General features: G+C 37.4%; 57 protein-coding genes (2 of these 57 cut by a window edge). 37 read left to right on the plus strand and 20 right to left on the minus strand.

Features of this window, described 5'->3' with window-relative positions; all coding sequences use genetic code 11:
- The 3 genes from ACN6MT_RS15665 to ACN6MT_RS15675 form a co-directional block, all read left to right on the plus strand.
- Positions 1–140: the end of an ABC transporter substrate-binding protein gene (locus ACN6MT_RS15665; protein WP_419886977.1), read on the plus strand. It extends 1,186 nt beyond the left edge of the window; 140 of the gene's 1,326 nt are visible here — the last part of the coding sequence; the start codon falls outside the window, past its left edge; the stop codon is at positions 138–140.
- Between the two features lie 85 nt (positions 141–225).
- A complete protein-coding gene (locus tag ACN6MT_RS15670) occupies positions 226–2,028 on the plus strand; it encodes a cache domain-containing sensor histidine kinase (protein ID WP_419886978.1) in 1,803 nt (600 codons plus the stop codon).
- Positions 2,025–2,804: a response regulator transcription factor gene (locus ACN6MT_RS15675; protein WP_419886979.1), complete on the plus strand. Its 780-nt coding sequence runs from the start codon at positions 2,025–2,027 to the stop codon at positions 2,802–2,804. Before ACN6MT_RS15670 ends, ACN6MT_RS15675 begins: the two co-directional genes overlap by 4 nt.
- A 144-nt stretch (positions 2,805–2,948) precedes the next feature.
- Here ACN6MT_RS15675 and ACN6MT_RS15680 read toward each other — a convergent pair whose 3' ends face one another.
- Positions 2,949–3,776 (minus strand): MerR family transcriptional regulator, encoded by an 828-nt coding sequence (locus ACN6MT_RS15680; RefSeq protein ID WP_419886980.1) that lies wholly within the window; start codon positions 3,774–3,776, stop codon positions 2,949–2,951.
- Between the two features lie 106 nt (positions 3,777–3,882).
- Here ACN6MT_RS15680 and norA point away from each other — a divergent pair, with 106 nt between their 5' ends.
- From norA to ACN6MT_RS15705, 5 genes are all read left to right on the plus strand, one after another.
- A complete protein-coding gene (norA, locus tag ACN6MT_RS15685; protein ID WP_419886981.1) occupies positions 3,883–5,073 on the plus strand; it encodes a multidrug efflux MFS transporter NorA in 1,191 nt (396 codons plus the stop codon).
- Positions 5,074–5,641: 568 nt separating this feature from the next.
- The gene (locus ACN6MT_RS15690; RefSeq protein WP_419886982.1) at positions 5,642–7,780 is read left to right on the plus strand and encodes a heavy metal translocating P-type ATPase; all 2,139 of its coding nucleotides are present in this window, start codon (positions 5,642–5,644) and stop codon (positions 7,778–7,780) included.
- A 60-nt stretch (positions 7,781–7,840) separates the two neighbouring features.
- Positions 7,841–8,875: a flavin-containing monooxygenase gene (locus tag ACN6MT_RS15695; protein WP_419886983.1), complete on the plus strand. Its 1,035-nt coding sequence runs from the start codon at positions 7,841–7,843 to the stop codon at positions 8,873–8,875.
- Between the two features lie 138 nt (positions 8,876–9,013).
- The gene (prsW, locus tag ACN6MT_RS15700) at positions 9,014–9,733 is read left to right on the plus strand and encodes a glutamic-type intramembrane protease PrsW (RefSeq protein WP_419886984.1); all 720 of its coding nucleotides are present in this window, start codon (positions 9,014–9,016) and stop codon (positions 9,731–9,733) included.
- A 143-nt stretch (positions 9,734–9,876) separates the two neighbouring features.
- On the plus strand, positions 9,877–10,062 hold the full coding sequence (locus tag ACN6MT_RS15705) for a histidine kinase (protein ID WP_419886985.1): 186 nt from the start codon (positions 9,877–9,879) through the stop codon (positions 10,060–10,062).
- 610 nt (positions 10,063–10,672) lie between these two features.
- Here the strand turns inward: ACN6MT_RS15705 and gnd are convergent.
- The 6 genes from gnd to ACN6MT_RS15735 all read right to left on the minus strand — a co-directional run bounded on the left by gnd (position 10,673) and on the right by ACN6MT_RS15735 (position 17,839).
- On the minus strand, positions 10,673–12,073 hold the full coding sequence (gene gnd / locus ACN6MT_RS15710) for a decarboxylating NADP(+)-dependent phosphogluconate dehydrogenase (protein WP_419886986.1): 1,401 nt from the start codon (positions 12,071–12,073) through the stop codon (positions 10,673–10,675).
- Positions 12,074–12,151: 78 nt separating this feature from the next.
- A complete protein-coding gene (locus ACN6MT_RS15715) occupies positions 12,152–13,498 on the minus strand; it encodes a GntP family permease (protein WP_419886987.1) in 1,347 nt (448 codons plus the stop codon).
- Between the two features lie 22 nt (positions 13,499–13,520).
- On the minus strand, positions 13,521–15,062 hold the full coding sequence (gene gntK / locus ACN6MT_RS15720) for a gluconokinase (protein WP_419886988.1): 1,542 nt from the start codon (positions 15,060–15,062) through the stop codon (positions 13,521–13,523).
- The gene (locus ACN6MT_RS15725; protein WP_419886989.1) at positions 15,055–15,786 is read right to left on the minus strand and encodes a GntR family transcriptional regulator; all 732 of its coding nucleotides are present in this window, start codon (positions 15,784–15,786) and stop codon (positions 15,055–15,057) included. Before ACN6MT_RS15725 ends, gntK begins: the two co-directional genes overlap by 8 nt.
- Positions 15,787–15,999: 213 nt before the next feature.
- Positions 16,000–17,103, minus strand: a complete 1,104-nt coding sequence (locus ACN6MT_RS15730) for a hypothetical protein (RefSeq protein ID WP_419886990.1) — start codon at positions 17,101–17,103, stop codon at positions 16,000–16,002.
- A 178-nt stretch (positions 17,104–17,281) separates the two neighbouring features.
- Positions 17,282–17,839, minus strand: coding sequence for a CBO0543 family protein (locus tag ACN6MT_RS15735; RefSeq protein ID WP_419886991.1), 558 nt, complete (start codon positions 17,837–17,839; stop codon positions 17,282–17,284).
- 220 nt (positions 17,840–18,059) lie between these two features.
- On the opposite strand from ACN6MT_RS15735, the gene ACN6MT_RS15740 reads away from it, so the two are divergent.
- From ACN6MT_RS15740 to ACN6MT_RS15795, 12 genes are all read left to right on the plus strand, one after another.
- Entirely contained in the window at positions 18,060–18,815 is a 756-nt protein-coding gene (locus ACN6MT_RS15740; RefSeq protein ID WP_419886992.1) for a helix-turn-helix transcriptional regulator, read from the plus strand.
- A gap of 214 nt (positions 18,816–19,029) precedes the next feature.
- Positions 19,030–20,340, plus strand: a complete 1,311-nt coding sequence (locus ACN6MT_RS15745) for an MFS transporter (protein ID WP_419886993.1) — start codon at positions 19,030–19,032, stop codon at positions 20,338–20,340.
- A 44-nt stretch (positions 20,341–20,384) separates the two neighbouring features.
- On the plus strand, positions 20,385–21,233 hold the full coding sequence (locus ACN6MT_RS15750) for a creatininase family protein (protein WP_419886994.1): 849 nt from the start codon (positions 20,385–20,387) through the stop codon (positions 21,231–21,233).
- A gap of 175 nt (positions 21,234–21,408) precedes the next feature.
- Positions 21,409–21,711 (plus strand): urease subunit gamma, encoded by a 303-nt coding sequence (locus tag ACN6MT_RS15755; RefSeq protein WP_419886995.1) that lies wholly within the window; start codon positions 21,409–21,411, stop codon positions 21,709–21,711.
- A gap of 22 nt (positions 21,712–21,733) precedes the next feature.
- Positions 21,734–22,057 (plus strand): urease subunit beta, encoded by a 324-nt coding sequence (locus tag ACN6MT_RS15760; protein ID WP_419886996.1) that lies wholly within the window; start codon positions 21,734–21,736, stop codon positions 22,055–22,057.
- A gap of 2 nt (positions 22,058–22,059) precedes the next feature.
- Positions 22,060–23,772, plus strand: coding sequence for an urease subunit alpha (ureC, locus tag ACN6MT_RS15765; RefSeq protein WP_419886997.1), 1,713 nt, complete (start codon positions 22,060–22,062; stop codon positions 23,770–23,772).
- Between the two features lie 11 nt (positions 23,773–23,783).
- Positions 23,784–24,239 carry an urease accessory protein UreE gene (ureE, locus tag ACN6MT_RS15770; RefSeq protein ID WP_419886998.1) on the plus strand — a complete coding sequence of 152 codons (456 nt, stop codon included), beginning with the start codon at positions 23,784–23,786 and terminating at the stop codon, positions 24,237–24,239.
- Positions 24,232–24,918, plus strand: a complete 687-nt coding sequence (locus ACN6MT_RS15775; protein WP_419886999.1) for an urease accessory protein UreF — start codon at positions 24,232–24,234, stop codon at positions 24,916–24,918. Before ureE ends, ACN6MT_RS15775 begins: the two co-directional genes overlap by 8 nt.
- Positions 24,919–24,933: 15 nt before the next feature.
- Positions 24,934–25,545, plus strand: a complete 612-nt coding sequence (ureG, locus tag ACN6MT_RS15780; RefSeq protein ID WP_034675468.1) for an urease accessory protein UreG — start codon at positions 24,934–24,936, stop codon at positions 25,543–25,545.
- Between the two features lies 1 nt (position 25,546).
- On the plus strand, positions 25,547–26,371 hold the full coding sequence (locus tag ACN6MT_RS15785) for an urease accessory protein UreD (protein WP_419887000.1): 825 nt from the start codon (positions 25,547–25,549) through the stop codon (positions 26,369–26,371).
- A 70-nt stretch (positions 26,372–26,441) separates the two neighbouring features.
- On the plus strand, positions 26,442–27,119 hold the full coding sequence (locus ACN6MT_RS15790; RefSeq protein WP_419887001.1) for a sulfite exporter TauE/SafE family protein: 678 nt from the start codon (positions 26,442–26,444) through the stop codon (positions 27,117–27,119).
- A gap of 62 nt (positions 27,120–27,181) precedes the next feature.
- Positions 27,182–27,400, plus strand: coding sequence for a hypothetical protein (locus ACN6MT_RS15795; protein ID WP_419887002.1), 219 nt, complete (start codon positions 27,182–27,184; stop codon positions 27,398–27,400).
- Between the two features lie 39 nt (positions 27,401–27,439).
- Here the strand turns inward: ACN6MT_RS15795 and ACN6MT_RS15800 are convergent, their stop codons facing one another.
- The 5 genes from ACN6MT_RS15800 to ACN6MT_RS15820 form a co-directional block, all read right to left on the minus strand.
- Positions 27,440–28,366 carry an urea transporter gene (locus ACN6MT_RS15800; protein WP_419887003.1) on the minus strand — a complete coding sequence of 309 codons (927 nt, stop codon included), beginning with the start codon at positions 28,364–28,366 and terminating at the stop codon, positions 27,440–27,442.
- Positions 28,367–28,506: 140 nt separating this feature from the next.
- Positions 28,507–29,811 carry an alpha/beta hydrolase family protein gene (locus ACN6MT_RS15805; RefSeq protein ID WP_419887004.1) on the minus strand — a complete coding sequence of 435 codons (1,305 nt, stop codon included), beginning with the start codon at positions 29,809–29,811 and terminating at the stop codon, positions 28,507–28,509.
- A gap of 182 nt (positions 29,812–29,993) precedes the next feature.
- The gene (locus ACN6MT_RS15810; protein WP_419887005.1) at positions 29,994–30,422 is read right to left on the minus strand and encodes a DUF3021 family protein; all 429 of its coding nucleotides are present in this window, start codon (positions 30,420–30,422) and stop codon (positions 29,994–29,996) included.
- Positions 30,423–30,436: 14 nt separating this feature from the next.
- Positions 30,437–30,874 carry a LytTR family DNA-binding domain-containing protein gene (locus tag ACN6MT_RS15815; RefSeq protein ID WP_419887006.1) on the minus strand — a complete coding sequence of 146 codons (438 nt, stop codon included), beginning with the start codon at positions 30,872–30,874 and terminating at the stop codon, positions 30,437–30,439.
- Between the two features lie 268 nt (positions 30,875–31,142).
- The gene (locus ACN6MT_RS15820; RefSeq protein WP_419887007.1) at positions 31,143–31,631 is read right to left on the minus strand and encodes a hypothetical protein; all 489 of its coding nucleotides are present in this window, start codon (positions 31,629–31,631) and stop codon (positions 31,143–31,145) included.
- Positions 31,632–31,825: 194 nt separating this feature from the next.
- On the opposite strand from ACN6MT_RS15820, the gene ACN6MT_RS15825 reads away from it, so the two are divergent.
- Positions 31,826–32,464, plus strand: a complete 639-nt coding sequence (locus ACN6MT_RS15825; protein ID WP_419887008.1) for a VCBS repeat-containing protein — start codon at positions 31,826–31,828, stop codon at positions 32,462–32,464.
- 170 nt (positions 32,465–32,634) lie between these two features.
- Here the strand turns inward: ACN6MT_RS15825 and ACN6MT_RS15830 are convergent, their stop codons facing one another.
- Positions 32,635–33,420: an SDR family NAD(P)-dependent oxidoreductase gene (locus tag ACN6MT_RS15830; protein WP_419887009.1), complete on the minus strand. Its 786-nt coding sequence runs from the start codon at positions 33,418–33,420 to the stop codon at positions 32,635–32,637.
- Positions 33,421–34,189: 769 nt separating this feature from the next.
- Between ACN6MT_RS15830 and ACN6MT_RS15835 the strand changes: the two genes are divergently transcribed.
- From ACN6MT_RS15835 to ACN6MT_RS15855, 5 genes are all read left to right on the plus strand, one after another.
- On the plus strand, positions 34,190–34,996 hold the full coding sequence (locus ACN6MT_RS15835) for a YitT family protein (RefSeq protein ID WP_034676476.1): 807 nt from the start codon (positions 34,190–34,192) through the stop codon (positions 34,994–34,996).
- 229 nt (positions 34,997–35,225) lie between these two features.
- A complete protein-coding gene (locus tag ACN6MT_RS15840; protein WP_419887010.1) occupies positions 35,226–35,807 on the plus strand; it encodes a GNAT family N-acetyltransferase in 582 nt (193 codons plus the stop codon).
- A gap of 337 nt (positions 35,808–36,144) precedes the next feature.
- Positions 36,145–36,417 (plus strand): hypothetical protein, encoded by a 273-nt coding sequence (locus ACN6MT_RS15845; protein WP_419887011.1) that lies wholly within the window; start codon positions 36,145–36,147, stop codon positions 36,415–36,417.
- A 202-nt stretch (positions 36,418–36,619) separates the two neighbouring features.
- A complete protein-coding gene (locus tag ACN6MT_RS15850; protein ID WP_063253895.1) occupies positions 36,620–37,081 on the plus strand; it encodes a hypothetical protein in 462 nt (153 codons plus the stop codon).
- 71 nt (positions 37,082–37,152) lie between these two features.
- The gene (locus tag ACN6MT_RS15855; RefSeq protein ID WP_419887012.1) at positions 37,153–38,187 is read left to right on the plus strand and encodes a M28 family metallopeptidase; all 1,035 of its coding nucleotides are present in this window, start codon (positions 37,153–37,155) and stop codon (positions 38,185–38,187) included.
- Positions 38,188–38,357: 170 nt separating this feature from the next.
- On the opposite strand, the gene ACN6MT_RS15860 is transcribed toward ACN6MT_RS15855, so the two are convergent.
- Positions 38,358–38,513, minus strand: a complete 156-nt coding sequence (locus tag ACN6MT_RS15860) for a hypothetical protein (RefSeq protein ID WP_419887013.1) — start codon at positions 38,511–38,513, stop codon at positions 38,358–38,360.
- 222 nt (positions 38,514–38,735) lie between these two features.
- On the opposite strand from ACN6MT_RS15860, the gene ACN6MT_RS15865 reads away from it, so the two are divergent.
- Entirely contained in the window at positions 38,736–39,629 is an 894-nt protein-coding gene (locus ACN6MT_RS15865) for a LysR family transcriptional regulator (protein WP_419887014.1), read from the plus strand.
- 267 nt (positions 39,630–39,896) lie between these two features.
- Here the strand turns inward: ACN6MT_RS15865 and ACN6MT_RS15870 are convergent, their stop codons facing one another.
- The 3 genes from ACN6MT_RS15870 to ACN6MT_RS15880 are packed head-to-tail and all read right to left on the minus strand — an operon-like array spanning position 39,897 to position 42,975.
- Positions 39,897–40,991 (minus strand): Gfo/Idh/MocA family protein, encoded by a 1,095-nt coding sequence (locus ACN6MT_RS15870; RefSeq protein ID WP_419887015.1) that lies wholly within the window; start codon positions 40,989–40,991, stop codon positions 39,897–39,899.
- A gap of 55 nt (positions 40,992–41,046) precedes the next feature.
- Positions 41,047–41,784, minus strand: coding sequence for a ThuA domain-containing protein (locus ACN6MT_RS15875; protein WP_419887016.1), 738 nt, complete (start codon positions 41,782–41,784; stop codon positions 41,047–41,049).
- Positions 41,785–41,814: 30 nt separating this feature from the next.
- Positions 41,815–42,975 (minus strand): Gfo/Idh/MocA family protein, encoded by a 1,161-nt coding sequence (locus tag ACN6MT_RS15880; protein ID WP_419887017.1) that lies wholly within the window; start codon positions 42,973–42,975, stop codon positions 41,815–41,817.
- Between the two features lie 132 nt (positions 42,976–43,107).
- On the opposite strand from ACN6MT_RS15880, the gene ACN6MT_RS15885 reads away from it, so the two are divergent.
- Entirely contained in the window at positions 43,108–43,887 is a 780-nt protein-coding gene (locus ACN6MT_RS15885; RefSeq protein WP_419887018.1) for an AraC family transcriptional regulator, read from the plus strand.
- 209 nt (positions 43,888–44,096) lie between these two features.
- Here ACN6MT_RS15885 and ACN6MT_RS15890 read toward each other — a convergent pair whose 3' ends face one another.
- Complete coding sequence (locus tag ACN6MT_RS15890) at positions 44,097–45,503, minus strand: LysM peptidoglycan-binding domain-containing protein (protein WP_419887019.1); 1,407 nt, start codon at positions 45,501–45,503, stop codon at positions 44,097–44,099.
- A gap of 286 nt (positions 45,504–45,789) precedes the next feature.
- Here ACN6MT_RS15890 and ACN6MT_RS15895 point away from each other — a divergent pair, with 286 nt between their 5' ends.
- Entirely contained in the window at positions 45,790–46,725 is a 936-nt protein-coding gene (locus tag ACN6MT_RS15895; RefSeq protein WP_419887020.1) for a ketopantoate reductase family protein, read from the plus strand.
- 97 nt (positions 46,726–46,822) lie between these two features.
- Here the strand turns inward: ACN6MT_RS15895 and ACN6MT_RS15900 are convergent, their stop codons facing one another.
- Together ACN6MT_RS15900 and ACN6MT_RS15905 are read right to left on the minus strand one after the other, a co-directional pair.
- Complete coding sequence (locus ACN6MT_RS15900; protein WP_419887021.1) at positions 46,823–47,842, minus strand: FUSC family protein; 1,020 nt, start codon at positions 47,840–47,842, stop codon at positions 46,823–46,825.
- A 287-nt stretch (positions 47,843–48,129) separates the two neighbouring features.
- Positions 48,130–49,458, minus strand: coding sequence for a hypothetical protein (locus ACN6MT_RS15905; RefSeq protein WP_419887022.1), 1,329 nt, complete (start codon positions 49,456–49,458; stop codon positions 48,130–48,132).
- 227 nt (positions 49,459–49,685) lie between these two features.
- On the opposite strand from ACN6MT_RS15905, the gene ACN6MT_RS15910 reads away from it, so the two are divergent.
- The 8 genes from ACN6MT_RS15910 to ACN6MT_RS15945 all read left to right on the plus strand — a co-directional run.
- On the plus strand, positions 49,686–50,195 hold the full coding sequence (locus ACN6MT_RS15910; RefSeq protein ID WP_419887023.1) for a flavin reductase family protein: 510 nt from the start codon (positions 49,686–49,688) through the stop codon (positions 50,193–50,195).
- Between the two features lie 29 nt (positions 50,196–50,224).
- A complete protein-coding gene (locus tag ACN6MT_RS15915) occupies positions 50,225–51,685 on the plus strand; it encodes a 4-hydroxyphenylacetate 3-hydroxylase family protein (RefSeq protein ID WP_419887024.1) in 1,461 nt (486 codons plus the stop codon).
- A 22-nt stretch (positions 51,686–51,707) separates the two neighbouring features.
- Entirely contained in the window at positions 51,708–52,274 is a 567-nt protein-coding gene (locus tag ACN6MT_RS15920) for an FAD synthetase (RefSeq protein WP_419887025.1), read from the plus strand.
- A gap of 144 nt (positions 52,275–52,418) precedes the next feature.
- Positions 52,419–53,678: a Zn-dependent hydrolase gene (locus tag ACN6MT_RS15925; protein WP_419887026.1), complete on the plus strand. Its 1,260-nt coding sequence runs from the start codon at positions 52,419–52,421 to the stop codon at positions 53,676–53,678.
- Between the two features lie 353 nt (positions 53,679–54,031).
- Positions 54,032–55,501 (plus strand): 4-hydroxyphenylacetate 3-hydroxylase family protein, encoded by a 1,470-nt coding sequence (locus ACN6MT_RS15930; protein ID WP_419887027.1) that lies wholly within the window; start codon positions 54,032–54,034, stop codon positions 55,499–55,501.
- Between the two features lie 66 nt (positions 55,502–55,567).
- Positions 55,568–56,737: an ABC transporter substrate-binding protein gene (locus ACN6MT_RS15935; RefSeq protein WP_419887028.1), complete on the plus strand. Its 1,170-nt coding sequence runs from the start codon at positions 55,568–55,570 to the stop codon at positions 56,735–56,737.
- Positions 56,738–56,748: 11 nt separating this feature from the next.
- Entirely contained in the window at positions 56,749–57,615 is an 867-nt protein-coding gene (locus ACN6MT_RS15940; RefSeq protein ID WP_419887029.1) for a branched-chain amino acid ABC transporter permease, read from the plus strand.
- Between the two features lie 14 nt (positions 57,616–57,629).
- Positions 57,630–57,671, plus strand: the beginning of a protein-coding gene (locus tag ACN6MT_RS15945; RefSeq protein WP_419887030.1) for a branched-chain amino acid ABC transporter permease. The gene runs 984 nt beyond the window's last position; only the first 42 of its 1,026 coding nucleotides appear in the window; its start codon is at positions 57,630–57,632; the stop codon falls past the right edge of the window.

The following is a 57,671-nucleotide window of genomic DNA, read 5'->3' on the forward strand; positions in this document are numbered from 1 at the left end:
CACCGCCATCCTATATTACTGAGGCTTATAACGAATTCGGTGCAGAGGTAGAATTATATCTTCTAGGTGAGCAGGATCTTGATAAGACGATGAAGAATATCAAAGAAAAGGTACAAGCGGTGGTAGATGCGAACAAATAATTAGAATATTTCTGCTATAATAGAGAGAAGACAACTGTTTTCTCTCTATTTTTGTTGTTTTGACTATTGGAAGCGGTGACAATCAGTGAATTTTTTATGGAAAAAAATAAAGCAAATGTCTCTTAGAACAAGATTAAGCATTGCTGTCATTCTATGTATTTTATTTCCGTGGCTTAGTACCTATATCGTCTCCAATTATGTAACGAAAGACGTATTAGAACTACGTGCAGCAAAGCAATCAGAAGATGATTTAAGAATGATAGAATTAGGTATAAAGAATATTTTCGATGATATCATGTATACCTCTAATTATATTCAATTTGATCCGAACATGAATCAGTTACTAAAATCCCATGAATTAATCGATCCCAATTCTTCAAATGTAAAGCAAGAAATAGCTCTTAACTATATTCAAATATCAAATGAATTGGCTGGTATAACTGATTTATTAATGCCACTGTATATTACGATACTGTATAAAAATGACTTATATTATACTAATTATTCTCAAATTGATTTTAATCCTTTACAATTCAAAGAAAAACCGTGGTTTGAAAAATTGGATCATTTAAATTTTTATCAGACTTATTGGCTGGGCGCGCATCGCACATACATTAAATCTGAGAGTGTTACTTCTCCCTATCTCATTACCATTGGCAGAAGAATTCAAAGGTCTAATGACTTAAATTCCTATCTGATTATTAGTTTAAAAGAAAGTGAGATTAAAAAGCTTTTTAGTCAATTTCAAAGTGAAAAGAGAGCAAAATTTTATTTGACTAATAAGGAAGGCGATATCTATTCTAGTTTAAATACAAAAGAGGTAGGAACGACATTAAAATACGACGTTTCAAACAAAAATTATCAAATTGTAGAATATGAAAAAGAGAAACATTTATTGGTTTCCTACCCAGTGTCCTATTCAAATTGGAGATTGGTCAGTCTCGTGCCATATAAAGATACCATTGGGTCAATCAATATGGTAACGAGAACAACTATCCTAATCCAAGGTGCTTTTTTAGTTCTATTTTTAATTGGTCTTATCATGCTTGTACGTGAGTTTACAAAACCGATTACAAAATTACATCATGTGACAACAGCAATCAAACAGGGTGATTTAACTGCTAGGATCCATTTATCTGGAAGTAATGACGTCGCTCAGTTAGGCCATTCCTTTAATCATATGCTGGACACCATCGAAGAAATGATTGAACAGATAAAAATACAAGAGGAAGCGAAACGAAATGCTGAACTAGAAATGCTTCAAGCACAAATTAACCCACATTTTTTATTTAATGTATTAAATGCGATTCGTTTAAAAATCAAAATGGAGGGTAACTCTGGCAGTGCTTCACTCATATATTCATTATCCGCACTCCTCCGAATGACGATTAATCGTAATAATGCTTTTATTCCACTAGAGGAAGAGTTAACGATTGTAAAGCATTATGTAGATTTGATGAATTTTCGTCACCAACATGATGTGGAATTAGAAATCAATGTAAACGAAGCTGCCTCTAGTTTTCAAGTACCAAGATTTTTCTTACAACCCATTATTGAAAATGCAATCATTCATGGGAATAATAATAGGAAAGAAACCATTAAGATTATTGCAAGCGAACAAATTGATACGTACTTGAAGCTAATTATTACCGACAATGGTAAAGGTATGGATATGCACACACTTGAAGGATTGCGAAAAAAGATTTTCCATCAAAATGGTCATGATTCTGTAAAAAGTAGTAAATCGTTTAACGGAATAGGAGTACAAAATGTCTACCAAAGGATGAAATTGATTTATGGGGAAGCATTTCAGTTGAGGATAGACAGTATGGAAGGTGAAGGAACAACGTTAACGTTTCAAATTCCAGTACATAAGAGGTGGTTATGATGTATGAAGTAGTTTTGGTAGATGATGATGTAATCGTAATTGAATTCCTAAAGAAAGTGATTCCATGGCAGGACTATGACTTCCAAGTAGTCGCAAGTTTTCAAGATAGTAATGAGGCTTTAGCATTTATGCAAGAAAACCCTTTTGATGTATTGATAACTGATATTGGCATGCCAAAACTAAATGGAATTGAATTAATTGAGCAACTGAAAAAAACGAATATCACCTCCTATAATGTCATCCTTTCTTGCCATGATGAGTTTACCTTCGCACAACAAGCGATAAAGTTAGAGGCCTATGATTATATTTTAAAAGAATCCATGGAGGAAACGAATATCATTGCTCTTCTTGATAGGTTAAAGCAGAAGTTGGACCAAGAACGTTATACAAATAATCAGCACGTCATAGTCACCAAGTTTCTAGAAAGGACCACTAGAAATGACGATGTGTTAAAAGCACAAAAATACGTACAAACCCATCTTGGAGAGAAGATTTCTTTGACAGATGTTGCTGCCCATTTACATTTAAACTCTAGCTATTTCAGCAGGATGTACAAGAAAGAAACGGGAGAAGGTTTTGTTGAATATGTGACAAGAGTAAAAATGGAAAAAGCCCTAGAATTACTAGACCAGTCAGGAAACCCGGTAGAGCAGATAGCGTATGAGTTAGGCTTTGAAAGTAAAGGTTATTTTTTAAAAACATTTAAACGGTTTTATGGGATATCTCCAAGATCATATAAAAATCAAGATAAAGTAAGTGTTAAGAATACTACTTAATGAACACCAACAAAAAGCAGGTTAGTAGCGAAGAAACGAATTGGAGTACGATATACTTTGTTTAAAGCTTTAGGCTTCCCGATTGGTTTGGGAAGCCTTTGTTTATTATAATTCATACATAACCCTCTATCACATTTCATCTGTTTACGACTGGTCCACTTGAATCATTATTTTGGTGACATATTGCTCCTTATGATTCTTTACTACGGAATCATAGATATACTCTTCAAAAACATATTCTCCTATGGCTACATTTAAAATTTCCATCTCATAAAAAAGCCGCTTATATGTGTGATGTATGGAATTCTCATCACCGATATGATAGCCGATGATAAAATCACCTTTCACGGTTTTAAAATACGGATGACCATCCCTTGGATTTGGTTGTTCGATATACAAATAACTGTAATTCGTATATTCACCTTTTAATACTTGCTCTCTTTTCGTGATAACACCAATGGGATATCCAGTATCAAGATGTGATTCGTTTAATTCATTTAGGAAATCTGATACAACTTTTACAAAGTGCTCTTCCGTTATATTTTCAATGTTTTTACTTAGATATAGGGTAGCTTCTGGTAATGGCTCTAGCGTCACCTTATTAAAATCCAGCTGGGAAGCTTCTTCTATTAATGCTATTTGTGCCTCGATAAATTTTTCCTTCATTTCAATCTCCTGACGTTTTTTCACAATCTCTTCTCTCTTTTGATACATTAACGACAAATAACTTTCAGGAGATTTATTCTGCATGTAGAGTTGAATATCGTTAAGCGACATATCAAGATCTTTTAATAAATCGATAACAAAGAATAACTCTATTTGGTGAATTGAATAATAACGGTACCCTTTTTCATTTTTCAATATCGGAGACAAAAGTCCAATTTGATCGTAATAGAAAAGTGTTTGTTTGTTTACTTTACAAAGCTTAGCGAATTCGCCCGTGGTTAAATATTTTCCATTCTTGTTACTCATTTTTTACAGCACCACCCTTGACTATATAGTAACTATATACACTACGATGGAAATTGTAAAACAATGATTAAACAATGGGATCGTTTTGTTAAGGAGAATGTAGAAGATGAAGAATCAAAAAATTACCTTAGGATTATTATTAATGAATTTATTCATTGCTTTTTTGGGGATTGGACTTGTGATTCCAGTTTTACCAACGCTGATGAATGAATTAGGCATAACAGGAACAACAGTTGGTTATTTAACGGCAGCCTTCGCTATTGCACAATTGATTGTTTCACCATTTGCGGGGAAAGCAGCAGATCAATTTGGCAGGAAAATAATGATTGTCATCGGCTTGTTTATTTTCGGCCTCTCGGAGTTTTTATTTGGTATCGGTAAAGAAATTGAAATGTTATTTATCTCTCGTATTTTAGGTGGAATTAGTGCCGCATTTATTATGCCAGCGGTTACTGCTTATATTGCTGATATCACAAATTTGGATACTCGTCCCAAAGCACTGGGGTATATGTCGGCTGCCATAAGTACAGGGTTTATCATTGGTCCGGGTATCGGTGGTTTCTTGGCGGAATTTGGAACACGTATACCGTTCTATTTCGCTGGTGCTCTAGGTGCCACCGCTGCTATTCTTTCAATTATTTTCTTATCTGAGCCAAATCGTTCTAAAGAAAATTATGAAAAAGTCTCAGGAATGAAGAATAGCATCAAGCGTATGATTGCGCCAAAATATTTCCTTGCATTTATTTTAATTTTTATTGCCTCATTTGGATTGGCCGCTTTTGAATCATTCTTTAGTCTATTTGTGGACCACAAATTTCAATTCAAACCATCCGATATCGCCATTGTGATCACTGGTGGGGCCATTTTTGGTGCACTGTCACAAGTAATATTATTTGAACGGCTTACACGAATTTGGGGAGAAATTAAACTGATTCGCTACAGTTTATTATTATCAGCTGTATTGGTCTTCTTGATGACCGTTGTTCATTCCTATTTCTCTATTTTACTTGTTACCTTTATTGTGTTTGTAGGGTTCGATTTATTCCGGCCGGCAGTAACTTCCTATCTTTCAAATATAGCTGGGAATGAACAGGGTTTCGTTGGAGGAATGAATTCGATGTATACTAGTTTAGCCAATATCAGTGGGCCCATTATAGGGGGGATACTGTTTGATATTGATATCAACTACCCATACTACTTTGCAACGGTCATACTAACATTAGGAATCGTTATTACATTATTCTGGAAGAAACAAGCAAATCGTTCTTCTTTTGAAGTGAAGGCTGGTTCAAGATAAGATTGAAAGCGAAGGCTTTCAATCTTTTTTCTTTATATGAAAGGGATTTATTCGGTCAAGTGGAGAGCTCCTATGTGACTGAAAAAGAAAAAAAGGGATTTGTTCGGTCAAGTAGGGATCCATATGAATTAGAATATTAAGTGGTGTATACTCGTGTCAGCGTCAACCGTTGAATTAGAAAATTTAGCGAGCAGTTTAAAGTTGAGTAGGAGATAAAACTCGTTTAACAATGGTCGAAATGCTTGTGATAGACGCCAATACAAGGTAGCCGCCTACCCTTTTTAGCTTTAAGCTGAGGTATGGAATTAATAAAAAGGAAACTATGCAGGTAAGGGAATAGAATTCACAGGTGCATTTTGGCAGGTATGAAGACTTTTAAAGAAATAAAAAACACATCTAGAATATAGAATTCAGGTAGGGGATTGAGGTGAAAAGACAATAACCAAATTTTATTAAAACATTCAAATAATTGTTTGACCATTGAAAAGCCATTTGTATATACTATAATCAAATGAACGTTTGAATGATAAGAGTAAATACTTTTACTCACCAATTGGAGGCAAAACTGATGAGTAATGCTAGTTTGGAAAAAACAAATGAGAAAACTGTGTACCGTGTGCAGGGATTCACCTGAGCAGGCTGTGCGACAAAGTTCGAAAAGAACGTAAAACACCTGGATGGTGTTTCTGATGCAAGTGTAAACTTTGGTGCTGCTAAACTTACCGTTTATGGAGCAACAACCATTAAGGAAATAGAAAAAGCAGGAGCTTTTGAAAACATAAAAGTTTTCCCTGAAAAACAAAAAATTGAAGAGAAAAAAGAACCATTCTTCCAAAAACATTCAACTGTTATTGCCTCGCTGGTTTTCTTACTTATTGGGTGGATTTCAGCGGAACTGAATGGGGAGGAGAGTATTTCTTCCATTTTAGCCTATGGGTCTTCTATTTTAATCGGTGGTTACCGCCTTTTTCGTACAGGATTAAAGAATATAATTCGTTTAGAGTTTGATATGAAAACCTTAATGACCATTGCTGTTATTGGTGCGGCTTTTATTGGGGAATGGGGCGAAGGGGCTACGGTTGTAATCCTCTTTGCCATAAGTGAAGCCCTTGAGTCTTACTCAATGGATAAAGCCCGTCAGTCGATTCGTTCATTAATGGATATTGCTCCTAAAGAAGCATTGATTCGAAGAGGGAATCAAGAAATAACGGTTGAAGTCGACGATATTCAAATTAGCGACATTATGATTGTTAAACCTGGGCAAAAAATAGCGATGGACGGAATCGTTGTAAAAGGGTTATCAGCTGTTAATCAAGCAGCGATTACAGGTGAGTCTGTTCCAGCTGCAAAAACGGTTGATGACGAAGTGTTTGCTGGAACTTTAAATGAAGAAGGATTACTTGAAATTAGGGTAACCAAGCATGTTGACGATACGACGATTGCAAAGATTATTCATTTAGTCGAAGAGGCTCAGGCTGAAAGAGCACCTTCTCAGGCATTTGTGGATCGATTTGCAAAATATTACACTCCACTTATCATGCTAGTAGCATTAGGAGTAGCAGTGGTACCACCTAGTCTCTTTGGAGCAGATTGGGACAAATGGATTTATCAAGGTTTGGCAGCTCTAGTGGTAGGTTGTCCTTGTGCGTTAATTATTTCAACTCCTGTTGCAATCGTAACGGCTATAGGTAATGCAGCTAGAAACGGGGTTTTAATTAAAGGCGGAATTCATTTAGAAGAAATGGCGGCCATTAAAGCAATCGCTTTTGATAAAACAGGTACCCTAACAAGAGGTATTCCAGCTGTTACAGATTTCCTTCCACAGCAAGATAATGATTCAAAGGAGCTTCTATCCATTATTGCTGCATTAGAAAATCGCTCTCAACACCCATTGGCTTCTGCCATCATGAAAGAGGCAGAACAGGAAAACTTACCTTACCAAAGTGTTTTAATTGAAGACTTTTCCTCCATCACAGGAAAAGGCATTAAAGGAATGATTAATGGTGAGACCTATTATGTAGGAAGCCCTAATTTATTTGAGGGAATCTTACTAAATGGAATCCCAAATAACCTAAAATCCCAAATTTCTGAACTGCAAAATCAAGGAAAGACCGTTATGGCAGCAGGGACAACAACCGAAGTGATAGGGTTGATTGCGGTTGCTGATGTATTAAGAGAAAATAGTAAAAATGTAATTCAAAAACTCCACACATTAGGCATTCAAAAAACAATCATGTTAACAGGTGATAACGCTGGAACTGCAAAGGCGATTGGAAAACAAGTAGGTGTTTCTGATTTACAAGCAGAATTACTTCCACAGGATAAACTGACATTCATCAAAGAACTAAGAGGCAAATATGGCCGTGTCGCAATGGTTGGAGATGGTGTAAATGATGCGCCTGCACTTGCTGCTTCTACAGTGGGGATTGCAATGGGAGGAGCGGGAACAGATACAGCTCTTGAAACAGCAGATATTGCTTTAATGGCAGATGATCTCGGAAAATTACCGTTTACGGTCAAACTAAGTAGAAAAGCATTAACGATTATAAAACAAAACATCACGTTCTCGTTAGGAATTAAACTGTTGGCTTTACTATTAGTTATTCCAGGTTGGCTTACACTATGGATTGCTATATTCGCCGATATGGGTGCAACTCTTATTGTCACATTAAATGGCTTACGGCTTCTTAGGGTAAAAGACAAATAAACATAAACTGGCTTCCTGACGTTTTGGAGGCCTTTTGTCTATTTTTGAGGAGGAAATAACATGCTTTATGACGTTTTAGTTATAGGTGCAGGTCAAGCCGGATTATCAATGGGCTATTTTTTAAAGAAGACAAAATTAAATTTCCTTATCTTAGATAAAGGAAGTGAAATCGGTCTCGGTTGGAAAAATCGATACGATTCCTTAACATTGTTTACACCACGTACATATAGTTCACTCCCAGGTTTATCATTAAAAGGAGAGGAGAAACAGTACCCCACAAAAGATGAAATCAGTGATTATTTATCGTTGTATGCAAAGGTATTTTCAATTCCTATTCAGCTTAATACCACTGTTACAAAGGTGGACAAAGAAGAAAATTGTTTTAGATTGTACACAAACCAAGGTGAATATCAATGTAAAAACGTGATTGTAACGACAGGTCCTTTCCAAGAACCATACATACCAGAATTTTCACAACATCTATCCGAAAAAATCCAACAACTACATTCCTCACAATATAAAAACCCTAGTCAATTACAGCATGGAACTACACTGGTTGTAGGAGGAGGGAACTCAGGGGCACAGATAGCCGTTGAAATTTCACACGTTAGAAACGTTTACCTTTCGGTTGGACAGCCAATAAGATATTTACCACAGGACATAGGTTCCAAAAGTATATTTTGGTGGTTTGATAAATTGGGAGTTTTAAAGGCAAATGTAAATAGTAAAGTAGGACAATTTATCAAGAATAAGCCAGATCCAATTTTTGGCTTCGAGCTTAGGTCACAGCTCAAAAGTGGAGATATCATTCTTAAACCAAGAGTAACTTCAGCTGATAGAAGCGTAGTATTCTTCGAAAATGATAACAGTTTAGAAGTGTCGAATGTTATTTGGTCCACTGGTTTCAAGTCAGACTATAGTTGGATTAATATTCCTTCGATTTTTAATGAGGTGGGGACGCCGTTACATAATAGAGGCATTACAACCATGAAGGGTCTCTGCTTTTTAGGGCTTCCTTGGCAATATCGAAGAGGTTCAGCCTTGCTACATGGTGTTGGATATGATGCTGAGTATTTAATCAAGAAGCTATTTTAATGGAGAGAAAGTATAAAATACCTAAGAAAGAATCTAAATGTACATGAGAAAAGTGTTCCATACCATTGAAGCTGTTTCAATTCGGCTGTATTTAGGGTATTATTATACATATATTTTAAATGTCCTAGGGGGTTGTAAATGTTAGGAATTCTATTAGCTGGTATTGCCCCTGGTTTAGCATTATTGAGTTATTTTTATTTAAAAGATAAGTATGAACCAGAACCAGTATCGATGGTATTAAACACGTTTTTTTATGGTGCATTGATCATCATTCCGATTGCATTTTTTGAATATATTCTTAAAGTAGAAAATATTGTTCAATATGATTCTATTTATGCGATTTTTTCTTCCGGTTTGATAGAGGAATTTTTTAAATGGTCAATCTTATTTTTCATTGCATACAAGAGTTCCGAATTTGATGAGCCGTTTGATGGTATTGTCTATGGTACCTCCATATCTTTGGGGTTTGCAACCGCCGAAAATATACTGTATTTGATGAATAATGGGATGGAATTTGCGCTAACACGTGCATTACTGCCTGTTTCAAGTCATGCCTTGTTCGGCGTTATTATGGGGTATTATATTAGCAAAGCAAAGTTTTCAAAAGGATTAAAATGGCCTTTATTCCTGTTATCTTTATTGATTCCAGCCCTATTACATGGGATATTTAATTTTTTATTGTTAAACCAAGGATCATGGTTTACGATGTCTCCTTATATGATGTTCTTATGGTGGTTCGGTTTGAAAAAAGTACAGTTAGCAGAAATTTCAAGCTATAATCATTTCCAAAAGAAGTCGATTAACAGAACACCATTTAAGCCTAATGTCAGGAAAGGAATAATTCCTACCTATAAGTAGATAGATAGTGTGTTTCGAAGCCGTCTGAAATTTAAAGGAATTTTCAAAACGTGTATAGGTTCTATTCTATACACGTTTGTTATTGTAAAAAATGATATTATTTTATATTTAGATAAAGACTTTAGAATGGAAGGTAAATTAATATGAAAAAATTCCCGGTTACAATTCCGATTATGATTATTGTAGTGGTGATAGCGTTGTGGATGCTTGGAAAGGATTACTCTGAAATTAACATTATGACTAGAATATTTATTGCTGTAGGTGCAGGTATTTTTTCTGGGATCATTTCGTTCTTTTTATTTAGGTTTGACAAAGATCATACAAAATAATTATTCCCTCTTATCACGATCATATGGGCGTGTATCAGAAAGAGTTTCTCGTAAAAGAAAAACTCTTTTTTTGTATTTCTTTAGTTCGGTTTCAGGATGAATCATTCATATATAAGAAAACACGGGCATGTAGACTGCTTCAGGATTAGTGGGGCTGGGGAGACTCCGCAGATAGAAGGCTACCTGCAATGCATCAAATGATGTTCACTTGGTTTTTTGATACATAAGAAGTCTTATCCTTAATTGGAGTAAGAAGTGATATTTAAATAAGTGGAGATTTTCCGGTTAGACTAGTGAATGGAGCTCGGTTCGGGGAATTTAAGCGGAGGTTTTCCGCTTAAGCAAATAAAAATGAATCATTTTCACGTTTATCGAGTCAATAGCCGGAATCTTTCCGTCTATTTAAGCTCTTTTCAGTGTTTTTTCCTAATTAGAAGAATTTTCTCCGCTTATTTATCAATACTCGCTTTAGTGTCAAATGAACTTGTACAACTTGGGTTCTTTTGGTAAAAAAGGCATAGAGATATATGTAACTCTATGCCTTTTTAACATGCTTTTTAAAAGTTTATCCCGTTACTCAAATTCCTGGAGCGGTTTAATGTTCTTAAGTCTACCAGTTGGTGTGATACACTCCCGCTAGATCACGTCGTTCATAGGTATGGGCACCAAAATAATCACGTTGTGCTTGCAAAATATTTGCACTTGATCGTCCAGCTCGATAGCTATCGTAATACGTAAGTGAAGCACTTAAACATGGGAAGGAGATTCCAGCATTAATGCCCTCACACACTACTTTACGCAAGCCCATTTGATAGTCTTGAACTTTTTCAGCAAAATATGGGGAGATTAATAAATTCGCTAAATCACTTTGTTCATGATAGGCTTCGCTGATGACGTTTAAGAATTCTGCCCGGATAATACATCCACCGCGGAAAATCAGCGCAATATCCTTTAATGGTAAATTCCAGTCTAAAAGTTCAGAAGTCATTTTATATTGAGTAAATCCTTGTGCGTATGCACAAACTTTTCCTATATATAATGCCTGTCTAATGTAGTCAATCCATTCATTTTTATCTAATGGCTGCTGAACGTTCTTAGGCCCTGATAAGATCGATTCGGCATGAACCCTTTCCTCCTTTAAAGAAGAGATGTAGCGGGCAAATAATGACTCGGTAATAATCGATGCAGGGATGCCGTTATCAATGGCTTGGATGCTCGTCCATTTACCCGTTCCTTTTTGGCCGGCTTTATCCAAAATCACATCAATCAGAGGCAACCCCGTTATTTCATCCTTTTTTCGTAAAATTTCTGCTGTAATTTCTATTAAATAACTTTTCAGTTCGCCCTCGTTCCATGTTTCAAAAATTCCAGCTATTTCTTCAACGGATAATTCCAATTTTTCTCGTAAAAATGTGTAGGCTTCGGCAATTAGTTGCATATCTGCATACTCAATTCCATTATGTACCATTTTTACAAAATGACCTGCTCCTTTTGGACCGATATAGGTACAACAAGGGTCACCATTTACATGAGCGGCGATTTTTGTCAGTACCGGAGCTGCTTTTTCATAAACGATTTTATCACCACCTGGCATGATAGATGGTCCATTTAACGCTCCGACCTCACCGCCAGAAATCCCAACTCCTAAATAACCGATTCCTTTCGACTTCAACTCATCGTATCTGCGCTCCGTATCTGTATAATGGGAGTTACCGCCATCCATGATGATATCGCCTGACTCAAGATGGGGGAGTATAGCTTGGATGACCGAATCGATCGGCTTACCTGCAGTTACCATTAGAAATATCTGTCTTGGCGTCTCTAAGGACTGAACAAAATCTTGAACTTCATAATATGGATGGATAGATTGCCCGTCCAATTTAGCTACAAGCTGATCCGTTAAATCTCTTGTGTAATTATATACAGCGACTTCTTCGCCTTTATTCGCCATATTTAACGCTATGTTGCTGCCCATTACTCCTAAACCAATGACACCAATTGTATTTAACATATATTCATGCTCCTTTATATCAAATTAATAGGCAGTAAAACCCTCACTTTAAAAGTGAAGATTTACTGCCTGGAAGGTTTATACAAACAAACTTAATAATAGTACAAAACCTAATCCAGCTACGGAAATAATCGTTTCCAGCAAGGTCCATGTTGCAAAGGTTTCTTTCATGCTTAAACCAAAGTATTCTTTAAACATCCAGAAACCAGCGTCGTTTACGTGGGAAAGAATGACACTTCCGGCACCTGTTGCAAGAACGACCAGAGCAAGGTTAACATCACTTTGTCCTAACATTGGAATCACTAAACCAGCTGTCGTTAAAGCAGCAACGGTTGCAGATCCTAAAGCAATACGTAAAATTGCAGCGATCATCCATGCGAGGATAATCGGTGATATTGCAGTCCCTTTGAATAATTCCGCTACATAGTCACCTACGCCGCCGTTAATTAATACCTGCTTAAAGGCACCACCGCCTCCAATGATTAACAGCATCATACCAATGTGCAGAATGGCTTGTGTACAAGACTCCATGACATCCTTCATAGGGATTTTTCTTGCGATACCCATTGAATAAACAGCAAATAATAGCGAAATCAACATAGCCGTACCAGCTTCACCGATAAATCGGATCACTGCTAGTACAATATTATCCTCGAAGCCCAATGTTTTTTGCAGCAAGGTAATAATTGTTGCAATTGACATTAATATAACAGGAAGTAAAGCAGTAAATACACTGATGCCGAATTTAGGTGTATCTTCAAGCTTAAATGTTTTTAGTTCACCTAATGAGGCAATGCTGCCCATTTTTGTAAAGGATTCAGGGACAAGTTTTTTCGCAATTTTTGTAAAAACTGGCCCAGCTAAGATTACCGTAGGAACTGCACAAATGAAACCATAAAGTAATACTTCACCAATATCAGCACCAAGTTCACCAGCAATCGTAGTTGGTCCTGGATGCGGCGGCAAGAAACCGTGTGTCACCGATAAAGCTGCTGTCATGGAAATACCAAGTGACAAGATGGAAACTTTTAATTCTCTTGAAATCGCAAAGACAATTGGAATCAATAATACTAATCCTACTTCGAAAAATAACGCGATACCGATTATAAATGAAGCAACTACTACTGCCCATTGGGTATTTTTTTCGCCAAACTTTTTTACTAGAGTCATCGCAATCCGCTGCGCACCGCCTGAATCAGCGATTAACTTTCCAAGCATGGCTCCAAGTCCAAAGATTAAACCTATATGTCCAAGTGTTCCGCCTAATCCGGCTTCGATGGTTTTAACCACTTCCTCTAGTGGCATTCCAAGTGCTAAAGCTACTCCAAAAGATACAATGATCAATGAAATAAAGGTGTTTAATTTCAAGCCCATGATTAAAATTAATAATGCAATAATTCCCAATGCTACTATAACTAATGGCATTTTATTTCCTCCTGATGTTTATCTAGTTGTTTTTTAGTAAGCTTCTTTGATAGTTTGCAATCTGTGTATATTCATTTTCTAATACTCTTGATAGATTAATAAAGATTGGCAGCAATTGCCTATACTCTTTTACCGATTCTTCTTTCGGTTTGTGCTTATAGGTACTGCCAATCATTTCAGAAACACTCTCAAATGAATCTATTTCTCCTAGGGCATATAAACCTAAAATACAAGCACCCAGGCACGAACTTTCGTAGCTTTCTGGAACCACCACTTCCGATTCGAATATATCGGACATCATTTGTCTCCAAACATCGGACCTTGCGAATCCACCGGTAGCTTGGATTCGGGTAACAGGCTCGTCCATGCATTCAATTAAGGCTAAAAATACTGTGTATAAATTGAATATGACACCTTCTAAAGCTGCTCGAATCATATGTTCCTTTTTATGTGACAAGGTTAAACCAAAGAATGAACCGCGCACGTCGGGATTCCATAATGGTGCACGTTCCCCGGCGAGGTATGGATGGAATAACAATCCATCAGCACCAGGTCTTACACGTTCGGCGATCTTAGTTAAGACTTCATATGGATCGATTCCGAGTCGTTTGGCAGTTTCTACCTCGGAAGATGCAAATTCATCTCGTATCCAACGAAGGACCATACCTCCATTGTTTACCGGTCCGCCAATCACCCAATGTTTTTCTGTTAAGGCATAGCAAAAGATTCTTCCTTTTTCATCAGTTTTCGGCTTGTCAATGATTGTTCGAATCGCACCGCTTGTCCCAATGGTGACAGCGATTTCTCCTTTACGGATAGCGTTTACACCTAGATTTGAAAGGACTCCATCACTTGCCCCAATAATAAAAGGTGTTTGTGAGTCGATCCCAATCTGGTTGGCTAAAACAGGATCACAGTTGGTAAAAATCTTAGTTGTTGGAACGAGCTTCGATAATTGATCACGTGTAATACCAGCGATTTCAAGGGATTCAACGTCCCAATCTAGGTTTTTCAGATTCATCAACCCCATGCTGGAAGCCAGGGAATAATCGACAACATATTGATCGAAGAATTTCTTAAAAATATATTCCTTTATACCGATATATTTTTGTGTGTTAACAGCGATTTCAGGACGTTCATTGACAATCCAGGTAATCTTAGATAGCGGTGACATCGGGTGAATCGGTGTTCCGGTGCGTTTGTATACGTTATGCCCATCTAATTCATTTTTAATTTTGTGGGCCCACGCTTCACTTCGATTATCAGCCCAGGTGATACAAGGTGTGAGTGGCTGGGCATTTTCATCCATTGCAATAACGCTATGCATCGCACTGCTAAATGAAATAAATGATGGTTTTTTATTGGAATGTTTTTTCGTTATTGACGAAATGGCTGTCAAAACTGCCTGAAAAATTTCTTCAGGGTCTTGTTCTGCCGTTACTATATTGGGTGTGAAAAGCGGATAACCGATATTTTCTGTTTGAATGACACTGCCATTTTCCGAAAATAAAACGGCTTTTGTACTGGTTGTCCCGATGTCTACACCTAACATATAATTAGTCATTTTGTTGTTCGACTCCTTTTAAAAGCCTCATTTGAGACCTCCACAAATCTTCAACTTTCTCTTGAACATCATCGAAGTTTTGATGTAACGATTTAACCATCAGGTCTCGATTCTTTGTTTCGATTGCTTCAATGTATAGTTGGTGATTATTTATGATTCTGGTAAAATCTTCATACTTTTCTTTAAAACGACTGCGCATAGAAAGGAGAATTAAGCTCTCCATCACAGGCTTTAAATTATCCCAGATCATCAGGATGTAAGAATGATTAATTGCCCGAATAATCGTTTCATGAAATAGGACATCCTGATAAGAAAACTCATCCGCATCTTGGTATTTTATGGCGATTTTCATCATCTCAAGTATTTTACTCAGTTCCATGACTAATTCAGTCGATTCCATGCTTGCAAGACGTTCAAATACAAATGTTTCGATCAGGATACGGACATCATAAATTTCTGCATATTCTTTTTCAGTTAAACCTACTACAGTGGCTCCCATTCTTTCTAATCGGATAATCTTTTCAGAAGCAAGAGTCTTTAATGCTTCACGGATAGGTGACCGGCTCACAGCAAAGTCTGCAGCTAATTTATTTTCAGATAAGACGGTACCGCTTTCAATCATGCCCGAAATAATGCGCATTCTAAGTTCGTAGGTAACACGGTCTCCAGCTGAAGCTTTAGAAAGCCATTTTACAGGATAGAGAAATTCCTTTTGTTCGGCCATAAACTCACCTCTATTTAATTCAAGTCTACTTGTATACAAGTATTATAATGGGATTTTCAAAATATGCAAGCGCTATTTTTTAATAATATTGAACTACGGGGCAGGTAAATTTATACAGTCACAACTCCTGAATCAAACTGCATTATAGCGTTACCTCATGAATAAACCCCCACATATTGGTTGAAACAACCATTTTGTGAGGGTTATGTTAAGTTAAGAATGGAAATAGTTTGAATTTACTTTATTCAATTGTCTTGATGATTGTTTAAAGGTTTTTATAGTATCACGTAAACTAAGCATGAGTTCTACCATAAGAAGAAGGATTACTACCCACACGCCCATCTTAAGGATGGTGTCGATAACAAAGGATTCGATCAATAAATGAGTATGGATAAGGGATGTGAAAGTATAAAACATGGCAAAAGTAAAAACTCTACTCCACTGCGTCACATCATAAACGAAGATTGCCTCTTTAAACCCATAGTGTTTGATCCGCCTGAAAAGCCTATAGAGTTCAATAGTCTCAACCGCAATGAAGGTAATTAGGGCAGTTCTCCATATCACTCTAATGAGATCAAGGCTGATGACGCCTGTGAAAATACTGGCAACCCCAGAAATGGATAACGCCCCATGTAATATACAGTTCGTATTGTTCCAATCCATTTCAATTGACCAAGAATTTTTTATGTATCTTGATAGGATAAAAAAAACACAAACCAAATAAAAACAAAATCCAGTAATTAGTAAAGAGAGGTTTAAGATATCCGGAAAATTTTTGATAACAGTGTTAAGCAAAAGGACAACCGATTGTGTGCTGACCGTGGTTAACAGAAGAATGCCGTGGACATTCTGAAAAGATTTTGTTCGAGAAATTTCTATAAAAGTTTTTACACTGATCCCAATATAAATAATCCAAAGCACAATATTTATAAAAGCAATAATGACAGAAATAAATCCCCAGTGGGAAAATTGTTTATAAAATAAAATGCCGCTTATAGAGGTGCCAGCAACCCATGTACCAATCCCAAAACGGTTAATCACATTGGAATAATGGATGTCTTTAAATTTCCCATCCAAACTTGCTATGAAAAAAGATAAAATGAAGCCAAACCATAGGGTTAGGTTAATAATACATAGAATTTTGCCAAATATATGTTGGAAGAACTGGATGCCAAAGTAGTTTAATAGAACGCCTTGTGTAACAATCCCAAGGGCCATAACAATCGCCATTGTAGAAGTTCGAATATATATTTTTTTAAAAGTGAAAAAGAAAGTAATACAAACAATTAGGAGAATCAAGATTAATAAATAAACCACACTTATCACCATTATATTTTCAATATTTAATTAGTATATCATTAATAAATCTAGAGGTCAGCACGAATGTTCCGCGTCAATAATATTAGGGAGTCAGTGCCCCGGCGGATTAAACCTTTATTTCACCGAGGGACTGACCCTGATTGTACTTAACCTAATGAAGTATTCCTTCACTAACCTAACTTAATTTAGTATAGGACTCCATTTTTGTAACCAAATAAGCCGCATAGTAAATAGTGAAAAAAATAATAAAATCATATAAAGTGGACCACTTCTTAGGGTTATAGAAGTCTATGGCATTAAAGAAATTCATACCTCCAAAAGCAGCAATGGAGGCAAATATAATGCCTTTTAATAAGGGATTCATTTTTGGTTTTATTTGTAAAGCGAACATTACCGCAACGGGTGCCAAAGAAAAGTGATAGGGTAAAAATAAAAACGGTGCTAGAGGAATAATGACCATAGGATATGACCAAAGCCCTAAAGACAAGGCAGCAAGATCTAGTGATAGTGAAATGAGTATCGTTAGTAGGCCACCTAAAAGGAGACGACCTGAACTGTCTTTCTTCCTGAATTTAAACCAAACAATCCAAGGAATTATAAATAGAGCGAGACCAAACCACCATTGCCATGTTGACAGAAAGTCTTCCCTCACTATTTTTGCAAATAAAGAACTAACCTCATGCAACTGGTTATAAGCTTTTTCTGATTCAGCAAGCCCCTTTTCAAATGCCATATTATTAACATCTCCCCAAAAAAATAGTAATAGTATATATTTTTCAGTTAAGGATTAATTTATGTGGTGAGCTCTTAAAAAAACACATTTTGGGGTCATTCACCCGGTGTATTTAATACTATATTTCATCATGGGATCCCCCATTGCTCAATATAAAGAGTCGCGTAAAATACTATAATATGATACAATTTTTTGCAAAGTGCATAAGGCAGGGACTTAAATGAAGGAACATCGACAATCAGATACTCCAAGTTCAAATATACATCGAAATGGACCTACGCCCGAATACATGGAAGCTGTCCATAAGCTTAGGGAAAAATTACTCTATGGAATCCAAACGAGTGATCGTGATTTGTTAGCTGAATATGAAAAGGAAGGTACCCTAAAATTTAGCGATGAACAATTAAACATTCTTAACAGAGTCCCCAATAATAAACTCCGCTCCTATAAAAATATCCTTTTATCCCATAATACACTTTATAGCTATGTTGCCGAAAAGGGAGGGTTAAGTGCATGGCAATGCCACTTTATATCGGAAAAATATGCCATCATGATTGAGCACACCCAAACCTTAGCTGAACTAGATATGATTCATTTAAATATGATAACAGAGTATTCCGACCCAACCATCCGAAAAACTAAAAGTGATAACGTATCAATTGTAGAGAAAGCAGAAAACTATATAGAAATGAATTTTTCGGAGGACATTTCGATGGAAGAAATGGCAGGAAAGTTACATGTTCACCCCTCCCATTTAATGCGTTCCTTTAAGAAAGAAAAAGGAATGACCATTAGTCATTATCGAAATTTGAGGAGAATAAAAGAAGCAAAACAACTGATCCTTTTCTCCAATCTTTCGATGACGGAAATTGCCATTATGGTTGGGTTTAGCAACTCTCAGTATTTTTCTAAACTTTTCAAAGAGGTAGAAGGAATAACTCCCGTTGAGTATAAAAAGAAGCTAAGAAATAACTAATAAATATGTATTTAGGGTGCATGAAAAATCATGTACCATTTTTTTGTTTAAATTTTTGCAATTATACTATAAAAACATGCAATTGTAGTGCAAAAGTATTTTTACTATCAGATGTATACTAATACTCAAGTACCAGCTGAAGCGCTTACAGATAGAAACCGAATCAATTTTTTTTTACTAAAATGTAAACGGTTAAAAAAGGGGAGAGTTGATCATGAAAAAGTTTGGAGTAAAAGACCAGGTGGGGTATATGCTGGGAGATGTTGGTGGAAGTTTCGTTAACTTGTATATTGGGTCTTTCTTTATTGTCTTTTGTACCTATGTATTAGGTGTAAGCCCTTACTTTATGGGGACGATTACTGACCGATATAGAATAGGAAAAAGCGGAGATAAGTTCTTGCCTTGGATTAGCTTTTCGAAATGGATACTAGCAGCAGCCTGTTTAATTGCCTTCGCTGATATCTCAAGTTGGGGATCTACCGCGACTCATATTTGGGTAGTAGCTGCTTATTTATTCTTCTGTGTTGCGTATACGGCTGATGCCATTCCGTATGGTTCATTAGCATCTGTAATCACGAATGATCCTGTTGAACGTACAAAATTATCTCGTGCCCGTTCTATTGGCGGTATGATTGTTGGCGTAGGATTCTTATCGTTTGTTCCTATGTTCATCTATGATAAAGCTGGAAATATCGTTCCAGAGGCATTTTTCTATATTGCTATTGTATTTAGTATTTTATCATTATTATCCTATACAGGGCTTGTAAAATTAACAACGGAACGTATCCGTGACGAAAAACCTGCTGGAGCTAAGCCTGATTACGATTTTAAGGATGCGTTTAAAGAGGCATTTTCCAACAGACCATTAATCGGTATGATGGTTGCAACTCTTGGTTCTACCTTAATTATTTCTGGTGTTGCTACTTTAGCTGCTTATGTATTTGCAGAGTATTATAACATGCCTAGTGCCTTTGCCATCAACTCATTCATCAGCATGGGAATTATCCTTGCGTTATTCATTGTTATTCCAAAACTAGTAGCAAAATTCAATAAACGTAACTTAATTCTTGCTACATCAGCATTCAGTTTAGCAGCATCCGCTTTAATGACACTTATTACGTTTGAAAATGTATATGTATTTGCAGCATTATACAATATCGCAACAATCGGTTCCTCCGTGTTCGTTATCCTGGTTTGGGCTTTGGTTACAGACTGTATCGATTATACAGAATACAAAACCGGAAAGAAAATTGAAGGAACCCTTTATTCCCTCTATTCCTTCGCTCGTAAAGTAGGAATGGGATTAGGCGCAGCGATTGGAAGTTACTCTTTAGGCTGGGTTGGCTTTGTTTCTGGTGCAAAGTCACAACCACAAGAGGTGGCAGAAGGGATCTTAAAAATGTACACAGGTATGCCAGTTGTCGCATTTATTCTCATCCTAATTGGTGTTGGTTTAATCTTTAACCTAAATTCAAAGAGAACAAATGAAATGTATGCAGTATTAAAAGAAAGAAGGGCGTCTTAATAATAAGGCAACTCCTTAATTAAAGAAAGGCAGGAGAATATAAATTGCGTACTAGATTCCTTTCAAAACTAACAAATGGGGAAGTTGAAGATTATTTAAATCGGAACGATATAATATTTGTTCCAGTTGGAGTAACGGAAACTCACGGAGCCTTGCCGCTCGATTCTGAAACTGTTTTAGCGGAAGCGATTGCTGTAAAGATGGCGGAAGAATCAGATGGGCTTGTTTTGCACAACTTGCCTTATTTCTTCCCAGGCGGAACGATTGTTGGCCGTGGAACGGTTCAAATGAGCATAAAAGACGGGATGGCTTATTTAGATAAAATTGCAAAGTCTTTACTAAATCAAGGTTTTAGGCGACAAGTCTATATTACTAGTCATGGTCCGGCCCATATGACAGTCAGTGGCATGGTTCGTGATTTCTTTGATGAAACAAAAGTACCAATCCTGTACATGGACGTATTAAAAGCTGCAGAAGCTGCCAATTTCAAACTGATGAATTCATTTCATGAGATGACCATTGGTGCATATAAAGTTTTAGGTAGATTAGAAGATGTTCCATTGAATGTAACTGAATCCCATTCTGTTACGTATAATGTGCAGCATATGTTTGCAGGGATGAATAAAAATCCTGGTAATCTATTAGGGAAATATGCTTATCAATCCGGAGCAGTAGGTTCTTACTTTAACGAACCATCTGATCATATGGTTACACCACTTTTGACGACACTAGAAGAAAGAGAAGTATTTGCTGGTAGGGGTGTTCAAGCGATTAATGAACTTGTACAGGCATTGGATATGCCGGCGATCGTTGAAACACTTCGTCAAGTGGATGTTTATACGAAGGAAACGATTCTTCCTAAATATGGGGCATATTTACCAGGGGAAAAATAGTAAGATGCAAATAATAAGTCGCGTGAACCTTTGGGTTCGTGCGGCTTATTTAATTTTAAAAATACTCCGTGAAATATAAAATTCAAGGAACTATATTTTGTTTAAATTTACCATACTTGGACAATTATATAGCAGGTGGAAAATTTTAAAAAAACTTAGTGAAGGAGGATGGGTGATGTTACTAGTACCCCGTGAGATTGACAAACTTATGATTGTTGTGGCAGCTGATCTCGCAAAAAGAAGATGGGATCGAGGATTGAAGTTAAATTACCCTGAGGCAGTCGCACTCATTACTTACGAAGTATTAGAAGGTGCCCGAGATGGGAAAACCGTAGCAGAACTAATGGAATATGGCGCTACCATATTGAAACGAGATGATGTAATGGAAGGAATTGCCGATATCATTGACGATATTCAGGTAGAAGCTACTTTTCCTGATGGAACAAAATTAGTAACTGTGCACGATCCAATACGTTAACTACAGGCAGGAGGGCACCCGAATGGAATGGGAACCAGGTCAATTATTTTTAAAAGAGGAACCGATTATTTGCAATGAGGGAAGAGACCTTTTTCGAGTGAAGGTTACCAATACAGGTGACCGGCCAGTTCAAATCGGCTCACACTATCATTTTTTTGAAGTAAATGAATCCTTACAATTTAACAGAGAAGACGGGTATGGAAAAAGGTTAAATATTCCATCCGGTGCAGCGGTCCGTTTTGAACCGGGTGATGAAAAGGAAGTTGAGCTGGTTCCTTTTGGAGGCGAACGTAAGGTTTATGGCTTTAACAATAAAACCGACGGGGCTTTAGAAGGGGGCAATTAACAATGAGTTTTGAAATGCAGAGGAAGCAATATGCCCAAATGTTCGGTCCGACTACGGGAGATTCTATTCGGTTAGCGGACACCGAATTAATCATTCAAATTGAAAAGGATTATACCACGTATGGTGAAGAAGTCGTGTTTGGCGGCGGTAAAGTCATTCGTGATGGAATGGGACAACATCCTCTCGTTACTCGCGGTGATGGCATCCCTGATGCGGTTATTACCAATGCGGTCATTTTAGATTATACAGGTATTTACAAGGCAGATATTGCGATTCGTGATGGAAAAATAGCTGCCATTGGCAAAGCGGGAAATCCATTGGTAATGGATGGAGTCGATATCGTCATCGGGGCTTCAACTGAAATTATCGCTGGTGAAGGGATGATTGTAACCGCCGGCGGAATTGACACCCATGTTCATTTTATCAATCCAGCACAAGTCGAGGTGGCTCTAACATCAGGACTTACCACCTTAATTGGCGGCGGAACTGGGCCAGCTGCCGGTTCAAGAGCGACGACCGTTACTCCTGGAGAATGGAATATCCACCGCATGCTTGAAGCGGTCGAGGGTCTGCCTATAAATGTTGGTTTAACAGGGAAAGGGCAGGCAGCAACGGAGGAACCACTGGCCGAACAAATTAGGGCAGGTGTAATTGGATTAAAAGTTCATGAGGACTGGGGTGCGACACCTTCAGCACTCGATTATGCATTAAAGGCTGCTGACAAATATGATGTCCAGGTGGCACTACATGCAGATACCCTTAATGAATCTGGCTTTGTTGAAAATACAATGGCAGCTTTAAAAGACCGAGTCATTCATATGTACCATACAGAAGGTGCCGGCGGCGGTCATGCGCCTGATTTAATTAAATCGGCCAGCTTCATGAATGTATTGCCTTCTTCAACGAATCCTACATTGCCCTATACGATTAATACCGTCGATGAACATTTAGATATGCTGATGGTTTGTCACCATTTGAATCCATCCGTTCCCGAAGATCTTGCCTTTGCGGATTCACGGATTAGAAAGGAAACCATTGCGGCCGAAGATGTTCTGCAGGATATGGGCATTTTTAGCATGACGAGCTCCGATGCACAGGCAATGGGACGAATAGGTGAGGTAGTTCTAAGAACCTGGCAGGTAGCCGATAAAATGAAAAAAGAAAGAGGTTATCTTCAAGGGGATAATAAGCTTTCTAATAACAATCGGGCAAAGCGTTATATTGCAAAATATACCATCAATCCTGCGATTACCCATGGAATTTCCGATTATGTCGGGTCCATTGAAGTAGGGAAAATTGCAGACTTAGTGATTTGGAATCCAGCGTTTTTTGGTGTAAAGCCAGAGATGGTTATCAAAAGCGGAATGATTGTTCACGGAATGATGGGGGATGCGAACGCATCGATTCCAACACCGCAGCCAATTATTAGCCGTCCTATGTATGCTTCTACAGGTAAAGCTTTGCAAAAAAGATCCATTACCTTCCTATCGCAGGCGGCCTATGAGGACAAGGTTCATGAAAAGCTTGGGTTAGAAAAAATGATTATGCCGGTACATGGAATCAGAAAGTTAACGAAAAAAGACATGAAGCTAAACTCGGAAACCCCTGAGCTATCTGTTGACCCGCAGACATATGAAGTTAGAGTCAACGGAGAGCTGATTACCAGTGAACCGGCAAAAGAACTGCCGATGGCGCAACGTTATTTTCTATTTTGAGGTGAGAAAGTATGCTAATTGAAAGAGTCGAAACCAATATTGAACACATGGAAAAGGAAGAAATTATTAGAAGGCATATCGAAAAAGTATACCTTGAGAGTGATCACTTGGTAAAACGGATTCAACGAGTGACGTCTGATCACGGACGGGAAATCGGGATTCGATTAAAAGATCCACGTGATCTTGTTGCTGGAGATGTACTCTATATGGATGATAAAAATATGATTGTGATTGACGTGGTTGCAGACGATTTATTAGTCATCACCCCCCGGAGTATCAAAGAAATGGGGAACATCGCTCATCAGTTAGGGAATAGGCACCTTCCAGCCCAATTTGAAGATGATAGCATGATGGTTCAATACGATTACCTTGTGGAGGAACTATTAAATGAACTGGAGATTCCCTACAAACGTGAAAAGCGAAAAGTAAAACAGGCTTTTCGACATATTGGACACAGCCATGGATGATAAAACTCTTGCACTCTTTCAGCTATGTGATTCCAACTTTCCTACAGGTGCCTTTAGTCATTCCTATGGACTTGAAAGTTATATCCAAGAGAATACGGTACATAATGTAGAAACATTTTCGCAATGGCTGCAGGTATTTATTCAGGAACAGCTGATTTATTCTGATGGGCTGGCTTGTGACCTTGTGTACCAAGCATTAGAGGAAGAAGATTTCCAAAAGGTATGGAAATTGGATAGAATGTTAACCGTGCAAAATTTGCCTCGTGAAACGAGGGAGGGCAGCATGAGGATGGGGGAACGGATGTTAGAACTTGTCCAGTCCTTATATAATATACCTGCCCTTTTGCTTTATAGAGGACGAATTACAGAAAAAAAGTCATTTGGTCACCCAGCTATTGTTTTTACAATGGTTGCTCATAATCTTGGCGTATCCAAATCGACAACCGTGTTATTTTATCTGTATTCTGTCGTATCCAGTCTCGTTCAAAATGCAGTAAGAGGTATTCCTTTGGGCCAGACAGCTGGACAGAAAATCATTCGTGAGATTCAACCTGTTTTATTGGATGCCGCTAGTGCTATCGAGCAGTTGGATGAAGAAGATTTTGGTATTGTTTCACCCGGTATCGAGTTATCGCAAATGAGGCACGAACGTGTTAATATTCGAATTTTTATGTCATGAAAGGAAGTGTTTTTTATGGAACCAATTAAAGTGGGAGTAGGCGGACCAGTCGGAGCAGGAAAAACGATGTTGGTTGAAAAACTTACTCGGCGTTTAAATGAGGAAATCAGTATGGCAGTGGTGACAAACGATATCTATACAAAAGAAGATGCGAAATTTCTAATGCAAAACGGAGTCCTGCCAGCCGATCGTATTATTGGGGTGGAAACCGGCGGCTGCCCGCATACTGCCATCCGTGAAGATGCATCAATGAATTTCGCTGCCATCAATGAACTTAAAGAAAAACATCCAGATGTTCAATTGATTTTTGTGGAAAGCGGCGGGGACAATCTTGCTGCAACGTTCAGCCCTGAACTGGTTGATTTCTCCATTTATATTATTGATGTGGCCCAAGGGGAAAAAATCCCGAGAAAAGGCGGGCAGGGAATGATTAAATCGGATTTATTTATCATTAATAAAACCGATTTGGCACCACATGTCGGTGCAAGTCTTGAAGTTATGGAGTCTGACACGAAACAGTTCCGCGGGGACAAGCCGTTTGCTTTCACAAATTTAAAAGATGAAGCGGGGTTGGATAATGTCCTTGATTGGTTGAAGCAGAACGCTCTATTAAAAGGATTAGCGTAAAATGGAGCAATGGACAGGTGTTTTGCATTTAAATGCGGAAGACAGAAAAGGGAAGACTGTTGCAAAAAATGTTTATTATCAGGGTGCATTTAAGGTAATGCGCCCTATTTATCATGATGATTCGGGAAGGGCCTGTTACTATTTATTAAATCCCGGAGGCGGCTATTTAGATGGAGACCGCTATCAAATGAAGTTAGGGTTGGGGGAAAATGCTAAATTAACCTTAACCACCCAGGGAGCGACAAAGGTTTATAAGACGCCCAATCGTTATGCCTACCAAGAATCAGAGATTTCTTTGGCGGCTGGAAGTTATCTAGAGTATTTTCCTGATCCGTTAATTGCCTATCAAAATGCACATTACAAACAAAAAAATGTGATTAAAATGGATCCAACTGCCACTTTGCTTTATTCAGATATTATTACTCCCGGCTGGTCACCAGAAGGAGAGCGTTTTAGCTATAAATCCGTTCAGCTATTAAATGAAATCTATATGGACGGTGAACTAGTGGTTTATGATCATATACATTTGAAACCTGCACTGCAAAATATAAGGGGACTTGGATTCATGGAAGGATTTACTCATTTAGGGTCAATGTTCGTCATTTGTAAGCAAATGAATCCTTCTTTTCTTGATCAGTTATATTACATTCTTGATAGGAATACATTGGATTATAAAGTTGGACTATCCTTACTGCCAGTATCCGGATTTACCGTTCGGGTATTCGCCAACACGACTCAAGTGATTGAAAGGATTTTTTCAGAAATTCACAGGCATATTAGTCAGGAATGGTTTCAAACAAAACAATATTCACTTAGAAAATATTAATGCATGAACGGAGCAATTACAGAAAATTGCCGAAGAACTAGTAGAGATTGTTTTTGGGGAGGAAGAAATAATGGAAGTTACGTTATTTTCAGTTTTAGCATTAGGCTTTATTTTGGGTATTAGGCATGCGATGGAACCTGACCATATGATTGCCGTTTCCACGATTGCAAGCCAAAGTAAAAAATTATGGCAAGCCTCACTTGCCGGCGTTTTTTGGGGAATAGGCCATACAGTCACACTTTTTGTTATTGGTTTAATCTTTATTGTAATGAAAAATGATATTCCGGAAAAGTGGTCACTGACTTTAGAATTTTTAGTAGGAATCATGCTGGTATACCTAGGTATTGCTGCGATGTTGTCCATTCGCAAAAAACACAACCATTCTGATCATTCTCACCATGAACATAACATTCAACTGACAAAGGTAAAAAAAGGTACATATTACAAATCCCTTTTCATTGGGTTTATTCACGGGATTGCCGGCAGCGGTGCCATGGTTCTTCTAACCATGAGCACCGTGGATACTGTATGGCAGGGTGCTTTATATATGATTGTGTTTGGATTTGGAACGGTAATGGGCATGTTAATCTTTACCACTATTATCGGAATTCCATTTATTTTGAGTATGAATCGAATGGTCGCAAGCAAAGGATTAATCTTAATCACAGCTACGATTAGTATTATTTTTGGTTTTTACTATATGTACAATCTAGGCGTCAACGATGGGTTGTTTAGTCTTTGGATCTAGTTGCTGTATAGTCGGTAATCAAATAGGAGAAACACCAACCATCTGAAAAAGGAGGGAAAGACATGTTTGAAAACTTTGAAATAAATCCTTTATTCGAGGGGACCGTCCATGAACATCCGCATTTTTCCTTAAATGTAGAAGGGAATGAATTTAAAGGAATGATTGAGGATAACAAAATACATTGGTACAATCCACATCCGAAACAAACATTTGAACAAGAAAAGGTCAGTGCCATTGAATCAAAGATAGTTACTATGTATAGTGACCAATTGAAAAAATAAAATAAAGGCTGTCTCAATCCCTTTTGAGACAGCCTTTTTCTATATGTTAGGCAGTACCTTCCTCGCTCCTAAGAAAATCCACGTGCAAAGTACAAAAGGCATGGTAAGTGCTGGTAGTCCATATGGCAATAGTAAGGTTACAATACTGGCTGTAATCGGAACGGTTAAACATGCCGCAATTATTCCTGTAATTCCTACATGCCTGGAGTCCCCCTTAAATACAATCGATACGGCTAGTATCGTTAAAATCGCATTATAGCCATAAAGCCCCATGAAAATTAAGGAGTGTTCTCCACCGAGACTATATGCTGTTAACATAGCAGCAATATTGCCTATGATTGCATACACACCTAATCTCCATCCTGCCCAAAATACAGCGATAAACAGTAAAACTCCAGAAACCGTATAGTCAAGGAAAAATATTTGCCCCATCCCATCTATGGCTCCAACAAGCCAATGGGCCTCTCCTTCAATTTTTAACGTCCAATTCGATAACGATTGTGGTGTCAGCTCCGGACTGATCTTAAAAGCAACAAGTCTGTATGTAGTAAGCAGCAAAAGCCAAGTTATAAAAATAAAGGGGAATGTCAACATTGGTATACCGGCTTGTCGAAAAAAGTGCACCATGGCTGCTGTAAATAATGCTACAATTGCTGACCCAAACAGGGCAATGAACCATCGATCACCGCCTTGTAGAAATAAGAAAAGCGCCATTCCTGTAAGAACGGAGTTATACCCAAATAATCCCTGATTAATCTTTTCCCTTTCTGCACCGCCTAACTTACCAATTAATGTACCAATTAAACTTGATAAAAGAGTGATAACTCCTAAAGAATACGAAGCAATGGTAATGGCCATCAAAATAAGGAAACCCGAGAAAGCATTCTCGATTAAAATGACTTGAGAAATCCCCTTAAGAGAGGTTAAAAACAGCCAACTCCATTTGTTCTTATTTATGGATGACAACCTCCTCTGCAGGTCCTAAATGTAGAGTGTAAATAATTGGTGCTGACTATTAGTGTTTCCGTATTTTCCCCTTTTATTTGTTGAAATTTAGGGCAGTCCCATTATGCTATAAGGCAATGGGGACTGCCCCAAAAAACAAATCAATATGTTTCTTCAGGAGTGAAATGGCCGATGCCCTTTAACTTATCGTCAAAAAAATTAAGAATGAGTTCATTTGCTGTTTCAATACAGTAATATTTATCAATGTCCGCTTTTCCACCTTGCAGAATATTTGCAAGGATAGGAGAGAAAAGCGGTAAATCGGTTAAACTTAAATGTTTGGCTCCTTTAAAATGAACGTTATAGGCGTTTTTGAATTGTTCATTATTGGGTTTGTTCGCAACATAAGTGGAGTTGCTGTCGAGCTGTCCCCAAACATCGTCAGAATAGATATTAAGAAGCGGTGTGTTGAAGTATTCGTCGCGTGCCACAAATTCATCCACTAATTTGTTATAAACAAGCTCACTAAAGAACGGGGCATCAATATTTACTACCGCGTCAATATCATTACGTTCTCTTCCTAACCAAACACTGGCTGCCCCGCCCATGGAGTGACCGAACACACCAATTTTCTCTGTATCGATATGTTGGTAAATAGGGTTTTTATCAGTTTTAACCTTAGTTAGTATCGTATCAATGACAAAATTCATATCTTCTGTTCGCAGTTTCATCCATTTTTGAATGAGTTCATAAGTTTCTTCCTTCGAGTAAATTCCTTCTTTATTAGCATTGCTGACTTCACGGTTATAATCTGTATTTATTAAAGCCCGTGTACCATCTTCTGAAACGGTATAAAAGGAGTGATAGGGATGATCGATTGAAACCACTACATAACCGTGACTTGCAAGCTCCGTATAGGTAGAGGTATTACTTGACTTAATTCCGATTGCTCCATGGGAGAACACCAATAAAGGATATGTTTCATTTTCCTTATTTGGATACCAAAATTCCACATTTACAGATCTGTGGTCCTCCTTGTCGGTAAACTCCTCCGTACGGTTTTTATCAATATAGGTGTAAGTAGCGGTTGCAACTTCATATTTACCGTTCACTTTAGGTGATTTATGCTGCGGAAATACAATTGCAGGTCCAAAGGCAAATATAAATACGAATATTGTCATAATAGACTTCCACACAATAGAAGAAGTTTTGTACTTTTTGTTATTTGTTTTGTTACGGAGAAGAGAAACTGTTCCCTTTACAGCCGAAATGAAAAGCAGAATGGCAGGAATGACCCAGCGGAAACTCCACACAATCACCGATGATAGTGTGAGAATGACAAATGCGATAAATACAGAAATCCTCATCCAGTCCTTTATTTTTTTGTGTTTTTGCTTCGTTACCATGCAGTAGATTGCAAAACCAATCTCCAAGATTAAAACGATCAATAATAGTAAATATCCCATCAGAGTACCCCTTCTTTTTTTAAAAATTTATTATGAACTCATCATAAAAAAACGCCAAAAGGAAGTATATAGAAAAACAGTAAGTTGTATCCACAGGCAAATAAGATGCAAAAAAAGCAGTAAGCTATTAGGCTACTGCTTTTTTATGGGTTGCAGACAACTGCTGCTGTGTGACTTATTGGTTAAACATCCTGCTTGAAGGCCTTTAGCTTTTCGTTTATTTGTTGGGCTTCTTTTTTATCATTTTTCCATGATAGTAGACGAACTAGTATATAGATGGCAGCAATTTGCAGAGAAAGAATGATTCCATCCGTGGTGCTATTTACGATATCAAAAACACTTGCAAGGACAATCAATAGAATCTCCAACGTAAAAAAATGAATGGCAATTCTTATACGCATTTTCTTTTCACTTATGTCATTCGGAGAATACAAAATAAATCCCAGTATAGTACTTATAAATGAAAAGGCCATAATGATATAAATCGACTTTAAATCGAAGGTCATATACGGATAATAGATTTGTCGCAATATAGTTATGATAATAATAATGGAGGCGAAGATAATCAGGCAATCCTTAATCATCTTTTGTACAAATTCGGACATCTTCATATGTATTCCTACCTTTACAAGCCAAGCATATTTTTAAGGACAGGCACATACTGCCTTGAGACAACAGCACGTTCTCCGTTGTCAAGCACCGCTTCAAATCTCCCGCTAATGGACGGATAAATAGAGGTGATTTTAGCTATGTTCAAAATAGTCGATTTAGAAGCACGAAAATAGTTCTTCTCCTTGCATAATTCCTCTAACTCATAAAGTTTTTGTTTTACCTCAAAAACGTTGTCTTTACAGTAGCTAAAAACCTTTCCGTCCACAGCCTCGAAATAATAGATATCCCTAAGATTAAGACGGTGAACTCCGTCATTTTGATATCCGAGTATAAAAAGGTCGTCCGTTTTCAGCTTGTTGACGATTTCGTATATTTTATCATCTACCTCATGACATCTGATGAGGATTTCTTCTCCTAGTTCTTTGCTTATTTCTTCTATAGAAATTTTCATATATTTCACCCACGAAATTACAAATTATTTCAGGTTCACTACGGTTAGGATTTTCAGATATTTTAAGTTTTAATTTCGTAAAAGAGAACGGCTTACATCCCTCAGACTACCTCATTATAACACAGCATTATGCTACTTTTTTACCATTTATTAGATTAAATTGATTTATAAAATCTTGCCTGTCTTGTCAACACTGCTTATCTGTAGGACTATTAAAATGCTATCAATGAAAAGGGGCTTTTATACCCCTTTAATTTTCTGAATGTGACTAACACAAAACAATGATTTTATAAGGAGTGGTTTGGGCTGGAATGCTAAATGTGGTTGGACCATATACAACGAGTAGATTCCGGTTCGCAGGATTCGATGTTAAGGGTTGATTGTTTTGTAATAATATTGGAGTATAACTAGAAATATTCAATTGTAGTTGACCATCACTACTCACCAGCTGGCTGTTAAAAAAGTCTACCTTTACATTTTGATAAGAGTTATCTTTTACGATTATGAGGGCTTGATATTGTGGCGGATAAATCAGAATGACAGGTACATTGACATCATAAAAACCAGTCACACGGTCTCCAACTGAAACCATAACATGGTCTAGAAAATAGGTAGTTGGACTAATCACGAAATTAACTATTGAACCATCTCCCTGCAATAAGGACATTAATTTAAAACACCCTTTTTCCTCTTCTGAACCTACTAAATAATCTTGAATCATGGTAACCGTACCAGAAAATGAACCGTATTTTTTCATTTTTTTTCCTCCATTTTGATGAGTCATTAACGAAATCCTCCGGAATCTTTGAGAGCGAGGAGCGTATGATATTCAAATATAGATTCAATTTGCCTTATAAATTTTAGGATGCCTGTGAGTAGATATACTTAATGAAGGCTTAATATTGGCAGTTAGAAAGTAATGATGTTAGTCCTCATGAAAAGGAGCATGTTATGTATAACTATTATTCTAGGCAAACCGTGAATCTCCCGAGTATTGTTACGTTTGCACGTAGTGATGTAACTGGAGATCAAGTACCTGATAATGTTTATTTAACGGGAATCAAGACTTCAGATAGTCCATTTACACAAAATATTACCCTGCATGTTCAAGACGGAAGGACTGGGAGCATAAAGAGTGTTCCACTTCGTGAAAATGCAGGCTACAATCCTACTATATTCTTAGGGGATTTTACTGGAAATGGAGTACATGATATTTTAATAAGTATTGCTTCAGGCGGAAGCGGTGGAATCATGTACCATTATATTTATTCCTTCATGGAAAATACACCACAATTATTATTTGATTTCAATGAATATAATGAGCAATATCAATATCAGGTTATGTATCAAGATCAATACAAAGTGGAGGTTGTCAGCAGGTTCAATAATAAGAAGTATTTGATAGACATTTCAAAAAGAGGTTCTAGGTATTTAAATGAAATTTACGACGCAAACGGCCATCTGAAAAGCCCTATTACTGGTTTTGTAAATCCTTTAAGCGGCCTATATCCTGTAGATTTTGATTCAAACAAAGTGTATGAGCTTTTGGCGTATCAAAAAATTGCAGGAAGATATAATGCGATTCTTTAGGGTATGTCTTGAATACGTTAGGCTGGTTCGATAATCGATTTGTTTTGCAAAATCAGTATGTCGCCATTTTCGGAAATTAGGAAAGCTAGAAATAATAAAAAATTTATTAGAATAGAAGGAGTGTTCCACAACAGAACACTCTTTTAAACCTATTTTATCCATTCTTTTTTCTAAAGTGTTTTTATCTTGTTAGCAATAATGTCTGTAGCTTTTTTTGGGTTCAAACGATATAAAAAGTCCATTATTTTTGCATCGTTTCCGGCTAATACTCGGTATTTTTTATTTTCCATCCCTTTAATAATGATTGCTGCTGCTTCATGTGGGCTGAGCATTTTATATGAATGATTGTTAGTACCTTCTATTTCAATACCGGAATTTTGGACGATGTTCGTGTCAACTCCACCAGGAAAGACAATGGTTACGCCTACATTCGTATCTCTAAGCTCTAAATGGAGGCCTTCTGTTAACATTTTGACTGCTGCTTTTGAAGCTGTATAAATCGATTGAAGCGGCACAGGAAGAAATCCACCCATGCTTGATACATTTGTAATGTAAGCTTCTGGTCGATTTAAGAGGTGTGGTAAAAAGGTTTTACACATATAGAGCGTACCATAAAAGTTAACATCCATGACCCTTTGAATTTGTTCATAGTCAAGTTTATTCACGCTATGAAACTGTTGAAGAATTCCAGCATTATTAATAATTCCATCTATGTATCCGTGTTTGGCGATAATTTCTTCTGGAAGCTTTTCCACATCATTTCTGTTAGATAAATTAGCCTTGTGTGTCGAGATTTTGTCCCCATAGACTGTTGTGAATGACTGTATTTCCTCTAGCCCGTTTTTATGGATTATGGCTGCGACTCTTGCTCCTTTTTCTAGCAGTTGCCTAACGAGCTCTCTCCCAATCCCTCCACCAGCACCTGTTACGACAATTACTTTATTGGATACCTTCATATTATTCCCCAATATTTTTGCTATTAATAACCTATTAAATATACATATGAGAGTTGAGTGTATGAAATACTTTCCATTTAGAGTTAGGTTGGAGCAAAACCTCATTTTGATAAATTCCGGAGACTGTTAAAAGCTAATTACAAAATGTGATTTTGAGTCAGTCCCCCGGTGCGTTATAGCTTTACTTCACCGAGAGTCTGAACCCACTTGCATTTCCGTCTTCATTTAATTATTTCTTGAATAATTGTACTGTATTAATCCGATAACATTAGGTTGACTAGAAGTTGTTATAACTGGAAAACAAATCCTAAATATTCAAAATAATGATATATTGGAAAAGTATATTGACAACTTTATTTTCCCTCTGGTAGATTACTAATAATAATAATAATAATAAAAATCAGTGACGAGAAATAAAAATGAAAAGAATCCAGTTCCCAAGAGAGTCGGGGATTTGGTGAAAGTCGAAGGACACTTTTTTCTTAAAAATCATCTACGAGATGCAAAGTCAAACCGAGTAATCTTTATCGGTTTTCTACCGTTACAAGGGAATTCGTATATGGTACATTGGCTCTGTGCAGAATGTTTCATTTTGCGAAACAAGCGGACTATGGGTGGTAACGGAAACAAAACTCGTTCCTATTTTTGGAGCGAGTTTTTTTATACAAAAAAATTATGAGGTTTATCCGTTATACAGAATCGACTATCCTCGTAAATCTAATCTAGTTTTTGTTGTAAAATTTTTTCTGGAAACGGGGGGCTAATCGGTATGAAAAATTTAATTGTCATCGTAGGTTCGTTAATTGTTGCATTTGGCTTTAATTTCTTTCTCGTTCCATACGGGATTTTGAGCAGCGGAATAAGTGGTATTGCCATTTTAATTGGGTTAGTCACTCCATTTGATATTGGTGTAATGAATCTTTTACTCAATATACCTTTACTCATCTTGGGATACTTTAAGCTTGGAAAGATGATTACGATCAATACATTGATTTGTGTGGTATCCCTCTCCGTTTTCTTATATCTATTACCAAGCGTTCCTGTAACAGACAATATCTTGCTGTCGGCGATTTTCGGAGGAATCATAGGCGGTATTGGGGTTGGTGTTATCTTGAAGTATTCCGGCACCTCTGGCGGATTGGATATTATTGCAATTATCCTTTCACGGACTAGTAATGTGAGTGTGGGCCTGCTACTAACGGCGATGAACGGCGTCATTGTTCTAATTTCTGGTGCTGCTTTTAATTGGAATATTGCATTGTACACGCTGTTGTCGATCTATCTGACAGGTAAGATGATTGATACTATTCACACGAATCACATCAAATTAACAATGCAGATTGTTACAACCAAAGGAGAGTTAATACGAGAGGATTTACTACAATCAATCTATCGAGGTATCACCATTACAGAGGGTTTTGGAGGCTATACAAAAGAACCAAAACAGATTTTAATGATGGTGGTAACACGGTACGAAACGATGCAAATAAAAAAAATTGTCCGCAGCCATGATGAAAAAGCCTTTATTAATATATTTGAAACGGTTGAAGTCGATGGTCAATTCGCTAAAAATTAGGGGTAACAGTGCGAGACACCTTCCAATCATATGGCTGGTGCCTGGCACTTTTTTTGTGATTCAAATACAGAGAACACCACTATCTCAAATATTTTTATCTTGTGAAGTCAAACTGACAGATGTGTTAAACATAATGAAGTGATTAATGTATTTGTTGACATTTTATTGAAGGACAAGAGCTAAATTTTTTTCAGTCAAAAGATGGGGCAACCGTACGGAGGGAATGTAGTTGAAGAGTAAATCAAAACGCGATAAACAAAACAAATATTTTGAGGAAGATTCTGGCGAAAACTTTTATTTCATTGCAGGATACACGGATGGTGGTGCTTCCTATGGAGTTAATTGGGAAGAGATTATCGCCCAAGAACTTAATTTTAGGGGAGCAGTGAAAAAGGACGCCAAGAAAGCTGCGGATCTCATTCATTATGCAATTGATGATATTGCCGAGAAGCTAACTGGTCAAACGAAGAAAGAAAATATTCGTGAAACGCTGGCAAATTTCTTTCGAGAAGAGATTAATCGTCTTAGTTACCAAAATACGATGGTTGCAGATGTCTTAGGAGAAGTAGCAGGAATTGTAATTACTTACCCGGGAGAGATTGCACCTCGATTAGACGAACCTATTTTGAAAAGATTAAGAAAGAAAAGAAGGAATGAATTGATTCTCCTGGATAAGGAGGCTGATGAGGGGGATTTTTATATCGACACCGTGTGTGTTGAAAATCGGTTTAGAGGCAATGGAATCGGAACCATGCTTTTAAAGGAAGTCGAAAAAACAGCATTACAAAAGGGGATTCAAGAATTTCTCTAAATGTTGCTAAAGATAATCCGAATGCAAAAAAGCTATACGAGCAGATTGGCTATAAGGTTGTAAAAGAAATCATAATTAATAAACATCTCTATGATTATATGGTGAAGATCCTTTCCAGATAATAACAAAAGGCTATTCTTGCATGTGAAAATTTGGCTGTGACAAAGCAATCTTAAAACTGGGTGATTAAAAGGAATATTAATCATCTATATAGAATATATTTGATGACGCTTACACTTTGTATCTTTATTTGAAAATTTCAGATTCTTAAGGAGGGTTACTAGTAGGAGATATTGACCAAACACTCGTTATGTTAAAAAATTGTAGGGGAAGTTAAATGTATAATAAAAAAGTCATCGATATATCAACCAAAATGATTCCAGAATGGTTAAACAAAGACATAGAACAGATTAGCAGAAAAGAAGAGGTATCAGCAAAACCTGGTTTTATTATTTCACGCCTTTATAACCAATACTCTCCCGGGTATAGACATCTTTTTACGGCGATGACTGGAAATACAGAATGGGCACTCATTGCTAGGGAAAGGCTTAATTATATTGATGAAAACCTTGATTTAATCGTAAAACACTTAAAAAAGAGGAAGGATTAATTCTTTTTTTACTTCAGTTTTTCAGCCAGCATTTCTTCAAGAAGGAGAAATGCTTTTTTTGAGTACATAGGGGAAAAACATGGCAATTGTTCTTTCAATCATTTAATACTTTTAATACTATAATAATACTATTCAATTTGTTTAAATTATTTTAGAACTAAAATACGATAATGATAATTGTTCATGGATAAGGAGGATTCAGGTGAATTTTAATGACATTTCTAGCATGTTGAAAAAAACAAGTGTCTACAATATAATCCTTATCATTTTTGTAATGTTGTTAATAGGTTGTACTAATAATTCTCCGAAAAAGTATGTAATTAATCAACTTATCAGAGTAGATGTGGAAGTAGTTAATACAGATGAAAGCTATGAAGAAGCTTTCATGATTACGGATGAAGAAACAGTAGATGTATTAAGAACGGTATTTAAACAAGTTAAGTGGGAACCAAATGCAGAACCAAAAATGGCTAGAAAAGAAGATGTAAAGTCGACATTATATTTTAAGTATGATGAGAATATGCCTGAAAGATTATTTGTTTATCAAATTTGGTTCAATCAAAATGATACAGCAACAATTATTAGTAATAATGAAAAAGATGGGTATGGAACTTTAGATAAAGACAATGCCGAAACATTAGAACAAATCTTTCTCAAAAAATAAGGTCTGTTTACATAAAAGTTGTTGTTTAGTTATGGGGACTTCAATAAATAAGTTTAAAGGTGGGATACTTTTTGAAAGAAGAATATATTAGATTCATCCAAAAGTTATCCAATCCGAGCCTAAATGGGCGAGTACCAGGAACAAAAGGGCATGATGTTGCAAGAAGACTTATCTTGGCACAGTTTGAGATGTTGTCGTTAACTCCATTATTAGCGGGGAAATGGGAACAAACCTATACCGCTTTTGATGGTAAGATTGGACGAAATCTCCTTGCTACAAGAAAGGGACACCATGATAAATGGCTGCTGTTAGGAGCCCACTATGACCATGTAAATGGCTGTCCAGGGGCAAATGATAATGCTGCTGCCATCGGTATACTACTGTCTGTGCTTGATTCATTAAAGTCATCGAACTTAAATATCAATATTGTTCTAGCAATCTTTGATATGGAGGAGCACAAATACTTTTTGACCAAAAGCATGGGTAGTATACATTTTTACCGCGATAGTCAGAAACAATTAAATTATGATCATTTTATTGGGGCTTTTATCTTAGATCTATGTGGTCACTCTGTAGGTGTAAAAGACCGTGAAAACTCTTTATTTGTGATTGGAGCAAATACATCCCCGATACTATCAAAATCCATTGATCTTACACAAAATCAAATGAAAGATCTTCAAATATACCGATTAAGAAGCCGAAGATTATTTCATTTATCCGATAATTATATCTTTGATATTAACAGGAAGCCCAACCTATTTTTTACATGTGGTCATGATCCTCACTATCATACTCCGAAAGATACATTTGAGAAATTAAATCTAGAAAAGATATCAAATATCTCTACATATATCACACACTGCATTTTAACTATCAGCAGGAAATTCGGTGATAGTACTGCTGAATTATTACTTCCCTCACGTGACAAACTTCCATTCAATCATGAATCTGAAATTGTTGAGCTAAGTCGCTTTTTTAAAGTTGAATTAGGTCCTCGCCATAATCTTGATCTAATTTGCGATTTCTTGATAAGAGAATTATCAAAAACTCCTAATAATGATTTAGACAAAATTAAAACAACTTTGAAATCGTTACGGATACCTTAATCCAGCTATACGGTCTCTCCGATAATTCCCCCGTTGCGTTCAAGCTTGCTTCAGGGGGGGGAAACTATAAAAATAAGAGCCTACTAATAATAGGCTCTTAATTTTAGGGAATCTCCTAGTAATAGCATACATGGGGAGTCACCTTTAATCCTTTAGTGGGATAAAATATTTTAAGCTACTTGAAAACAAGGATCATTGAAATATACAACCTCAGAGAGTATATTACAGCCGCCCTTCATGTTTTTTAGAGCCTCTCTTGCTTCATCTTCTGTTTTAAATTCATACTGAGAAATGTTTGAATTTAAATAGCGAGTAATAATCCACATAAATTTTCCTCCTATTTTCTAAATAATTCTGGACTGCCAGCAAGATATCAATAAATATGGCTGAAGATGCCATATGTTGTGTTGAACGTAATCCAGGGTGGTGAATAAGTAATTATTAATTGCTCCTGATTAATGATAATGCAATAATGGAGATATATAAAATGCTAAAAAATTATAATGTCATATAAAAATTTTTTATATGGGAAAAAATGGGTGGTAATAGTGGATTATCGCGATTGGGAAATACTGAAGGTCCTCTATAGTCAGAAGAATCTTACAAAAGCAGCACGGCTTTTGTTTATCACACAACCTGCATTAACCAACCGCTTAAAGCACATGCAGGAAGAATTAGGTGTCAAAATAGTAACTCGTGAAAGTAGAGGGGTTCATTTTACCCCACAAGGTGAATATCTAGTTCAGTGTGCCGACGATATCATTGCTCAATATAATAAAATTAAAGAGCATGTTAGGAATATGAATGAAACGTTTGGTAATGAAGTCGTAGGGACATTAAAATTGGGTGTATCTAACTTTTTTGCTAATTATGAACTGCCCCATATATTGAAATTATTTAGAAATCAATATCCTCATGTAGAATTTAAAGTGATTTCGGGCTGGAGCAAAGATGTTACGAAGCTTATACACAATAAGGATGTTCATATTGGTTTTGTTCGTGGCGACTATAGCTCTAGAGGACTGAAGAAACATTTATTATATGAAGAAACTGTTTCTGTTACGTCGAGGGAAACAATTGATATTGTTGATTTGCCTAATCTCCCAAGAATTGACTATAACGGAGATTTCTTATTAAAATCATTAATTGATAACTGGTGGGCTGAAAACTATTCACAGTCTCCTTTTATTAGTATAGAAGTGGACCAGGTTGATACTTGTAAGGAAATGGTTATAAATGGATTAGGATACGGCTTCTTATCCAGTCGTATTTTAAATGATGTAGATGATTTATATAAAATTGTATTAACTGATTCTAAAGGAAGCCCTATCTTACGCAGAACATGGATGTATTACCATAAGGAATCCTTGGAATGGAATGTTGTGAAGGCTTTTGTTAATTTCCTTGAAACGTTGGATACCATGGATTCAAAAAAACTATAATGTAAAAAAGGGCTGTTCTCACCATGAGGCAGCCTTTTGATATTGGACTTCCATCGAGAACCTCTATTAAAAATTGCACTTAGTTTTTCATTCTTCGAGCAGATAACTACATTGAAATAAATAAGGCAAAGGCAGAGTCGGCTTGATAGTGTCTCGACATTATAATGGCTAACTAGAACAGAAAAAGCGCATTCCCATAAGGAGGCGCTTAATTTGTAAAAAAGGCAATTATCGGTGGCTATGTGTATGTTTAGTTCAGATTGGAAACTACTTCACCTCCAACTCATAAGGTACTGATTCCGGACGGCTGCACGTACTTTCCATGTTATAGTGCTGACCACGATCCGAGGAATCATGGAATCCATGCATCGCTTCTAATACATGATACGCTAATTCCCCATTTGCCCGATAATTCCTTCCTTTAAGAATAGCTTTGGCCATATCCGCCACACCAAGTCCTCGACTGTTTTCGAGGTAGCCATAGGCAAGAGGGACCTCTTTAAATTCAGCTTCATCCCGTTTTCTTATTTTTACAGTGCCCCCGAATGTATTGGGATCAGGAACAAGTAACGTTCCTTCACTGCCGTATATTTCAATGGGAGGCAGGGATGTCCCGCCAAAAGCATCAAAGCTTGTTGTAATATTACCGATTACCCCCGAAGCAAAATCAATGACACCTGAGATGTGTGTAGGAATCTTTACTTCGATTTTAGTACCTGCTTTAGGCTGGCTAAGCACGGTCCGTTCTGGATAACTAATACGTGTAGATCCAGAAATTCGTTTTATTGGTCCTAAGAGGGCTACTAATGCTGTTAAATAATAGGGTCCCATATCAAACATAGGTCCGCCGCCAAAATCATAATAGAAGGAAGGGTCTGGATGCCAATGCTCGTGTCCTCGGCAAATCATGAAGGCAGAAGCTCCAATGGGTTCACCAATTTCACCTTGTTCAATGATGTGGATCGCCGTTTGAATACCAGCACCTAAGAAAGTGTCCGGAGCACTGCCAACAAGGAGATTTTTCTTCTTGGCAGTTTCTAAAATTTGTTTTCCTTCCTCACGAGTCACAGCCAGTGGTTTTTCTGTATAAACATGCTTTCCGGCTTCAAGTGCTTGGATACAGACAGCGGCATGTGCTTTTGGAATTGTTAAATTGATTACGAGTTGAATATCTGGGTCAGAAAGCAGCTCATCTACTGACAACGCTTTAGGAACCCCAAACTTCTCCGCTTGGGACTGGGCACGCTCTAGATCTAGGTCAGCACAGGCAATAAGCTCGAGGTGAGGGAATTTCTTACAGTTTTCTAAATAAATAGAACTAATGTTTCCACAACCAATGATACCGATTTTAAGCTTTTCCATAAAGGACCTCCAAATGATTATTTATAAAAATTGCTATCTAGCGTTCATCGTCTGATTATTGACTGTCGCCCATTCCTGTATAGGTTCGCACATTTCCATAAATCGACTCAACATCTAATTCTTTAGAGCGAGTCTTACCTTCAGCAGCCCAAAGGAATCCGCGGCGCATGATGAGCGACACTTCCGGCATGGAAATAATGTTGGCTTGATGACCGAGTGAACTATAAAACACATTGCCGAAGCCCCAGCGTTTTGTCCAAACAACAGGCATTTCAACAGCTTTATTCGTTGCATGTGGACCGTGAAATACTGGGAAGCGCGTTGTCGCTAACACTTCAACAGCGGGGTCATAATGAAGGTAATATTGCTCACTTACCACTTTAAAATCAGAAAGACCTTCTAGTAATGGACTTGAGGAATGCTTAATGTTGACCATGTATTCAACTCCATCATTTCCGGGATGGGCCACCCAATTACCACCCGTCATAAACTGCCAATCCACGTTATTTCGGAAAGAATCACACATGCCCCCATGGCAGCCCGCTAAGCCGACACCAGAAGCCACGGCTTCGGAAATATTGAGAACATATTTTTTTTCAATTTCTCCCATGGTCCAGTGAGGGATAATTAGGTCTAATTCCATCAGCTTTTCTTTGTCAGCGTATGAGTCAAGTGAATTGGATACTTCTACTTGAAAGTTTTCTTCCTCAAGAATTCCTTTAAAGATTTCAGCTACTTGTTTTGGCTGATGGCCATCCCAGCCGCCCCAAACGATTAATGCCTTTTTTGTCATAGCAAACGCACTCCTTTGATTGTTTTTTTATTAGACATCACAAATTCGAATCCATTGCCGTTTTTCAATCGATAAATCAACCGCTTCTAAAACCTCCTGGCACTTGACGCCATCACGGAAGTTTGGAACGGGCTGTCGGTTTTCCCGGAAAGACTCCATTAGTTCCACCACTTCATGAATGAATGTATGTTCATAGCCAATTGTATGACCAGGCGGCCACCAGTTTTGCGCAAACGCATGCGGAGGGTCAGTCGCTAAGACACGGCGGAAACCTTGTACATCTTCTTTGTCATCAACGAAATAAACTTGCAGTTCATTCATCCGTTCAAAGTCAAAGATGACACTGCCTTTACTACCATTGATTTCAAACGAATTCGTACAGCGGTGTCCGGCAGCAAAACGAGTAGCTTCAAAGCTCCCTAGCGTTCCATTTGCAAATCGTGCCAAGAAGAGGGTAGCGTCATCCACCGTTACTTCTCCTTTTTCATTCGTATCGCTGCCTTTTGCTGTTAGACCAGTCATGTGAGTAGGAATGGGTCTTTCTTTAATAAATGTCTCGTTCATTCCAATGACTTCGCTAATATCCCCAATGAGATAGTGCGCTAAGTCGATCAGGTGTGCACCAAGATCTCCATGAGAACCTGAACCTGCGATTTCCTTCTGAAGTCTCCACGCTAACGGGAAGTTTTCATCGACGAGCCAATCTTGTAAAAACCACGCTCGAAAATGATAGATTTTGCCAAGTCGTCCTTCGTCAACAAGCTTTTTAGCGAGCATGACGGCAGGGGCGAAGCGGTAATTAAACCCAACCATGTGCTTAACTCCAGCCTCTTCAACGACACGAAGCATTTCTCTAGAGTCCTCTAATGTAAGCGCTAACGGTTTTTCGCAAAAAACATGTTTGCCCGCTCGTGCAGCAGCGATGGTGATTTGTTTATGTACATCGCTTGGTGCATTTATATCGATCAAATCAATATCTTCTCTGTCCAGGAGAGTTCTCCAATCCGTTGTATATTCCTCCCAGCCAAATTGTTTGGCTGCAGTCGCTACACCTTCAGGGTCACGGCCACAAATCACCTTCATTTCGGGATGAACGGTGTCCGGGAAAAAGAGAGGAAGATCCCGGTATGCATGACTATGTGCTTTCCCCATAAATTTATATCCGACCATGCCAATTCCGACTTTTTCCATACAAACTCTCCTTTAAATAGATTGTAAGCTTCTAATTAATGGTAAATGTATCATGTTATGGATTGACACAACAAGAAAAAACTTATAAAATACTAGACAAAATTTATCTTTTTAGAAGAGGAAAATATTAAAATGTTACTATACGAATCGAAACATTTTGATTTATTCACAACCTATCAATCAACCAACCTAAACTTCCCAAGTCATCTACACCGTTGTTTTGAATTGATTTTTATCGTGGAAGGGGAAATGGAAGTCACTATAAGTGAAAGATGTTTTCAATTGGAGGCTGGACAATTCTTACTCATATTACCGTATGAAATTCATTCTATTTTGACAAGAACACAATCTCGAGCTAGACTTTGTCTTTTTTCTCCTGACTATGTGCCAACTTTTCAAAAAATGATTGAAAAGAGATCCCTGGAAAACCCAGTTTTCAACCTTTCATTAGAAGCACAAGCACTTATTTTTAAATCTCTTTTTTCCAGTCATTCCAATCTACTAGAACAAAAAGGTAGTCTTTATTTACTATTATCTGAGCTCATTCAACAAACCAGCCTGGTTGAAGCAAAAAAGGAACCAGATTTGCTTCATTCCATTTTATCCTACATACAGGAACACTTTACCGAGTCCATTTCTTTACACAGTATTGCTCGTTCATTAGGCTACAGTTACAATTATTTATCGAAATATTTTAATACCCATGTGAATACGTCTTTTGTAGATTTTTTAAATGAAACTAGGATTAACTATGCTTGCTATTTACTAAGTACTTCTGAAAAACCGATTACCGAAATTGCGCATCTTTCTGGATATGAAAACATCCGTTCATTTAATCGTAATTTTATTAAAATAACATTATGTACACCTAAAGAATATCGGGAAAAGCAAGGATTCCTTTCAATGGGATGAATGTAAAAAACGATAGGGGAGATTATAACTCAATCAATATTTTATTATTAATAAAACATTGGAAGGGATTTAATAGGTTGGAGCTTAAAATAGGGAGCAATTCTTCCAAAAGAATTGCTTCTTTTTCGAATTTCATAAGGATTATGATTGGCTTATATGGTCAAAAAAGAGAGTTTAACATAAAATCTAACTCTCTTTTTCAATCCGTTTTATTTTTTTATCGTAAAATTGTCATTCAACAATGCCCAATTTTGTGGATAAGGGTAGCCTAGTGCCCAGTAACTGACACCGCGAAGGTTATATTGTTTAACCATGTCGAATTTGGCTTGAGCGCTCCTGGCATCTTCAAACCATACCTCATGACCTCGGCCTTGTTCATCTACATAACGGAAAAATGGTGATTGAGCAGTTGTATCGTATTGAATGGCGGCACCATATTTAACAGCTCTGCTGATTGCCTCTTGAGGACTAAATGTTTCGGCTTCTTGGCCTTGAATATGTGGAAGCAGCCAATCCCTCGCATAAATTTGGAAGCCTAAAAAGATTTTTTCAGCCGGCATGACTGTTAAGGCATATTCGACAACTCTTCTCATTTGATTAATCGGTGAGATGGCTTGCGGTGGCCCTTTTCGATATCCCCATTCATAGGTCATCAGCACCACGAAATCGGCAATTCTCCCGTGTGCCTCATAATCATGTGCTTCATATAACAGCCCGCCTTGAGTTGCACTCACCTTAGGTGCAAGGGCAGTGGACACTAAATATCCCTTAGGATGGAGACGGTCCACAGCCAATTGTAAAAATTGATTATAATTCTCGCGATCAGCCGGTAATACATTTTCGAAATCTATGTTTAACACTTTATAGCCTTTGGTATCCATGATTTGAATAGCGTTATTAATCAATTTTTCTCTCAACGCGGGATTAGCTAAAATCACATTTGCTAAATTCGATCCAGCTTGTGTGGAAGTAAAGTTCGTGATTGATAACATGGGTGTAATATTTTTAGAAATGGCTGTATCCACCATTGGTTTATCATTCATCTGCTGCAAGGTTCCATCTTCCCTAATCATATAGGCAAAGGGGCTAAAATAAGTAAGAAGATGACCAATTTCATTGAGGGTGGCGATTGCCGCATCATTTGTTTGATATGTGTAGGCATTCACCTCGATAGTTGGTTTTGCTCTTGGAATAACTAGAACCGTTCCAGGATAAATCAGGTTTGGATTATCAATTTGATTTTCTTCCATAATTCTTTGCACAGTTGTACGATACCGTCTTGCGATTTGCGCTAATGTTTCCCCGGGAGAGACAATGTGAGTAATTGCTGGGATAAAAAGCTTGGTTCCTGGATATAGAACATTGGGATTCGTTAATTGGTTGGATTGGACAATTGCTTGGATTGTCACACCATATTGCTGTGAAATAGACCATAGAGTATCTCCATATTTAATAATGTGAGAGGTTCCTGGCTTAGGGATCAGTAGCGATTGCCCAACTAATAATCGATTGGGGTCTGGCAGCCCATTTAATTGTACAATCGAGTTCATATTTACAGCATAGCGGTTAGCAATTTGCCAAAGTGACTCGCCAACGCTCACCACATGGATAATCATTCAAGCACCTCCTGGGCATTTACATTTATGCATCATATGAAACAATAAATAAAAAAGTGTGAAAACCAGGGTAAACTGAAAGTACGACCATGTTAAATGGGGCAATCCATTGACCATTGTAAAAATGAATGAGTCCTTCTTTTTTCAACTATCTCAATTCTGACTTTGGGAAAGCAACGCCAAGACCCATAATGTAGTATGGGGAGCTTTTTTCTATGTATTTCGAGTTTACCCCCGTCAACTTGGATAGTAGAATGATAGTAATAAACAAGGGGGCGATAGTTTTATGAATATTTTAGTAGTAGGTGCAGGAGCATTAGGTGTATATTTTGGTGGAAGGATGCTAGAAGCAGGTCAAAATGTTTCGTTTTTTGTCAGAAAAAAACGGGCTGCTCAATTAACAAAGGAAGGTTTAAAAATAAACAGCCCCGAGGGAACCTTTGAAGGAAGGGATATAACTATTTTTACATCGCCTGAAGAAGTGAGAAATATAGACTTAGTCATACTTGCTGTCAAAGGCTATCATCTCGACCAGGTGATCCCTCAGGTTCAAACGATTGTTCAACAGACAGGTACGTCGTTTGTGCTGCCTTTGTTAAATGGTATCGAACATATAGACAAACTACAGCAGGCCATCGGAAAAGAAAAAGTGCTAGGCGGATTTGCCTCAATTATTGCCACGTTAAATGAACTAGGACATGTGGAACATACAAGTGGAAGCAGTACCTTTAAATTTGGGATTCTGCATGAACAGCAAACCGAAATATGCGAGCAGTTAGAAGTGCTACAGAGTCAAGTTAAAACGAAGTTGGTAAGGGAAGAAAATATTTTAAAATCTATGTGGAAAAAGTACATATTTATTACGGCATTTTCAGGAATTACTTCAGCCATGCAGCTGCCGTCAGGTTTTATCGTAAGTTCAGACGCTACATTCGCTACTGCAAAAAGAGTAATCCTTGAAATGACAATGCTAGCTGAACAAGAGGGGATAATTTTAACAGATCAAGAAATAGAGTCGGTAGGAAAAACATTAATAAGTTTCAAAAAAGAAGCGACATCTTCCATGCATCAAGATTTGAGAAAAGGGCTTCCAATCGAAGTCGAGCATTTACATGGAGGGGCGCTGCGGTTGGCTGCCAAACACCAGGTTGAGGTTCCGGTTATCGAAACCTTATATGGGATTTTAAAGCCGTATGAAAACGGGAGACCTACAATAAGCTAGCCTGGAACATTTAAATAAAAGAGAGCAGGTTAAACCTGGTAATACAAAAGGAGTAGCAGAATATAGACTAGTTACTCCTTTCCTACAACTTCTTTTTTTAATGTGATTTCTTCCTATATTGTTCTACTAACGTATTCAATCTGTCCAATTGAAAGGCATAATGATAAATAGAAGCCCCAATGACGGTCATTTGGATTTTATGATCTTCATGATAGGATTGCATTACTTCTTCTAAAAATAGCTCTGATTTTTTCATAAATTCATCTTCGAATGAAGGAGAATCCATTTTTATTTTCCCATTATATTTTAATAGAAATAGCTCATGATATTTGATGAGATACTCGAGGTGTTGATCAAAGAGCTGATTTTCTTCAGGTGTCGGCTTGCTGGTAAAATAAATCGAATCAATATCTTCCAAGACCATAAATCCCTTTTGGAGTGATTTAAACATTTGCTTAAATACAACGATTTCACGTACATCCATATTATTTAACTTAGACAATTTTTCGCGTTCTTCATCAAATAACATAAATTGTTCTTCTAAAAGAAAAATATCATTCTCTAATTGTTCCATTTGCTCCTTAAATGACTTTTCTGTCATTTCGTCAGAGATAGCTGTTTTCATCAATATAGAGAAATCCCTGAAAATATCATTGATTTTGTTTACGTAATTTTTCTTATAGTTTGGCGGGTAGACAAAAATATTCACCAATAATGCGGTTGCCATTCCAATAAAGGTAACAATAAAACGGTTCAAGGCAAAGAGCCAATCGTTTCCTGGTGCACTCATAATCGCTAACACCGTTACAACCGTTAATGAAATCGTCTCTCCCATTTTTAACTTCAAACTAATCGAAATCAGAATAATGATGACAAGACCAATAGAAAATGGGTCGTTACCAAGAAAATATAATCCCAGGAAGGCGAAAATCGCACCTAAAACATTGGTTTGAGCTTGGTTCCATACTTGTTTCCATGTACGGTAAATGGACGGCTGAATCGTAAAAATGGCAGCAATTCCCGCAAAGACTGCGGATTCAAGATTTAATACCGAACATATATATAAGGCCAATGTAACAGCAATTCCAGTTTTAATGACACGAGGTCCTAACTTCAAAATGCTCAATCCTCCATAATTTGCGCTGATTATTAAGTCTCTTCAGTCACTTTCTTCTATTACATTATCAAATATAGCTATTGAAACTAATAATTTCAATTCCTTTTGTATAATCTAATCATTCTTTAGAGGTATAAATAGAAAAGTAGAGGGAGGGGGAATTCTGAGAACGAAGTTTTATGAACATTAGTATATTTGAATTAAAATGAGTCCTATCTTAATGGGATAGGACTCATAGATCAAAACAGAAGTATATAGGATTGTGTTTTTCTTTTGTTAAAAAGGTATTAAATGGTCTTGGTAGTCCCCGTTTCAACTCTATCACTCACTCGATATATTTTCCGTGGTCGCCCCTTGGAGGTTGGAGCCTCATCCCCAATAATCTCAGCAATTCCTTGGTCCACTAAGCCTGTTAAAATGCGTCGGGCGTTTCTCGGTGTCATTTTTAGTGTGTCTGCTATCTGAGTTGCGGTAATAGTACCGTTACCAACTCTTTTTTGTACGGATAATATTTTGTTAAATGTAGTGATCGTGATCCCGCTATTTTTAAGTTTCTCACTAATTTCTTTATTTTCAGTTCGGTATTGATAAGTGATGACCTCTTGTTCTTCTAAAGGCCCTTCGATTGTACCATTATTATCAACGAGGAAAGCACAAAAAGAATCATAGTTTTGAGCATGATTTAAAGCAAGACGTGCGTTTTCTTCCGCAGACAGAGCGGTGTCGCCATAGCCTATACCGATGTTCGATGGTAAATCAGAAATTAACGATAATTCCTCTAGAAGAAATCCAATTGGTTTCTCGGTTTCTTGAACAGAACCTCTTGTGGAGAAAATAACAAAGGCTCCGGTGCCAATCGTGATAAAAGAGCCAGAAATGGATTCAGCAAAATTTAAGATTGCAGCCTGGATATCTAATATTAATCGATGTAAATCGTATGATACCATATTATGATCATTTTTTTTCTCAATCCCTTGAACTTTTACGAGTATGGCAGCAATTTGTGATTGTTTAAAATGCATGGTTTCCCATTGTTGTATGGCTGTTGATAAAGTCTCACGAATATTGCTTCTTGTGGGAGTAACTCGGTAGGCAGGAATATTTTCCGAACGCAATTGATCATATATTGAACGCAAACAAGTGATACAAATATCTACTTTTCCATCTTGGTAAAGTTTTTGGTGAAAAGTTAGAAGATCTTTGAGATGAGTTTCATGTGTATACTCTTGCACATAAACCTGTCTGCCTGAAATATTAAGGTCGTTATAGGTTTCATAGACATCTCGTTCTGTTAGCATATCGATGCTAATAGATTCAAGCGCTTTCTTATCAATATATCCAATTTCCACCAAAGTCTTAGTTAAGCTGGCACCATCTAACTTAAGTAAAAAAAAGGGCTGATTGACACCACTCTCTAAAAATGAATTATATAAGGCCGGTCCTGCTAGGATCCAAAGGTCAACAGCCTGTTGATTATTTTGTATGAGGCTAGCAGCTTCCAATGTATTCGCATAAATGAAAGGTACCGGTTGGATATGTTCGCTATATTCCATTGCAATTTCAGAAATAAGTTGGACAGAGTCTTCTGGTCCAATAATTCCAACTCTTGGTTTCAAATAATTCCCCCCAATAAAAAGATTGAATTTAATTATATCAATTATGAAAAAATTTAGGTATAAATTCATTCACTTTAAGTTTACCTCATCTTTAAACCATATTTCCAACATAATTATAGTGAATTTTTTGAAAATTCAGTTGACAGTATTCCTTTTTCTCTGTATAGTTTCATTTAAGGAACATATTAAGAATTATTCCGTAAATTAAAACAGAGGGGTGTTTGTAAATGAATCCATCGAAGGAGAATACAGAACGATTACCTTTGGTTGAACAAGATCAATTCAAACATGTCATAGGCCATTTTGCCAGCGGTGTATCGATTATCACCGTTAGAAATAATGGTGTCGATTTTGGTATTACTGCCAGTGCTGTTAGTTCTGTATCAGTTGAGCCACCAATGCTGCTCGTTTGTGTCAATAAAAGCACAGGAACTTGTCATGCAATTTCAGCAGCAGAATCCTTTACGGTGAACATCATGAATGAAAGTCAAAAAGATTTAGCTCTTAGATTTGCTAGAGCAAATACCGATAAATTTAAGGATGTTCAGTTTTCTTACGGAGAACTAGGAAATCCTGTTCTCGAAAATACACTTGCACACCTTGAATGCCGTGTGGTTGAAGAAGTAACCGGTGGGACTCATTCCGTATTTCTAGCTGAAGTACAGAATGCACAAGCGGCAAGCACCAATCCTCTAGTCTATTATCGTGGGAAATTTGGTCAATTTATAGAAGCTTAGTAGATAAAATGTTATTGGGAGGAAACGAAATGGCATTAATGACAGGTAAACAGTATCGAGAATCACTGAATGATGGCAGGGAAGTCTATATTGATGGAGAAAAAGTTCGGAACCTAGCTGATCACCCATCCTTTAAGCCCATCATTGATGTAAAAGCTAGAATGTATGATATGGCGTTTGAAGAGAAGTATGCTGAAACCTTAACCACTAGACTTACAGATGGTGAGATTGTATCCAGAGCTTACAAAGCACCTGAGACCAAGGAAGACTTGAGCGCTATACGTAAACATGTGGAAACAGTTCTTGATGATCTTGGGGGAGTGGTTTATCGAGTTGGGGACGAAACCATTGGTGAAATGTGGTCCCTTTTTGATGCCCAAGATAAATTAAATGAAATTGATCCAACTTATGCAAAAAATATTAAATATCACATTGACCGTGTTGCGAGAGAAGATTTATTCCACGTATCAGCAAACACGGATCCAAAAGGCGATAGAAGTAAATTATTCAGTGGAAAAGATGGTGGAACCCTTCTTCATGTGGTCGAGGAAAATGATAAAGGCATTGTGGTAAAAGGCGCTAAGTTTGAAACAGCCGCTGCCTATGCCCATCAAGCATTTGTAAAACCAACGATATTAGATTGGAATGCTGGTTCAGAAAAAATGGCTCCATTCGCCTGTGGTTTTATCTGTGATATGGGTTCACCTGGTCTGAAGCATATTTGCCGGACATCGCTAGGTACAGACAGAAATCCACTAGATTATCCGATTGCTACAAAATTTGAAGAAATTGATACATTACTAATCTTTGATCATGTTTTAATTCCGTGGGAAAATGTACTTTTCCATCGCTCCTTAGAATCTGCCGCCTATATCCGTTCTACTCTTCATCGTTATTCTGCTTTTAATTATACCCTTAGAATGTTGCGCAGAGCCGATTATTTAATCGGAGCCGCCTTATTGAATGTTGAACAAACTGGTTTAACTCATTTACAAGCCGTAAAAGAGAAAATCTCACAACTCATTAATTATCGTGAAGGAATTAATGCTCATTTAACCGCGGCCGTAGCTGAAGCAAAAAGAAGCCCAGGCGGGTTAATGATGCCAAACCAATCACTCTTGTACACCGGCCGTGTCTTTGCATTGGCAAATTTCCCAGCAATGGCTCATCTAACTAGAGAGCTTGTTGGCGGACAATTAGCGGTAACGCCGGACTCTACTACGATGGCAGACCCGGAAATTAAACCTTATATTGATCAATATTACTCTGTTGGGGAATGGACACCAGAAGATCGCGGTAAATTACTCTATTTTGCAAGAGATTTGTTAAATTCCTCTTATGCTGGGCACCGAACAACCTTTGAATTATTCGCCCAAAGTCCACCATTTGCTCAACAAATGGCCGTGTTTAATAATTTTGATTTGGAACCTAATCGTGAATTAGTGCGAAAAGCAGCAGGAATTAAGCAGTCTGAACCTGTTTCTAGTTAATGGAAGAAAGGAGTTTTTCACTTTGGAAATTCATGCACCAGGAACTTTAAAGCTCCCTGCATCAGCGCTCACGATTGGTGCTCTTGACGGTGTACATTTAGGGCACCAGGCATTACTAGCAAAAACAAAAATGCGGGCGGAGAAACTCGGGGTTCCATTTGTGGTCTATACCTTTGATCCTCCTCCGAAGGTATTTTTTAAAAACTGCCAAATGATCACTTCACTCGATGAAAAGCTTAATCGGCTTGAGATGTCGGGTGCTGAGCATGTGATTGTAGGGCAATTTAATGAAGCATTTACGAAACAAACTGTTACTGCTTTTATAGAAGAACTAGAGTTAATCAATCCGGTTGAAATTTGGGAAGGTCCAAACTTCCAATTCGGAAAAGATCGAAAAGGGACAATCGACGATCTAAAGGCTCATTTTAATGTAGGTATTTTAAGTCCGCTGCAATGTGAACAAGGTGAATTAATTTCATCAACTCGTATTCGCAAATTATTACTGCAAGAAAACTATTCTTCAGCCAGAAATTTACTGGGAGATATCCGCCATATTTCCTTTTTGGCAGAAAAAAACTTTGCCGTATAAAGGTTTTTTCACTTTATTAGTATATTAATCAAAAATAATTGGAGTAGCAATTATTGAGTTATTCATAATTGTTACTCCCGTTTTATTTCTTGCGAGAAAAATTGAAAAAACGAAATTGTGGGTTAGAAAGTGGGGAGTAGTGTGTTGAAAATTAATCTTAGTCGTTTAGTACAGGATATTGAGCGATATGGTGAATATGGAAAGAATGAACATGGAGGTGTGACAAGACCTAGTTTCTCTTACGAAGATCATCAGGTACGTCAATTGTTTATAGAAGAATTAAAGGAAATGGGACTTGAAATTACCATTGATGGTGCTGCCAATATATGGGGGAAATATAAAGGAACTGGAAAAAAGAAAGGTAGTATCGTTATTGGCTCACATTTGGATTCTGTTCCTAATGGTGGAAAATACGATGGGCCACTTGGTGTTCTTATGGCAAAAGAAATTATCAAAACGTTAAAAGAGCATACAATTCTTCTTGACCATGACATTGAAATTGTTTCCTTTACAGCAGAAGAGTCGAATGATTTTAATTTATCCACTTTCGGGAGCCGTTGCTTTGTCGGACGGTTAACGGCAGAAATCTTAAAAGACGCTTGTGATTCAAAAGGAGCTCTTCTGAGTGAGGAATTGAAGAAGGTTGGCGGTGGGCTAGATAAATTCCCGGAAATTAACAAAATGCATAATAATAAAAAAGCTTTTATTGAACTTCATATTGAGCAGGGACAAAGGCTAGAAAGCGCGAATATTTCAATGGCAGTAATCAACAGTGTGGTGGGTACGTATCGTAGTGTTGTATCAATAAAAGGAGACCCAAATCACTCTGGTACGACAATGATGGTGAATAGAAAAGATGCTCTTACAGCAGCGTCTGAAATGATTCTTGAGGTTGAACGGTATTGCAAAGCAAAGGGTAATGTGGTTGGAACAGTAGGGAGAATAAATGTAAGTCCTAATGCTGCCAATATCATTCCTGGTCAAGTTGATTTTATATTGGAAATAAGAGCGGAGGCAGAGGGTAGCATCCAGGAGGCGATAGCATCCATCCAAGATGTTTGGCATGAGATTTCTGATAGAAGAAAAGTAAAAGTTGTACAAGAAGTATTTCTTGACCAAAAACCTGTACTTTTAGACCAAGTTTTGGTGTCTGTTTTTGAAAACACTGCTAGGGAAATGAACGAGCCTTGTTTGACGCTGCCTAGTATGGCTGTGCATGATGCTGCCCATATGGCAAGTATAACGAAATCAGTTATGGTATTTGTTAAGAGTATTGGCGGGAAAAGCCATTGCCCTGAAGAGTTTAGTGAACCCGAGGATATTGAGAAGGTTGGAAATTTAATACTTCAAGGAATTATTCAACTGGATAGGACGCTATCAGAAAAGGAGATTAAAAGCGTTTAAATTGTTTATGAAGACATGGAATAAAGTCACTTTTCTTTCTTTTGTATGATTGTAGAAGGCTTGCTACTACTAGCAGGTCTTGATTTGTAATATAGGTTTCTTCTACATGGATTCTAGCTTCTCTATTAAAAAAATTTTTTATAGTAAAAAAATCATTGGAAATTTGATATAGTAGTAGTATTGAATTTTTAAAATAAAGAATTTTTAGAATATTTAATTGACATTATCACTATGGATTTGTTATTTTTAATTAAAGAATAATTAAAGAAAAGTTCCGTAAATGAAAAAGTATATTCAATCTTTGAATTTATGTAGCGGATTCAAGTCATCAATGAAATTATAGGAGGAATCGTATGGCATTAATGACAGGTAAAGAGTACCGTGAATCGCTGAATGACGGAAGAGAAATCTTTATTGATGGTGAAAAAGTTCGGAACGTAGCCGAACATCCATCCTTTAAGCCCATCGTTGATGTAAAAGCTAGAATGTATGATATGGCATTTGAAGAGAAGTATGCTAAAACCTTGACCACTAGACTTCCGGATGGTGAAATTGTATCCCGAGCTTACAAAGCACCTGAGACCAAGGAAGATTTGAGTGCTATTCGCAAACATGTGGAAACTGTTCTTGATGACCTTGGGGGAGTAGTTTATCGAGTGGGCGATGAAACGATTGGTGAAATGTGGTCGCTTTTTGATGCCCAAGAGAAATTAAATGAAATTGATCCAACATATGCAAAAAATATTAAATATCACATTGACCGTGTTGCGAGAGAAGATTTATTCCACGTATCAGCAAACACGGATCCAAAAGGCGATAGAAGTAAATTATTCAGTGGAAAAGATGGTGGAACCCTTCTTCATGTGGTCGAGGAAAATGATAAAGGCATTGTGGTAAAAGGCGCTAAGTTTGAAACAGCCGCTGCCTATGCCCATCAAGCATTTGTAAAACCAACGATATTAGATTGGAATGCTGGTTCAGAAAAAATGGCTCCATTCGCCTGTGGTTTTATCTGTGATATGGGTTCACCAGGGTTGAAGCATATTTGCCGGACATCACTAGGTACTGACCGTAATCCACAAGATTATCCAATTGCAACAAAATTTGAAGAAATTGATACATTACTTATTTTCGATAATGTCCTAATTCCGTGGGAAAATGTACTTTTCCATCGCTCCTTAGAATCTGCCGCCTATATTCGTTCTACCCTTCATCGTTATTCTGCCTTTAATTACACCCTAAGAATTCTGCGCAGGGCCGATTATTTAATCGGAACCGCCTTATTGAATGTTGAACAAACTGGTTTAACTCATCTCCAAGCCGTAAAAGAGAAAATCTCACAACTAATCAATTATCGTGAAGGAATAAATGCACATCTAACTGCAGCTGTGGCCGAAGCGGAAAAAAGCCCAGGAGGCTTAATGATGCCAAATCAATCACTATTGTACACCGGCCGTGTCTTCGCGTTAGCCAATTTTCCGGCAATGGCGCATTTAACTAGAGAGCTTGTTGGCGGACAATTAGCGGTAACGCCGGACTCTACTACGATGGCAGATCCAGAAGTCCAACCATACATTGATCAATATTACTCTGTTGGGAAGTGGACACCAGAGGATCGCGGTAAATTACTTTATTTTGCAAGAGATTTATTAAATTCCTCTTATGCTGGGCACCGAACAACCTTTGAATTATTTGCCCAAAGTCCGCCGTTTGCCCAACAAATGGCCGTGTTTAATAATTTTGATTTGGAACCTAATCGTGAATTGGTGCGAAAAGCAGCAGGAATTAAACCTAATACCACTGAGTCTTCTTTTCGTTTATAATTTTTTGACAAAACAAGAGTTCTCAAGCAATAACCATTTCTAAATAGGATTAAAGGGGGATTTACGTTGGTACATTCTACAAAATTAATCGTGAAGAAGATTGTTATGTTTCTGGTGTTAGCCGTATTGTTGGTTGGGTGTTCTGGGACAAATTCTTCATCGGGAACTGGTGATTCTTCATCTAAAAGCGGTGATAAGATTAAGGTTGGACTGCAAGCACCAATGACTGGTGATAACGCACAGTATGGGCAGGATATGAAAAATGGCGTTGAACTTGCGTTTAAAAAGATTAATAGTGAAGGCGGTATTAATGGTAAAAAGCTTGAATTGGTAGTCGGTGATGATAAAGCAACTCCCTCAGAAGCTGTTGCCGTTGTAAATAAAATGATCATGAATGATGGAGTAAAGGCGATTATTGGCGGATATAATTCATCCCCAACACTTGCTGCCCAAGAAGTTTCAGGATCCTCAAAAGTCCTCCATTTAAACATGGGAGCCAGCCCTGATTTGTCTAAAACGGGTAACAAATACCTATTCCGTGTTATCTTAACTGGTTCCGTTTATGTGCCTGCTGTTATGAAATATATGGCAGAAGAGAAAAAAGTTAAGAAAATAGCGGCTTTATTTGAAAATACGGATTATGGAATTACGATGTATGATGCTGCCAAAGAATCGACAAAGGACCTTGGAGTAGAGTTTATTGCTACAGAAAAATATAACCCAGGTGATAAAAACTTTTCAGCACAATTATCAAAGATTAAGAATCTAAATCCTGATGCTGTAATGGTTGTAGGTTTGTACAATGAGGTAGCGTTAATTGAACAACAAGCAAGACAGGCAGGGTTAGATGTTCAGTTCTTCTCGCCAGATGATTCCATGTATTCAGAGCAACTCATCACATTAGGTGGAGATTCGGTTGAAAATCACATTTTTGCATCCATGATTGATCTAAATGATGATTCAGAAGAGATGAAAGAATTTAAAGCACTAGCTGAAGAAAATAATGTTCCAGCACAGGCTAATACTGCCATCGCTTTTGACGCAGCAATGGCGCTTGCAAAAGCACTAGAAGATGGCAGCGGTGATGCTGAAAAAGCACGTGATGCACTAGCAAATATTGAATATCAAGGAATTACTGGACCAATTAAATTCGATAAAAACGGTGATCGTTCAAATACTCCGATGATTATGCAAGTACAAAAGGGTAGTTTCACGGTAATTAAAGAATCAGAATAGGGGGATAACGTGTGTTCTTTGACCAATTAATAAATGGAATAGTCCTCGGCAGCATATACGCATTAATGGCGATTGGTTACACAATGGTATGGAATGTGCTCCGTTTTATTAACTTTGCACATGGTGAAGTATACATGGGAGGGGCATTCGTGTCCCTTTATCTTCTATTACTAGATACACCGATTTGGCTAGCTTATCTTGGAGGCGTGTGCGCAGGGGCATTACTTGGATATTTAATGGAAAAAGTGGTGTACATGAGGATGCGAAGTGCACCTAAATTAAATTTGTTGATCGCAGCTATTGGAATTTCCATTGTCCTTCAAAACTTAGCCCAATATATTTGGGGGGCAACTCCAGAAAGATTAACCTCACCATTCCTATCTAAAAATATTAGTATAGGGGATATGCTAATCAATCAGCACTATGTTTACATCATTATTGTCACCATTCTTGTCATGATTGTTTTAGAATTATTTATCAATCGAACACTTATGGGAAAAGCTGTCCAAGCGGCTTCACAAAACATTCAGGCTACACAATTAATGGGCATTAATGCAAATAAGATCATTTCGATTACCTTTGCAATCGGATCAGCTGTTGGTGCACTAGCAGGTATTTTAGTAGGGCCTGTCTTCCTTGTTTATCCAACTATGGGGGTGTTCGCTGGACTAAAAGGATTTACTGCCTCGGTTATGGGGGGAATGGGAAATATACCAGGAGCCATGATTGCAGGCTTATTATTAGGTATTATTGAAAGCTTTGCTGCTGGTTTTATTTCCTCCGGTTATCGAGATGCGGTTGCCATGGTCATTTTATTATTTATTTTATTAGTTCGTCCTCAAGGGATTTTTGGGAAAATCGTTCAACAAAAGGTATAAAGGGGGGAGAAAGGATGGAACAAATCAAAAAAACAGGTTTTCGAAAAATCGTGTTC

Origin of the sequence: Neobacillus niacini (genome assembly GCF_048572935.1) — a bacterium.
Lineage (GTDB): Bacteria > Bacillota > Bacilli > Bacillales > Cytobacillaceae > Neobacillus > Neobacillus niacini.

Bases quoted from the DNA above. Each gene is read 5' to 3' on its own strand.
- ACN6MT_RS15675 (WP_419886979.1), top strand. From the start codon at position 2,025: ATGATGTATGAAGTAGTTTTGGTAGATGATGATGTAATCGTAATTGAA.
- ACN6MT_RS15680 (WP_419886980.1), bottom strand. From the start codon at position 3,776: ATGAGTAACAAGAATGGAAAATATTTAACCACGGGCGAATTCGCTAAG.
- norA (WP_419886981.1), top strand. From the start codon at position 3,883: ATGAAGAATCAAAAAATTACCTTAGGATTATTATTAATGAATTTATTC.
- ACN6MT_RS15695 (WP_419886983.1), top strand. From the start codon at position 7,841: ATGCTTTATGACGTTTTAGTTATAGGTGCAGGTCAAGCCGGATTATCA.
- prsW (WP_419886984.1), top strand. From the start codon at position 9,014: ATGTTAGGAATTCTATTAGCTGGTATTGCCCCTGGTTTAGCATTATTG.
- ACN6MT_RS15705 (WP_419886985.1), top strand. From the start codon at position 9,877: ATGAAAAAATTCCCGGTTACAATTCCGATTATGATTATTGTAGTGGTG.
- gnd (WP_419886986.1), bottom strand. From the start codon at position 12,073: ATGTTAAATACAATTGGTGTCATTGGTTTAGGAGTAATGGGCAGCAAC.
- ACN6MT_RS15715 (WP_419886987.1), bottom strand. From the start codon at position 13,498: ATGCCATTAGTTATAGTAGCATTGGGAATTATTGCATTATTAATTTTA.
- gntK (WP_419886988.1), bottom strand. From the start codon at position 15,062: ATGACTAATTATATGTTAGGTGTAGACATCGGGACAACCAGTACAAAA.
- ACN6MT_RS15725 (WP_419886989.1), bottom strand. From the start codon at position 15,786: ATGGCCGAACAAAAGGAATTTCTCTATCCTGTAAAATGGCTTTCTAAA.
- ACN6MT_RS15735 (WP_419886991.1), bottom strand. From the start codon at position 17,839: ATGGCATTTGAAAAGGGGCTTGCTGAATCAGAAAAAGCTTATAACCAG.
- ACN6MT_RS15740 (WP_419886992.1), top strand. From the start codon at position 18,060: ATGAAGGAACATCGACAATCAGATACTCCAAGTTCAAATATACATCGA.
- ACN6MT_RS15745 (WP_419886993.1), top strand. From the start codon at position 19,030: ATGAAAAAGTTTGGAGTAAAAGACCAGGTGGGGTATATGCTGGGAGAT.
- ACN6MT_RS15755 (WP_419886995.1), top strand. From the start codon at position 21,409: ATGTTACTAGTACCCCGTGAGATTGACAAACTTATGATTGTTGTGGCA.
- ACN6MT_RS15760 (WP_419886996.1), top strand. From the start codon at position 21,734: ATGGAATGGGAACCAGGTCAATTATTTTTAAAAGAGGAACCGATTATT.
- ureC (WP_419886997.1), top strand. From the start codon at position 22,060: ATGAGTTTTGAAATGCAGAGGAAGCAATATGCCCAAATGTTCGGTCCG.
- ureE (WP_419886998.1), top strand. From the start codon at position 23,784: ATGCTAATTGAAAGAGTCGAAACCAATATTGAACACATGGAAAAGGAA.
- ACN6MT_RS15775 (WP_419886999.1), top strand. From the start codon at position 24,232: ATGGATGATAAAACTCTTGCACTCTTTCAGCTATGTGATTCCAACTTT.
- ureG (WP_034675468.1), top strand. From the start codon at position 24,934: ATGGAACCAATTAAAGTGGGAGTAGGCGGACCAGTCGGAGCAGGAAAA.
- ACN6MT_RS15785 (WP_419887000.1), top strand. From the start codon at position 25,547: ATGGAGCAATGGACAGGTGTTTTGCATTTAAATGCGGAAGACAGAAAA.
- ACN6MT_RS15790 (WP_419887001.1), top strand. From the start codon at position 26,442: ATGGAAGTTACGTTATTTTCAGTTTTAGCATTAGGCTTTATTTTGGGT.
- ACN6MT_RS15795 (WP_419887002.1), top strand. From the start codon at position 27,182: ATGTTTGAAAACTTTGAAATAAATCCTTTATTCGAGGGGACCGTCCAT.
- ACN6MT_RS15805 (WP_419887004.1), bottom strand. From the start codon at position 29,811: ATGGGATATTTACTATTATTGATCGTTTTAATCTTGGAGATTGGTTTT.
- ACN6MT_RS15810 (WP_419887005.1), bottom strand. From the start codon at position 30,422: ATGAAGATGTCCGAATTTGTACAAAAGATGATTAAGGATTGCCTGATT.
- ACN6MT_RS15815 (WP_419887006.1), bottom strand. From the start codon at position 30,874: ATGAAAATTTCTATAGAAGAAATAAGCAAAGAACTAGGAGAAGAAATC.
- ACN6MT_RS15820 (WP_419887007.1), bottom strand. From the start codon at position 31,631: ATGAAAAAATACGGTTCATTTTCTGGTACGGTTACCATGATTCAAGAT.
- ACN6MT_RS15825 (WP_419887008.1), top strand. From the start codon at position 31,826: ATGTATAACTATTATTCTAGGCAAACCGTGAATCTCCCGAGTATTGTT.
- ACN6MT_RS15830 (WP_419887009.1), bottom strand. From the start codon at position 33,420: ATGAAGGTATCCAATAAAGTAATTGTCGTAACAGGTGCTGGTGGAGGG.
- ACN6MT_RS15835 (WP_034676476.1), top strand. From the start codon at position 34,190: ATGAAAAATTTAATTGTCATCGTAGGTTCGTTAATTGTTGCATTTGGC.
- ACN6MT_RS15845 (WP_419887011.1), top strand. From the start codon at position 36,145: ATGTATAATAAAAAAGTCATCGATATATCAACCAAAATGATTCCAGAA.
- ACN6MT_RS15860 (WP_419887013.1), bottom strand. From the start codon at position 38,513: ATGTGGATTATTACTCGCTATTTAAATTCAAACATTTCTCAGTATGAA.
- ACN6MT_RS15870 (WP_419887015.1), bottom strand. From the start codon at position 40,991: ATGGAAAAGCTTAAAATCGGTATCATTGGTTGTGGAAACATTAGTTCT.
- ACN6MT_RS15875 (WP_419887016.1), bottom strand. From the start codon at position 41,784: ATGACAAAAAAGGCATTAATCGTTTGGGGCGGCTGGGATGGCCATCAG.
- ACN6MT_RS15880 (WP_419887017.1), bottom strand. From the start codon at position 42,975: ATGGAAAAAGTCGGAATTGGCATGGTCGGATATAAATTTATGGGGAAA.
- ACN6MT_RS15885 (WP_419887018.1), top strand. From the start codon at position 43,108: ATGTTACTATACGAATCGAAACATTTTGATTTATTCACAACCTATCAA.
- ACN6MT_RS15890 (WP_419887019.1), bottom strand. From the start codon at position 45,503: ATGATTATCCATGTGGTGAGCGTTGGCGAGTCACTTTGGCAAATTGCT.
- ACN6MT_RS15895 (WP_419887020.1), top strand. From the start codon at position 45,790: ATGAATATTTTAGTAGTAGGTGCAGGAGCATTAGGTGTATATTTTGGT.
- ACN6MT_RS15910 (WP_419887023.1), top strand. From the start codon at position 49,686: ATGAATCCATCGAAGGAGAATACAGAACGATTACCTTTGGTTGAACAA.
- ACN6MT_RS15915 (WP_419887024.1), top strand. From the start codon at position 50,225: ATGGCATTAATGACAGGTAAACAGTATCGAGAATCACTGAATGATGGC.
- ACN6MT_RS15930 (WP_419887027.1), top strand. From the start codon at position 54,032: ATGGCATTAATGACAGGTAAAGAGTACCGTGAATCGCTGAATGACGGA.